53 protein-coding genes (2 of these 53 cut by a window edge) are annotated in these 56568 nt (G+C 71.1%); 32 read left to right on the plus strand and 21 right to left on the minus strand.

Translation table 11 applies throughout. The features are described from left to right. On the minus strand, window positions 1-914 hold the 5' end (the start) of the coding sequence (locus tag OG542_RS08180; RefSeq protein ID WP_328409490.1) for a type I polyketide synthase. 2932 nt of this gene lie to the left of the window's left edge; the window shows 914 of its 3846 coding nt (coding positions 1-914); its start codon is at window positions 912-914; its stop codon lies off the left edge, out of view. 257 nt (window positions 915-1171) lie between these two features. On the opposite strand from OG542_RS08180, the gene OG542_RS08185 reads away from it, so the two are divergent. Next, window positions 1172-1990 carry an AfsR/SARP family transcriptional regulator gene (locus tag OG542_RS08185; protein ID WP_328409492.1) on the plus strand — a complete coding sequence of 273 codons (819 nt, stop codon included), beginning with the start codon at window positions 1172-1174 and terminating at the stop codon, window positions 1988-1990. Between the two features lie 24 nt (window positions 1991-2014). Here the strand turns inward: OG542_RS08185 and OG542_RS08190 are convergent, their stop codons facing one another. The 4 genes from OG542_RS08190 to OG542_RS08205 form a co-directional block, all read right to left on the minus strand. Further along, the gene (locus OG542_RS08190) at window positions 2015-2749 is read right to left on the minus strand and encodes a thioesterase II family protein (protein WP_328409494.1); all 735 of its coding nucleotides are present in this window, start codon (window positions 2747-2749) and stop codon (window positions 2015-2017) included. A 98-nt stretch (window positions 2750-2847) separates the two neighbouring features. Continuing rightward, window positions 2848-4080: a beta-ketoacyl-[acyl-carrier-protein] synthase family protein gene (locus OG542_RS08195; protein ID WP_328409496.1), complete on the minus strand. Its 1233-nt coding sequence runs from the start codon at window positions 4078-4080 to the stop codon at window positions 2848-2850. Next, on the minus strand, window positions 4080-4319 hold the full coding sequence (locus OG542_RS08200; protein ID WP_020272690.1) for an acyl carrier protein: 240 nt from the start codon (window positions 4317-4319) through the stop codon (window positions 4080-4082). The genes OG542_RS08195 and OG542_RS08200 overlap by 1 nt, the downstream gene beginning before the upstream one ends. Window positions 4320-4410: 91 nt before the next feature. Beyond that, complete coding sequence (locus tag OG542_RS08205) at window positions 4411-5421, minus strand: beta-ketoacyl-ACP synthase III (RefSeq protein WP_328409498.1); 1011 nt, start codon at window positions 5419-5421, stop codon at window positions 4411-4413. A 357-nt stretch (window positions 5422-5778) separates the two neighbouring features. Here OG542_RS08205 and OG542_RS08210 point away from each other — a divergent pair, with 357 nt between their 5' ends. The 4 genes from OG542_RS08210 to OG542_RS08225 all read left to right on the plus strand — a co-directional run bounded on the left by OG542_RS08210 (window position 5779) and on the right by OG542_RS08225 (window position 9962). Then, window positions 5779-6771: an aldo/keto reductase gene (locus tag OG542_RS08210; protein ID WP_328409500.1), complete on the plus strand. Its 993-nt coding sequence runs from the start codon at window positions 5779-5781 to the stop codon at window positions 6769-6771. A 65-nt stretch (window positions 6772-6836) separates the two neighbouring features. Further along, window positions 6837-7535, plus strand: coding sequence for an HAD family phosphatase (locus OG542_RS08215; protein ID WP_184589042.1), 699 nt, complete (start codon window positions 6837-6839; stop codon window positions 7533-7535). 133 nt (window positions 7536-7668) lie between these two features. Continuing rightward, window positions 7669-8364 carry an HAD family hydrolase gene (locus OG542_RS08220; protein ID WP_193476723.1) on the plus strand — a complete coding sequence of 232 codons (696 nt, stop codon included), beginning with the start codon at window positions 7669-7671 and terminating at the stop codon, window positions 8362-8364. 131 nt (window positions 8365-8495) lie between these two features. Beyond that, window positions 8496-9962 (plus strand): MFS transporter, encoded by a 1467-nt coding sequence (locus OG542_RS08225; RefSeq protein WP_230529195.1) that lies wholly within the window; start codon window positions 8496-8498, stop codon window positions 9960-9962. Window positions 9963-10015: 53 nt separating this feature from the next. Here OG542_RS08225 and OG542_RS08230 read toward each other — a convergent pair whose 3' ends face one another. The 8 genes from OG542_RS08230 to OG542_RS08265 all read right to left on the minus strand — a co-directional run bounded on the left by OG542_RS08230 (window position 10016) and on the right by OG542_RS08265 (window position 22196). Beyond that, window positions 10016-11023, minus strand: a complete 1008-nt coding sequence (locus tag OG542_RS08230) for a ScbA/BarX family gamma-butyrolactone biosynthesis protein (protein WP_328417834.1) — start codon at window positions 11021-11023, stop codon at window positions 10016-10018. 104 nt (window positions 11024-11127) lie between these two features. Further along, entirely contained in the window at window positions 11128-12732 is a 1605-nt protein-coding gene (locus tag OG542_RS08235; RefSeq protein WP_328409503.1) for a carboxylesterase/lipase family protein, read from the minus strand. Between the two features lie 91 nt (window positions 12733-12823). Further along, entirely contained in the window at window positions 12824-14071 is a 1248-nt protein-coding gene (locus OG542_RS08240; RefSeq protein WP_328409505.1) for an alginate lyase family protein, read from the minus strand. A 27-nt stretch (window positions 14072-14098) separates the two neighbouring features. After that, window positions 14099-17434: an alginate lyase family protein gene (locus OG542_RS08245; protein WP_328409507.1), complete on the minus strand. Its 3336-nt coding sequence runs from the start codon at window positions 17432-17434 to the stop codon at window positions 14099-14101. Further along, a complete protein-coding gene (locus OG542_RS08250) occupies window positions 17431-18960 on the minus strand; it encodes a glycosyl hydrolase family 28 protein (protein WP_328409509.1) in 1530 nt (509 codons plus the stop codon). The genes OG542_RS08245 and OG542_RS08250 overlap by 4 nt, the downstream gene beginning before the upstream one ends. Window positions 18961-18994: 34 nt before the next feature. Next, on the minus strand, window positions 18995-19858 hold the full coding sequence (locus OG542_RS08255; RefSeq protein WP_328409511.1) for a carbohydrate ABC transporter permease: 864 nt from the start codon (window positions 19856-19858) through the stop codon (window positions 18995-18997). Next, window positions 19855-20850, minus strand: a complete 996-nt coding sequence (locus OG542_RS08260) for a carbohydrate ABC transporter permease (protein ID WP_328409513.1) — start codon at window positions 20848-20850, stop codon at window positions 19855-19857. Before OG542_RS08260 ends, OG542_RS08255 begins: the two co-directional genes overlap by 4 nt. Continuing rightward, complete coding sequence (locus OG542_RS08265) at window positions 20847-22196, minus strand: extracellular solute-binding protein (protein ID WP_328409515.1); 1350 nt, start codon at window positions 22194-22196, stop codon at window positions 20847-20849. The genes OG542_RS08260 and OG542_RS08265 overlap by 4 nt, the downstream gene beginning before the upstream one ends. A gap of 608 nt (window positions 22197-22804) precedes the next feature. Here OG542_RS08265 and OG542_RS08270 point away from each other — a divergent pair. The 9 genes from OG542_RS08270 to OG542_RS08310 all read left to right on the plus strand — a co-directional run bounded on the left by OG542_RS08270 (window position 22805) and on the right by OG542_RS08310 (window position 33866). Beyond that, on the plus strand, window positions 22805-23818 hold the full coding sequence (locus OG542_RS08270; protein ID WP_328409517.1) for a hydroxyacid dehydrogenase: 1014 nt from the start codon (window positions 22805-22807) through the stop codon (window positions 23816-23818). A 264-nt stretch (window positions 23819-24082) separates the two neighbouring features. Continuing rightward, a complete protein-coding gene (locus OG542_RS08275) occupies window positions 24083-25171 on the plus strand; it encodes a LacI family DNA-binding transcriptional regulator (protein WP_311128391.1) in 1089 nt (362 codons plus the stop codon). Between the two features lie 375 nt (window positions 25172-25546). Next, the gene (locus OG542_RS08280; protein ID WP_328409520.1) at window positions 25547-26884 is read left to right on the plus strand and encodes an ABC transporter substrate-binding protein; all 1338 of its coding nucleotides are present in this window, start codon (window positions 25547-25549) and stop codon (window positions 26882-26884) included. Window positions 26885-26892: 8 nt separating this feature from the next. Next, window positions 26893-27777: a carbohydrate ABC transporter permease gene (locus OG542_RS08285; protein ID WP_328344892.1), complete on the plus strand. Its 885-nt coding sequence runs from the start codon at window positions 26893-26895 to the stop codon at window positions 27775-27777. After that, window positions 27777-28694, plus strand: a complete 918-nt coding sequence (locus OG542_RS08290; protein ID WP_311128388.1) for a carbohydrate ABC transporter permease — start codon at window positions 27777-27779, stop codon at window positions 28692-28694. The genes OG542_RS08285 and OG542_RS08290 overlap by 1 nt, the downstream gene beginning before the upstream one ends. Before the next feature lie 92 nt (window positions 28695-28786). After that, window positions 28787-30388: a family 43 glycosylhydrolase gene (locus tag OG542_RS08295; protein ID WP_328409522.1), complete on the plus strand. Its 1602-nt coding sequence runs from the start codon at window positions 28787-28789 to the stop codon at window positions 30386-30388. 170 nt (window positions 30389-30558) lie between these two features. Beyond that, entirely contained in the window at window positions 30559-31980 is a 1422-nt protein-coding gene (locus tag OG542_RS08300; protein WP_328409524.1) for a Gfo/Idh/MocA family protein, read from the plus strand. Window positions 31981-32109: 129 nt separating this feature from the next. Beyond that, the gene (locus OG542_RS08305) at window positions 32110-33153 is read left to right on the plus strand and encodes a LacI family DNA-binding transcriptional regulator (protein ID WP_328409526.1); all 1044 of its coding nucleotides are present in this window, start codon (window positions 32110-32112) and stop codon (window positions 33151-33153) included. A gap of 290 nt (window positions 33154-33443) precedes the next feature. Beyond that, the gene (locus OG542_RS08310; protein WP_311128384.1) at window positions 33444-33866 is read left to right on the plus strand and encodes a helix-turn-helix domain-containing protein; all 423 of its coding nucleotides are present in this window, start codon (window positions 33444-33446) and stop codon (window positions 33864-33866) included. 28 nt (window positions 33867-33894) lie between these two features. Here OG542_RS08310 and OG542_RS08315 read toward each other — a convergent pair whose 3' ends face one another. Then, entirely contained in the window at window positions 33895-34494 is a 600-nt protein-coding gene (locus OG542_RS08315) for a peptidoglycan-binding domain-containing protein (RefSeq protein WP_328409529.1), read from the minus strand. Window positions 34495-34748: 254 nt separating this feature from the next. Here OG542_RS08315 and OG542_RS08320 point away from each other — a divergent pair, with 254 nt between their 5' ends. Beyond that, window positions 34749-35780 (plus strand): DUF5954 family protein, encoded by a 1032-nt coding sequence (locus tag OG542_RS08320; RefSeq protein ID WP_328409531.1) that lies wholly within the window; start codon window positions 34749-34751, stop codon window positions 35778-35780. Here OG542_RS08320 and OG542_RS08325 read toward each other — a convergent pair. Continuing rightward, window positions 35777-36184 (minus strand): SRPBCC family protein, encoded by a 408-nt coding sequence (locus OG542_RS08325; RefSeq protein ID WP_328409533.1) that lies wholly within the window; start codon window positions 36182-36184, stop codon window positions 35777-35779. The two genes, OG542_RS08320 and OG542_RS08325, sit on opposite strands and share 4 nt — an antisense overlap. Before the next feature lie 122 nt (window positions 36185-36306). Between OG542_RS08325 and OG542_RS08330 the strand changes: the two genes are divergently transcribed. Next, window positions 36307-36711, plus strand: coding sequence for a VOC family protein (locus OG542_RS08330; RefSeq protein WP_311128380.1), 405 nt, complete (start codon window positions 36307-36309; stop codon window positions 36709-36711). Here OG542_RS08330 and OG542_RS08335 read toward each other — a convergent pair. Continuing rightward, complete coding sequence (locus tag OG542_RS08335; RefSeq protein ID WP_328409536.1) at window positions 36691-37380, minus strand: helix-turn-helix domain-containing protein; 690 nt, start codon at window positions 37378-37380, stop codon at window positions 36691-36693. The genes OG542_RS08330 and OG542_RS08335 overlap by 21 nt on opposite strands. Window positions 37381-37409: 29 nt before the next feature. Then, a complete protein-coding gene (locus OG542_RS08340) occupies window positions 37410-38345 on the minus strand; it encodes an AraC family transcriptional regulator (RefSeq protein ID WP_311128378.1) in 936 nt (311 codons plus the stop codon). A gap of 81 nt (window positions 38346-38426) precedes the next feature. Here OG542_RS08340 and OG542_RS08345 point away from each other — a divergent pair, with 81 nt between their 5' ends. Further along, window positions 38427-39269 carry an NmrA family NAD(P)-binding protein gene (locus OG542_RS08345; RefSeq protein WP_328409540.1) on the plus strand — a complete coding sequence of 281 codons (843 nt, stop codon included), beginning with the start codon at window positions 38427-38429 and terminating at the stop codon, window positions 39267-39269. Window positions 39270-39301: 32 nt separating this feature from the next. On the opposite strand, the gene OG542_RS08350 is transcribed toward OG542_RS08345, so the two are convergent. Then, window positions 39302-40480: a YihY/virulence factor BrkB family protein gene (locus OG542_RS08350; protein WP_311128376.1), complete on the minus strand. Its 1179-nt coding sequence runs from the start codon at window positions 40478-40480 to the stop codon at window positions 39302-39304. A gap of 52 nt (window positions 40481-40532) precedes the next feature. Between OG542_RS08350 and OG542_RS08355 the strand changes: the two genes are divergently transcribed. The 15 genes from OG542_RS08355 (at window position 40533) to OG542_RS08425 (ending at window position 55341) form a co-directional block, all read left to right on the plus strand. After that, window positions 40533-42167 carry an acyl-CoA dehydrogenase family protein gene (locus OG542_RS08355; RefSeq protein WP_328409542.1) on the plus strand — a complete coding sequence of 545 codons (1635 nt, stop codon included), beginning with the start codon at window positions 40533-40535 and terminating at the stop codon, window positions 42165-42167. Between the two features lie 260 nt (window positions 42168-42427). Next, window positions 42428-43705, plus strand: coding sequence for a GAF domain-containing protein (locus tag OG542_RS08360; RefSeq protein WP_328409544.1), 1278 nt, complete (start codon window positions 42428-42430; stop codon window positions 43703-43705). Window positions 43706-43878: 173 nt separating this feature from the next. After that, window positions 43879-45204 (plus strand): hypothetical protein, encoded by a 1326-nt coding sequence (locus OG542_RS08365; protein WP_328409546.1) that lies wholly within the window; start codon window positions 43879-43881, stop codon window positions 45202-45204. A 22-nt stretch (window positions 45205-45226) separates the two neighbouring features. Continuing rightward, window positions 45227-45799: a GNAT family N-acetyltransferase gene (locus OG542_RS08370; RefSeq protein WP_193476694.1), complete on the plus strand. Its 573-nt coding sequence runs from the start codon at window positions 45227-45229 to the stop codon at window positions 45797-45799. A gap of 126 nt (window positions 45800-45925) precedes the next feature. Next, entirely contained in the window at window positions 45926-46009 is an 84-nt protein-coding gene (locus OG542_RS08375; RefSeq protein WP_310591794.1) for a putative leader peptide, read from the plus strand. Between the two features lie 139 nt (window positions 46010-46148). After that, window positions 46149-47846 carry a nitrite/sulfite reductase gene (locus tag OG542_RS08380; RefSeq protein WP_328409548.1) on the plus strand — a complete coding sequence of 566 codons (1698 nt, stop codon included), beginning with the start codon at window positions 46149-46151 and terminating at the stop codon, window positions 47844-47846. Then, window positions 47843-48022: a hypothetical protein gene (locus tag OG542_RS08385; RefSeq protein WP_311128371.1), complete on the plus strand. Its 180-nt coding sequence runs from the start codon at window positions 47843-47845 to the stop codon at window positions 48020-48022. The genes OG542_RS08380 and OG542_RS08385 overlap by 4 nt, the downstream gene beginning before the upstream one ends. After that, window positions 48019-48729 carry a phosphoadenylyl-sulfate reductase gene (locus OG542_RS08390; RefSeq protein WP_328344858.1) on the plus strand — a complete coding sequence of 237 codons (711 nt, stop codon included), beginning with the start codon at window positions 48019-48021 and terminating at the stop codon, window positions 48727-48729. Before OG542_RS08385 ends, OG542_RS08390 begins: the two co-directional genes overlap by 4 nt. Window positions 48730-48752: 23 nt before the next feature. Continuing rightward, window positions 48753-49289: an adenylyl-sulfate kinase gene (gene cysC / locus OG542_RS08395; protein WP_184590230.1), complete on the plus strand. Its 537-nt coding sequence runs from the start codon at window positions 48753-48755 to the stop codon at window positions 49287-49289. Next, complete coding sequence (cysD, locus tag OG542_RS08400) at window positions 49286-50221, plus strand: sulfate adenylyltransferase subunit CysD (RefSeq protein ID WP_184589111.1); 936 nt, start codon at window positions 49286-49288, stop codon at window positions 50219-50221. The genes cysC and cysD overlap by 4 nt, the downstream gene beginning before the upstream one ends. Window positions 50222-50223: 2 nt before the next feature. Next, the gene (locus tag OG542_RS08405) at window positions 50224-51558 is read left to right on the plus strand and encodes a sulfate adenylyltransferase subunit 1 (RefSeq protein ID WP_184589113.1); all 1335 of its coding nucleotides are present in this window, start codon (window positions 50224-50226) and stop codon (window positions 51556-51558) included. A gap of 224 nt (window positions 51559-51782) precedes the next feature. Next, window positions 51783-52886 carry an aliphatic sulfonate ABC transporter substrate-binding protein gene (locus OG542_RS08410; RefSeq protein ID WP_328409554.1) on the plus strand — a complete coding sequence of 368 codons (1104 nt, stop codon included), beginning with the start codon at window positions 51783-51785 and terminating at the stop codon, window positions 52884-52886. A gap of 36 nt (window positions 52887-52922) precedes the next feature. Further along, on the plus strand, window positions 52923-53711 hold the full coding sequence (locus tag OG542_RS08415) for an ABC transporter ATP-binding protein (protein WP_193476687.1): 789 nt from the start codon (window positions 52923-52925) through the stop codon (window positions 53709-53711). Then, window positions 53698-54594 carry an ABC transporter permease gene (locus tag OG542_RS08420; RefSeq protein WP_328409557.1) on the plus strand — a complete coding sequence of 299 codons (897 nt, stop codon included), beginning with the start codon at window positions 53698-53700 and terminating at the stop codon, window positions 54592-54594. The genes OG542_RS08415 and OG542_RS08420 overlap by 14 nt, the downstream gene beginning before the upstream one ends. A 6-nt stretch (window positions 54595-54600) precedes the next feature. Continuing rightward, window positions 54601-55341, plus strand: a complete 741-nt coding sequence (locus OG542_RS08425) for a sirohydrochlorin chelatase (protein ID WP_311128367.1) — start codon at window positions 54601-54603, stop codon at window positions 55339-55341. A 16-nt stretch (window positions 55342-55357) separates the two neighbouring features. Here the strand turns inward: OG542_RS08425 and OG542_RS08430 are convergent, their stop codons facing one another. The 3 genes in view from OG542_RS08430 to OG542_RS08440 are tightly spaced (each overlapping or abutting the next) and all read right to left on the minus strand, a layout consistent with a single transcriptional unit that may run on beyond the window. Beyond that, window positions 55358-55645: a gas vesicle protein K gene (locus OG542_RS08430; protein WP_328409559.1), complete on the minus strand. Its 288-nt coding sequence runs from the start codon at window positions 55643-55645 to the stop codon at window positions 55358-55360. Further along, window positions 55621-55836 (minus strand): gas vesicle protein, encoded by a 216-nt coding sequence (locus OG542_RS08435; RefSeq protein WP_184589124.1) that lies wholly within the window; start codon window positions 55834-55836, stop codon window positions 55621-55623. Before OG542_RS08435 ends, OG542_RS08430 begins: the two co-directional genes overlap by 25 nt. Beyond that, window positions 55833-56568, minus strand: partial view of a GvpL/GvpF family gas vesicle protein gene (locus OG542_RS08440; protein WP_328409562.1) — the 3' portion only. Its footprint extends 86 nt past the window's final position; only the last 736 of its 822 coding nucleotides appear in the window; the start codon falls outside the window, past its right edge — the gene reads right to left on this strand; its stop codon occupies window positions 55833-55835. The genes OG542_RS08435 and OG542_RS08440 overlap by 4 nt, the downstream gene beginning before the upstream one ends.

A 56568-nucleotide genomic window follows, 5' to 3' on the forward strand; every position in this document is an offset into this window, starting at 1 on the left:
ACGTAGTCGAGCTGGTCCGGGGTGATGCCGGCGCTGCGGCAGGCGGAGCGGATCATCTCGGTCTGGCCGGACACGGCGGGCTGGAGCAGCATTCCGCTGCCCTGGCCGTCGTTGGTGACGGCGCTTCCCCGCAGTACGGCGAGGACCTGGTCACCGTCGCGCAGCGCGTCGGGCAGGCGCTTGAGCAGGACCGCCCCCACTCCCTCGCTGCGGACGAAGCCGTCACCGGAGGCGTCGGCGAACTTGCAGCGTCCGTCGGGCGCGAGCATGCCGCCCTGGGAGTAGGTGATGGCGTCGGACGGTGAGAGCACGGCGTTGACTCCCGCGGCGACGGCCATGTCGCTCTCTCCGGTCAGCAGGCTCTGCCGGGCGAGATGCACGGCCACCAGGGACGAGGAGCACGCGGTGTCGACCACCAGGCTGGGGCCCCGCACATCGAGGGCGAAGGAGAGGCGTCCCGCGGTCATCGTCCGCAGCCGGCTGCCCGCCATGCCGTGCACGTCCTGGAATCCTTCGGACTCCGCCAGGTCCCCGTACTCGGCGGTCGCCTGCCCCACGAACACACCGGTGCGGCTGCCCGCCAGCGAGGACGGGAGGATGTGCGCGTCCTCCAGCGCTTCCCAGACGACCTGGAGGAGGACCCGCTGCTGGGGGTCCATGGCCAGCGCCTCGCGCGGGGCGATGCCGAAGAAGGCGGCATCGAAGCCGTACAGGTCGTCGATGAACCCACCGTGCCGCGAGACGGTCGTGCCCGGCTCACCGGGCTGTGCGGAGTAGTGCCGCCGTACGTCGAACCGGTCCTCCGGCACGGGGGTCACGGCGTCGGTGTTGCCTTCGAGCAGTTGCCGGAACTCACGCACCCCACGCGCTCCGGGAAATCTGCATCCCATCCCGACGATCGCGATTTCAGGCATGCCGCCTTGCTGCACCAGGTCCCCCCTAAGTGATGTGGTGTCAGGATCCAAAAGTACACCAGAGACCAAGTTTGACTTCCCGTCGACTCTGTGAACAACAGGAAACGATCGCGCTACGGGCGACTTTTTGCCCGCTTCGTAAGGTTGGTGACCTGCCGTTACCTCCCGTAAGGCGCCGAACCCGCGAACGACACCGGTAGAAACATGGGCTACAGTCCATTGATAAACCGCTACACAGAAGCCCAGGAGGAGGACGGATGATCGCCAGAGTGCTGGGTCCCCTGCGCGTGACCATGAACGGCGTGTCGGTGGTCCCCACGGCGCTGAAGGCCAGGAAGCTCCTCGCCGTGCTCATCCTGAACCGGGGCCGCGTGGTGCAGCGGGCCGCCATCGAGCGCGAACTGTGGGGCCTCGACGTGCCCATGAGCGCCTCGACGGGCATCCAGAACTGCGTCATGCAGATCCGCAAGAGCATCGGCCGCGCCGTCGACGGCGGCCCCTCGGACCGTCTCCCCAAGGAGACGCTGATCACCGAGGCCACCGGTTACCGGCTCGAAGTCCCCGGCGAACAGTTCGACATCGTCGGCTACCACCGGCTCGTGTCGGCGGCGGGAGAGGCGGAGGCCAGGGGGGACCTGTCCCAGGCGTCGGCCCAGCTCAGCAACGCGCTGAAGCTGTGGCGGGACGCGCCCCTGGCCGATGTGCCGGCCGGGCCCGTGCTGCACCCGCACGTGCTACGGCTGGAGGAGGACCGCAAGGCGGTGCTGAGCCAGCGCGTCGGCCTGGACCTGCGGTTGCGCCGTTACGCCGAGGTCGTCGGCGAACTGCACGCCCTCGTGGCACTCAACCCCTACGACGAGGTGCTGCACGAGTACCTGATGCTGGCGCTGTACCTCTCCGGGCGCCGCAACGACGCGCTGGCGGTCTATCAGGGCCTGCGTGCCGCGCTGACCGACGGGATCGGCCTGGAGCCCTCGCACCGTGTGCGTCGCCTCCAGCAGCAGATCCTGAACTGTGACGACGCGCTGGAGCACACGTTCCTCGACGACCGCTCCCCCCACCTCGTCGGGGCGTAGCGGCTCCGAGCGGGTGGGCGGCGGTCAGCGGGGCAGGGACGCGACGAGCTCTTCGAGCAGGACGCCCTGACCGTACGGGGTGAAGGGGAAGAAGTGCCCGCCCTGGGCGAGCCGGGCACGGAACGGGCCCGATGTGAAGCTGGCCCACAGCGGCAGCACGCCCGGCGGGACGAGCGGGTCGTCCGTACCGGCCAGCGCGGTCACCGGCACGGTGAGCCGGAGAGGCTCCACGGCGCGCAGCGCGTCCCGCGCGAGCGAGAGGTCATGGGCCAGGACCTGCCGTGCGGGGCTGAGCGACGCATCGCGCAGTGCGTCGGCGGGCAGACGGTGGGTCGCGAGGATCTCGGTCAACTCGGCTGCGGAACCCGGGCGTTCCGGGCGCGGCCGGCTTCGAGCGCCCGGTTGGGAACAGCTCACGACCAGACCGTCGCAGCGTCCCCCGCCCGCATGGGCGACGGCGAGCGCCAGCAGCCCTCCCAGACTGTGCCCGTAGAAGACGGTGGGTGCGGGGGCGAGATCGCGCAGTCCGCGGCGGATGCCCGACACGGCCGCGGTCAGCGTCGTACGGGGTGCGAGGCCCGCGCGCCGCTCCCGCCCGGGCAGCGTGACGCCCACCACCTCCACCGTGTCCGGCAGGCCGGCCAGGACGCTCGAGTAGCGCTGCGCGCCCGCGCCGGCGTGCGGGAAGACGACGACGCGGCTGCCGCGCCGTGCCGAGGGACGCAGCACGTGCGTCCAGTCGTCGGAGTGGGGAAGCATGCTCATTCCTTGGTGGGTCGGCGCGGCGGTCGGAACGACGCGGGCTCTCCGGGCCGGGAGCGTGCTCCCGGCCCGGAGAGCCCGGCCTGCCGTGGGACTCAGGCCGCCGTGATGACGAGCGCGGCGTTGTGGCCCCCGAATCCCAGCGAGGTGCTGACGGCGACGTCCACCGGGGTGGTACGGGGTTCGCCGCTGACCACGTCCAGCCCGATGGCGGGGTCCGGGTTCTTCAGGTTCGCCGTCGGCGGCACCGTGCCGTGCTGCACGGCCAGCACCGTGTACGCCGCCTCGATGGCACCCGCGGCCGCCAGCGCATGGCCGGTGACCCCCTTGGTCGACGTGACCAGGGGCGCCTCGCCCAGGACACGGCGCAGCATCCTGCCCTCGACGAGGTCGTTCATCGCGGTGGCGGTGCCGTGTGCGTTGACGTGGCGGACGTCCGAGGGGGCGACCCCCGCGTCCGCCAGGGACGCGCGCAGTGCTCGCTCGATGCCCTCCCCTTCGGGGTGCGGGGCGGTGGCGTGGTGGGCGTCGGAGGAGGATCCGTAACCGCTGACGAGGGCGCGGATCCTCGCGCCCCGGGCGCGGGCGTCCGCCTCCCGTTCCAGGACGAGCACGCCCGCCGCCTCGGCGGCCACGAAGCCGTCCCGCTCCGCGTCGAACGGTTTGCCCGCGTGCTCGGGTGCGTCCCCCGACTTGGAGAGGGCGCCCATCTTGCACAGCCCGGCCATCACCGTGGGAGTCAGCGCGGACTCGCTGGCGCCCGCGAGCACGATGTCGCAGACGCCGGAGCGCAGCAGGTCCCTGGCGGTGCCGATGGCGGTCGCGCCGGACGCGCACGCGGTGGCGGTGACCAGACTCGGCCCCCGGGCACCGCAGTCGATCGCCACATAGCCGGCGACCATGTTCGGCATGTACTTCGTCACCAGGAGGGGCGAGACCTTGTCGGGACCGCGATCGCGCAGCGTGTCGTGCTGCTCCGCGAAGGTGGCGGCGCCGCCGAGCGAGTTGCCGAGCACCACCCCGACCCGGGTGCCGTCCCAGGCCGTGGAGTCCCATCCGGCGTCGGCGACGGCCATCCGGGAGGCCACGATGGCGAGTTGGACGAAGCGCTCCAGCTGCCAGCCGGCGAAGCCGCCCAGCAGTTCACCGGCGTCGAAACCCGGTACCCGGCTGGAGAAGTCCACCGACAGCTCGCCGAGTGCGGGGTCGCGCGTGGCGCAGGAGCGTCCTGACAGCACCCGCTCCCAGTTCTCCTCGACGCCGAGTCCGGCCGGGGTCACCAGGCCCAGACCGGTGACGGCTGTGCCGTTCGTACGACCGTCCGCCATCAGACCGCCGCTCCCTTGGCCGACAGGAGCTGGACCAGGTCGTCCAGGGTGTGCTCCTCGGTGAGTTCACCGTCCGCTATCTCCACACCGAACTCCTTGTCCAGGACGAGGCCGAGCTCGATCAGGACCAGGGAGTCGAAGGACAGCTTGCCGAGGGTCACCTCGGACGCGATGATCTCGGGCTTGACCTTGAACTGGTCGGAGAGAAGGACCGAGACCCGCTCCGCGATTGCCTGCATGGTGTGTCTCCTTGGGATGCGATGAGTGGGGATGCGATAAGTGGGGATGCGATGAGTGGTGAGGGAGGGTGAGGTCGGGGGTGAGCCGGTGTCAGACCGCCGTGATGTCCGGCCATTCGAGCGCCACGGACCCCCAGGTGAGCCCGCCGCCGAATCCGCCGAGCACGACGCGCCGGCCGGGGCGCAGTTCGCCGTCGGCCGACGCGTCGGCCAGGACGAGCGGGATCGAGGCCGCGACGGTGTTGCCGACCCGCTCGATGTTGGCGGGGAACCGTTCGAGCGGCAGGTCGAGGCGTTCGGCGACCGCCGCCAGGATGCGCGCGTTGGCCTGGTGGAGGACGACGTGGTCGATGTCCTCGACGGCCCAGCCCGCGGCCTCGGCCGTTGTGGTCACGGAGGCCGCCATGTGGCGCACGGCCTCCCCGAAGACCGGGCGGCCCTCCATGGTGAAGTAGGCGGCCTCCGTCTCGGCCGGCAGGCCGGTGGACCGCTGCCGTGAGCCGCCGGCCGCGACCTGGATGAGGTCGCTCTGGCTGCCGTCGCTGCCGAGGTGGAGCCCCTTCAGCGCGCCCGGCTCCGTCGCCTCGCCGGCGCGCAGGTACACCGCTCCCGCGCCGTCCCCGAAGATGGCCCGGGTCGTACGGTCGGCCGGGTTGAGGATGGTGGAGAAGGTGTCCGCCCCGATGACCAGCACGGAGCGCGCGAAGCCCGCCTGGAGGAAACCGGCCGCCGTCCCCAGGGCGTAGACGAAGCCCGTGCACACGGCGGCGATGTCGAACGCGCCGACACCGCCGAGCCCCAGCCGGTCGGCGACTTCGGGCGCGGTGGCCGGGCAGGGGCGGTCCGGAGTGCTGGTGGCGACCACGACGACGTCGGCCCGCTCCTCGCCCGCGGACTTCAGGGCCCTGCGGCCGGCCTCGACGGCGAGATCCCCGGTCGATCCGCCCGGGTCGATGACATGGCGGCGGCGGATCCCGGTCCGGCTGCTGATCCACTCGTCCGAGGTGTCCAGCTGCCGGGCGAGGTCGTCGTTGGTGACCACGGTGGGCGGTACCCAGCTTCCCAGTCCGGCGACGACCGCCGCGCGGTCCGAGCCGGTCATCCGGCGTCTCCGGCACCGTAAGACGTCTTCGAGGTGCTGCTGTCAGCCACAGCCGTTGTCGCTGTCGTAGCCGTCACTGCGTTGTTCCTCCTGGCTGGTGTCGTGGTGCACCGATGCGCTCCGGCGCCTCTCGGAGGTCTCACTGTGGCAACGCGTGCTCCGCTTTCCCTCACCACCGGCCCACGCAGGGCACATGTGCCGCTCACGTCGGCCGTGAGCGGCACATGAGTGGTGCGTAAGTACGCGTTGCCAGCATGGAGAACGTCCGGTGGCGGCCCTGCCGCGCGGTGCAGGCGGAACGTGCTCCGGACACCGCTTCACACGACCCGGCTCACGACCGCGCACGAGGAGAACTGAGTGCAGCAACGCAGGATAGGAACCGACGGTCCGGTGGTCTCCGCGATCGGTCTCGGCTGCATGGGGATGTCGGAGTTCTACGGCCCGACCGACGAGGCCGAGTCCCTGGCGACCCTTCAGGCGGCCCTGGACAGCGGGGTCACGCTGCTCGACACCGCCGACATGTACGGCAAGGGCCACAACGAGCGCCTGGTGGGCCGGGCCATCGCGGGCCGCCGCGACCAGGTGGTCCTCGCGACCAAGTTCGGCATCCGGCGCGACGACAGCGACCCGAGGCAGGGCCGGAACATCGACTCCAGTCCGGAGCACTGCCGGAAGGCTGTCGACGCCTCGCTGCAGCGCCTGGGCGTCGACCACATCGACCTCTACTACCTTCACCGCAAGAGCCCCGACATCCCCGTCGAGGAGACCGTCGGAGCCATGGCGGAGCTGGTGCGGGCCGGCAAGGTCGGGCATCTGGGGCTGTCCGAGGTGACCGCGGAGACCCTGCGCAGGGCGCACGCCGTCCACCCCATCGCGGCTCTGCAGACCGAGTACTCGCTGTGGACCCGCGAGGTGGAGCAGGAGGTCCTGCCGGTGGCCCGGGAGCTGGGCACCTCGCTCGTGGCGTACTCGCCGATCGGGCGGGGTTTCCTGACCGGTGCGATCAGCCGGCCCGAGGACCTGGACCCCACCGACTTCCGGCACTCGCACCCCCGCTTCCAGCAGGAGCACCTGGCGCGCAACATCCGCATGGTCGAGCGGCTGCGCGAACTCGCCGAGAGCTACGGCTGCAGCCCCGTACAGCTGGCGCTGGCCTGGCTGCTGGCCCAGGACGACGACATCGTCCCCATCCCGGGCACCCGTCGGATCGGCTACCTGCGCGAGAACGTCGCCGCCGCCGAACTGCGGCTCACCGACGAGCAACTGGCCGCCGTGTCGGCCGCGGTGCCCCACGACGTCGTCTCCGGCGAGCGCTACGACCCCGCCGGCATGGCGACCGTCGGCCACTGACCGGCCCGCCCCGCATCTCCCTTCGCCTCACTTCACCACCAACCCCCGATCCCACGAGGAATCCCATGGCAGACAAGCTCAAGCAGCTCAAGCTGGCCGCCGTCAACATCGACGGCGTCCTGCTGAACGACACGTTCAGCCCCGTCATCCACAACTTCATCGTCAGCCGTGGCGGCGAGTACACCGCCGACGTCGAGCGGAGCATCTTCTCCCAGCCGCAGCTGGTGGGCGGCCAGGGCATGGCGAACGCCGCCCGCGTCCCGTGGACCGCGCAGGAGGCGATCGACGTCTACTTCAAGGAGCGGGAGGAGTACACCCGCGAGCACCCGGTCGAGCTGCTCGACGGTGCGATCGACCTGCTGCGCCGGCTGCGCGGGCTGGGGCTGAAGACGGTCAGCTACGGCGGCCTCGCCAAGTCGCACTTCGACCACTTCCTGGGCGAGCACGCCGACCTCTTCGACGAGCCCGGCTACGTCTGCACCAACGACTTCCGCCCCGGCCTGCGCGAGATCACCACCGAGGTCTTCGGCCTGAAGTACGACGAGGTGCTGTTCATCGACGACGTGGCCCGGGTGGCGGAGGTCGCCAAGGCCCTCGACATCCCCTTCATCGGCCACCCCAGCTCCTTCGAGCACAGCTTCCAGCCGCAGCTGATGCGCGAGTCCGGCGCCCGGCACATCGTCGACTCGCTGCACTCCATCGACGAGGAGCTGCTGCGCACCCTCGACGCCGAGGCCGCCGCGCACTCCGTCTGGCGCGACTGAGCCGACGCGCCGTCCCGCGTGCCGGACCGGCCGCGGGCCGGCCCGTCCGGCACCGCCGGCGCCCCCCTCCCTCGCCCCGCGCGGTCCAGGCCTTCCCGGCCGCGCCTCCCTTCACCCACCCAGGAGTTACGCCTTGGACCGCGCCGCTTCCCCGCAGACCGTGCTGCTGGACTTCGACGGAGTGCTGAGCCTGAACGCGTCGAGCCTGCTGCTGCTCGCCCTGCACGAGGGCATCAACCGCCACACCGAGTTGCCGATCGAGGCGACGGTCACGCAGTTCAAGGCCATCAGCACCTTTCCCCAACGGGAGAGCCTGCGCGTGCTGTTCGCGGGCCTCGGTATCGAGCAGCACCTGAACGCCGAGATCGACGCGCTCAGGTCGCTGACCTCCGTCCAGGGCACGCCGCTGGCCCTCGGCGAGGGCGTGGAGGTGTTCTGCGCGCAGCAGCGGGCCCTGGGCGTGCGGTTGCGGGTGTTCTCCACGATGGACCGCACCACCGCGCGTCGCTCGCTGCTCGACGGCCTGTTCGGGCCCGAGGACTATGTGGCGCTGGACCACGCCTCCAAGGCCGATCCGGACACCTACGCGGCTCTGCTCGCGACCGAGGGCGAAGTGGATCCGGGACAGTGGCTGCTGGTGGACGACTCCCCGCTCGCCCTGCGCGCGGCCAAGATCGCGGGGCTGCGTACGGTGCTGATGCGCGGCGCGGTCTTCTCGGACGACGACGCGTCGGCGTTCGGGTCCTTCATCGACGCGCGGGTGAGCACGTTCGCGGAACTCGGCGCTCTTCTCACCGCCCAGGATGCCTCGCCGGCCTCCCGGCTCTGAAAAAACTCCCCCTCCCCCGATAGGTTCCGATGTCCCAGTCACCTGTTGATTCCGAGCTGTCACCCCCCAGGACCGTCCCCGCGGAGACCGCCCCCCGGGCGGACAGTGCCGTCGGTCCCACACGGGTGCTGGTGGCCATCGCTCTGGCCGCCGTGATGCTGCCCATCTCCGTCACGGGGCCGGGCGTCGCCCTCGCCGACATGTCCGGCGCGCTCAACGCCTCGGCCGCCTCCACCCAATGGGTGCTGAACGCCTACAACGTGGCGTTCACCGCCTTCATGCTCGCGGCCGGTTCCGCGGCCGACCTCTTCGGGCGCCGCCGGCTGTTCCTGAGCGGCACGACCGTCTTCGCGCTGGCCTCGCTCGTCGCGGGCACCGCCCCCACGATCCTGCTCGTGGACCTGGCGCGCTTCGTTCAGGGCATGGGCGCGGCAGCGGTGCTGACCAGCGGTTCCGCGCTGCTCGCCCACACGTTCAGCGGGGCTGCCCGGGCCAGGGCCTTCGGCATCTTCGGCGCCTCGATCGGCTTCGGCCTGGCGATGGGGCCGTTCGTGTCCGGCCTGCTGGTGGGCGTGGCGTCCTGGCACGCCGTGTTCCTGGTCAACGTCCTGCTCGGCGCGGTCGTGCTCGTCCTGGCCCGGCCGCTGCCCGAGTCGAAGAACCCGGGTGCGCGGCGCATCGACCTGCCCGGTGTGCTGACCTTCACCCTGGCCCTCATGCTGCTCGCCCTCGGCTTCGTCGAGGGACCCTCGCAGGGGTGGGGCGGAGTCGTCACACTCGGATCCTTCGCGGGCGCGGCGCTGTTCCTCGCTCTGTTCGTCGTGGTCGAACTGCGCGTCGCCGAGCCGATGTTCGACCTGAGCCTGCTGCGGCGCCCCACGTTCGTCGCCATCATCTGGCAGCCGGTCAGCATCGTCTTCGCGTTCGCGGCCCTGCTGGTCTACCTGCCGCCCTACTTCCAGGGCGCGGGCGGCGCGGGGTCGACGATGTCCGGTGCGATGCTGCTGCCGCTGACACTGCCTGTCTTCATCCTGCCGCTGTTCACCGGCACGCTGGTGCGGTTGCTGTCGGTGCGGATGCTGCTCGCCGTCGGACCTGCGGTGCTGGCCGTCGCGCTGTTGCTGATGACGTTCACCGACCCGCTGTCGTCCCGCACCGGGCTGTACGCGGCGCTGTTGCTGGCGGGTGTCGGCATCGGTCTGGCCTTCGGCGTCATGGACAACGCGGCGGTCAGTGTGGTTCCGGCCGAGCGCAGCGGTATGGCGTCGGGCATGTTCAACACTCTCCGGGTCGCCGGCGAGACGATCGGCGTCGCGTGTGTGGGCGGGCTGCTGCTCACCTCGACCCGTCAGCAGTTGGCGGGCGGCGGAGGCGGCGCCAGTGGTGCGATGGCCGACGACGTGGTCCAGGGCCGTCTGGGCTCCGTGCGCGAGAGCGGCGGAGAGGACCTGGTGGACCGGGCGGTACAGGGTCTCCAGCACGGGTGGAGCGTCGTCTACGTGGTGCTGGCCTGTGTGGCCCTCGCCGGTGCGATCGCCATCTTCACCATGGTCCGCGACCGTGACCTGGACCAGTCCTCCACCGCCCAGGACGTGTAAGCCGCTACGAGAAGACGGTCCGGACCCTTGGGGTCCGGACCGTCTTTTCGCGGTTACCGTCCCGCGCCGCCGCGTTCCAGCGTGAAGGCCGCCCGGGCGACACTGCGCCCGCCCTGCTCGAACGTCACGGGTATCGAGACGACCCCGGCACCGGCGTCCCCCGACCCATGGCCGTCGCCGCCGTCGCCGACCACCGTCAGGGGTTCGTCGAGTTCCGCGTAGGCGTTGAACGAGGCCTCGAGGCCCGTGACCGACCACGCCGCCGCCGGCGCCCCGTAGAGCTCCTCGGCGGTCAGCAGGGCCGTCTGCCGTCCCGCCTCCATCAGCACCATGCCGGGCACGTGGTCCTGGGCGTGGTCGAAGAGGCTGGGGTGCCCGCCGGCCACCAGCAGCCGTGCCCGCACCTGCCGGCCGTCGGTGACCGGGTCGAGCAGCACCACGTTCTCCGGCCGCTGCCGGCCCACGCGCCCGGGCCGCACGAGGCCCTCCGTGGCCGGCCGCCGGTAGGACTCGGACGTCGGGGTGCCGCCGCCGTCCCGGCGGCCGCGGAGCATCCCGTACACGCTGTCGGCGACGTACTTCACCCGCATGGTCACCTCGCCCACCGGCCGCCCGGACACGGTGATCGCCATGCGGTACCGCAGACCGCGCAGCGAGCCCCCGACCCACTGCGCGTCGTGCGTCGTGACCGCGATCGTCACCTCGGCCGGCCCGTGGGCCGGCGCGAGCGCGGCCAGGCCCGGCAGTTCCATCGACCACTGCTGGAGAACGAACTTGGTGCCGTCCGGCGCACCGAAGTGCGCGTGCACCGCGTGCGTCTCGGCCTGGCGGCAGCACTCCAGCAGGAACAGCGGATCGACCGCGGACCAGGTCGTGTGGTCGGTGTAGTAGGCGTGGGACGGCGGCAGTTGCGCCCCGGCCACGAAGTGGCTGTCGTCGACCGCCGTGCTGTCGGTCAGGAACACCTCCGACAGCGCCCGGCGGTGTACGAGCGCTTTCGCCACGGTGTGCTCGAACGTGAGCGCACGCAGCGCAGCGCCGACGCTGTCCGTCTCGGCCATCACGGTCACGCGAATCCCCTTTTCCCAGACTGTCCTTGACGACGGCCCACGCTCCCAGCGACGGCTCACGCCCACCTCACGCACTCATCACGCCGCGTGGATCCTCAGTGCCGGCGGAGTGCGCCGGAGCGACGGAGCCGCCGTACGGCTGACCGCAGTTCCGTACTGCGTGCGGGCGAACCGTCGGCCGGGTCGGATGCGCGGGTGGATTCCTCGGGCGTGACGGCGTCGGCCGCCCAGAGGGCGAGTTCACGGTCCCGGGTGCCGTACGCCGTATAGGCCACACCGTCCTCGGCATCCGGTGCGCGGTCTCCGAAGACACGCACCGGATGGGCCGCGTCCCAGCGCTCCCAGCCCGGTTCGCCGTCCGTGGCGAAGCGCACCCACGCCGCGTGCATCGCGTCGGCCAGGTCCTGCGGAGCGCCCTCACCGGCCAGTTTGCGGGACTCGGGGACCTCGCCGGTGTCGAAGACGAAACCGAGCTCCAGCGCGTGGCAGGCGCCGAGGCCGGGGAGGTTCGAGGGCCAGGCGAACTCGTAGACGTACGAGGGTTCCGTCCGGGCGTCGGCCAGGTGGTGCAGGGGGATGCGGAGGAGGTGGTCGGTGACGAGCTGACCGACGAGGTCCGCCGTGCTCGCGTCGGGGTGCAGGGCGCGGTAGCCGCGGGGGACCTCGCTGCCGCAGTGACAGCGGGCCATGGCACCGGCCAGGGCGACGGCCCCGAGGCGGTCGACCCGCTCCAGGAGGCCGCCCGGGACCAGCCACAGCCGGTACTCGTCCCGGGTCCAGCCCAGCAGCAGCTCGACCCCGGGGGCCGCGCCGCCCTCGGTGAGGGCCTCCAGGGGGTCGCGCGGGACGGTGTCGCCGTCGATGACGATGCCGAAGGCGGGGCCGCCGACGACCGGGCTGCTCAGCTTGCCCACCTCGGCCTGGGTGCTCAGCAGCAGGTCGCGGTCGACGGCGGCGAAGGCCTCGGCGGTGGCGGGGATCTTCAGCCGGGTGGCCATACGGCGCACCATCCGCCGTACCTTGGCCCGCTCGGACGCCTCGGGCGGCCCGCTCTGCAGGACCGCCCGCCGGACCAGACCCTGGGTCTGCGGGGCGGCGACGAGGGCGCCGATACTGATCGCCCCGGCGGACTGGCCGGCGAGGGTGATGCGGCCGGGGTCGCCGCCGAAGGCCTCGATGGCCCCGTGCACCCAGGTCAGGGCGACGATCTGGTCGCGCAGGCCGGGGTTAGGGGGCGTGTCGGGGAACAGTCCGTAGCCCTCGACGCCCAGCCGGTAGTTGACCGAGACACAGACGACGCCGTCGCGGGCGAAGGCATGGCCGTCGTAGACGGGTACGGCGGAGGACCCCCTGGTCAGGGCGCCGCCGTGCAGCCAGACGAGGACGGGGAGGCGGGCTCCGGGATCCGGCTGCGGGGTCCAGACGTTGAGGTTGAGGCAGTCGTCGCCGGGCAGGACCGGGTCGGACAGATAGTGGGCGAAGGCGTCGGAGTACGGGGGCTTCGGCGGGGTGGGGCCGAAGACACCGGCGTCCCGCACACCGTCCCAGGGCGGGAGGGGGACGGGCGGGCGGAAGCGGCGGGGGCCGAAGGGCGGCGCCGCGTACGGGATGCCGCGGAAGACCGCGACTCCCCGCTCGTACCTGCCGCGTACGGCCCCGTACGGGCTCCTGACCACGGGATCCGTCTGGCCTGCCGTCATGTGCCACCAGCCCTTCGCCGCGCTCGTGCACCGGTATCACCAGAGCACCACATCGCTCACGGGTATTCCGGTGCACGAACCGGCAGGACGGCTATTTGGCGTACATCAGCGTGCCGAACCCGAGCTGGTCGAAGCCGCCGCTGTCGGTGCCGTAGTCACCCCCTCCGCCTTCGGGGGCGACGGAGAAGCACATCTGGGAGATGTACTTGTCGTCGAGGAGCAGGCGCCGGCCGTAGTGGTAGTGGAGCATCGCCCACACCGGGCGTACCTGGCCGCGTGACCCGGCGCCGGGCACCGTCTGCGACTGCGGGGAGCAGTTCTGGCCGCTTCCCCAGTTGTAGGTGGTGAAGGGCACGTTCATGTTGAGGTTGTACTTGGCGACGTACTGGGCGGCCTTCATGAAGCGGCGGCCGTCGTAGGAGTAGAGGTCCTCGCCCTGGTTCCAGGCCATCTCGCAGATGGCGCCCATCTGGCCCATGCCCATGACGGTGTGGCCCTGGTCGCGGCCGGACTCCTGCCACTGGCCGAGGTCGTAGCCCTCGACGTTGCTGTACAGGAACGGGACGGCGTTCTTGATGGAGCCGTTTCCCGCGCCGTTCTTGAAGTAGTTGACCGCCTGGTCGTACTTGGCGCCGTCGTTGTTGAGGATCCCGATGGCCAGCACGGAGGCCATGTTGCACAGGTCCCAGTTGGCCCAGTAGTTGGTGATGCAGGCGTCGTTGTGGCCGGTCAGGAACTGGTTGTTGAGCGGGTAGAAGACCTTGACCATCATCTCCTGGAAGGCGCCGAGGTCGAAGGCGCCGTAGTCCCGCATGAGTTCGGCCGCGTTGGCGAACTGCCAGCCGTAGAGGCCGGCGGCGAGGAACCGGTCGGCGTTTCCGGTGACCGTCGTCAGCGTGGTCGCCCAGGCGTTGAGGATCCGCGCGGCGCACTGGGCGTTGGCCTCGGTGCCGCCGACCTTCCAGCGCAGCGCGTTCTGGTAGGCGGCCGCGATGTCGTTGTAGAGGAGACCGTAGTTCTGTCCGGTGCCGCCGCGGATGATCGTCGCGGTGGCCCGGGGGTTCCAGGTGGACTGGGAGTGGGAGTTGGCGGTCAGCCGGTTCCAGCCGGACAGCCAGGGGTCGTCGCCCGCGGCGACCCTGACCTTGGCGCGGTTGATGTCGCCGGCGTTGTGGAGCATGCCGGGGTGGGTGAAGGTGCCGGGGGCGGCGTCCGCCGTGGTGGCGGCGGCGCCGGCGCCGAGGGCGAGGGCCGCGGTGAGGCCGCCGGCGGTCTTGAGCAGACCGCGGCGGCTCACCTGGCCGCCCTCGTGGTGCGTGTGGGGGGAAGTGCGGCTCATGTGTCGGCTTCTCCGATCGGTGGAGGGCTACATGGGGGTGATGCTCACCTCGTCGAACTCGGTGGTGCTGCGGGCCAGGGGGTCGCGGGAGCAGACCACGAGGCCCACGTAGTAGGGGGCGTCACCAAAGCCGGGGATGTCTCCCTCGGCGAGGGGGGTGAAGGTGGCGCCGTCGTCGGACGAGGCGGATGCGGTGAAGTGCGTCCCGGTGCGCCTCAGCCGCAGCAGGCAGGGAGCGGTGACCGCCCCGTCGCCCGTGAAGGTGGACTTTCCGGCGACGGTCGGGCGCAGCATCAGCTGGGCGCTCGTGCCGCCGGTGACGATCGCCCCGGCCGCCTGGTCGAACGGCGACAGGGACTTGGCCATGAGCAGACCCACCCGGTCGCCGCCGGCTCCGGCACGGGAGACCAGGCGGACGGTGACCTCGCAGTCACCGCTGACGGGCCGTCGTACGAACTGGCCCGTCATGCCCTGGTTGTTGACGGTGAGGTCGGTCCCGGCGCCCCGCACCACGAAGGTCCCGTCCTGGTGGGCGGTGCAGCCGGGGGTGCGGACGGCGACCACGCCGAGGGTGCCGTAGGCGCGGTCGTCGAGGATGACGTCGCCCAGGTCGCCGTAGGTCCAGGGCGCGGGCGGCGGGGTGCCGACCGAGACGGTGAGGGTGCCGGTCGCCTGCCCGGCGGCGTTGCCCGCGGTGGTGGTGACCGTGAACTCGCCGGTCCGGGTGGGTGTTCCGGAGATCAGGCCGGTGCGCTTGTCGACGCGCAGGCCGTCGGGCAGTCCGTCCGCGGCGAACCGGACCGGCTCGTGGGAGGCCCGCAGGAGGAACGTGAAGGGCACGCCCTTGTTCGCGAACGCCCTGGCGGCCGCGGTGAGCCGGGGCACGGAGGGCGTCGGCATCGTCGCGGCGGCGGACTGCGACAGGGGACCGCGTCCGGCACGGTTGGTCTTGGCGACGGCGTAGTGGTACGTCGTACCCGGTGTGCCGGTGGCGTCGGCGTACCGGACGCGGGTGCCGAAGCCGACCGCGCCGATGCCGGTGGCGATCGTCTCGTAGGGGGCGTCGGCCGCTGCGGCGCGCAGCACCTTGTAGCGGGCCGAGAGGTCCGGGTCGGTCCAGGCCAGCTCGACCGCGTCGGCGCCCGCGGTGGCCCGCAGGTCGCCTGCGGCCGTGGCCGGGCGGGGCACGGACCAGACCTCCCCGGAGGTCCGGGAGACGACGTCGACGTTGTCGAAGGCTCCGGTGCCGGTCTCGGCGTACTCCTCGTCGACGCCGAGGCAGGAGGTGAGGGTGAGGCCGACGTAGGCGGTCGTGCCCAACTCGACCGGGCTGGAGCCGACTTCGGTCCAGCGAATGCCGTCCGGGGAGATGGCTCCGGTGCAGCGGTCGCCCCGGCGGGTCACGCGGACCCAGTACGGCATGCGCAGCCGGTAGCCGTCTCCCGCGCCTTCGACGTACGGGGACTCGAGCGGGGTCGCCGACTCGGGCAGCTCGCCGAGGGAGGAGATCGGGAAGGCGGCGCCGGTCGTGATCGTCTGTTGCTGGGACGGCGGCACGGGCGTGCTGCCGGTGCCCTTGATCCCGGCCCCCGCCTTCGCACGTACGCTCCACACACCGCTCCAGGTGTGCAGCGGCAGGCCCTGGATCAGCATGGCGGCGTGCGCCGCGTCCGCGTCCAGGCCGGCCCGTACGGTGACGCCGATCTTGGAGTACTGGGAGCTGAGCGGCCACACGATCCGCGCGGTGATCGTGCCGTCGCCGCGCAGCGGCAGGTATGCCAGGCGGTGGGTGTCGGCGGTGCCGGACGCCTCCAGCACGAACCGCTCGCCGTCGAAGACGGCGGAGCCGGGGTCCTTCACGTCCCCGACGTCCCGCGTCGACCAGGGGTCGGGCAGCCCGGGCACCGCGGCCGCCCAGGCGGAACGGGCACTGGTGCCATGGGAGTTGGTGGCCGTGACCGTGTAGTAGGACGGCCTGCCCGGGCGGGCGTCACGGTCGGTGTACGCCGGCTCGTCGAGTCCGGTCGCGATCTTCTCGTACGGTCCGTCGGCGCCGGCGGCCCGCAGGACCGTGTACGACTCGGCCCACGCCGACGGCAGCCATGCCACGGTGACGGACTTGCCGCCGCCCACCGCCGTGACACCGGCCGGAGCCGTGGGCTCGGCCGGGGCGGGGGCCTTCGTGCCCGCGAAGGTGAGGGTGCCCCAGCCGGGCAGGTCGTCGTTGCCGCCCTCGACGACGCGGGTGCCGCCCGTGCCGCGGAATACGGCGGCCTTGGTGTAGGGGGTGTCGAGGCCGCGGACGCCGGCGTAGTGCGCGTACGCCATCTCGTAGATCGGGGGCAGGTTGCCGCGTCCGACGGCGGAGACAGACGTCTTGACGTACTTGCCGGTGCGGTCCAGGTCGGGGACGAACGGCACGTCGCCGCCGAGGTTGTAGCGGGCGGCGTACTCGACGTTCTTCAGCAGCCGGTTGCCGTCGAAGGCGTACAGGTCGACGCCCTGGTTCCAGGCGACCTGCGCTGCGTCGGCGAGCAGGCCGACGGCGAGCTGCTCGTGGCCCTGGTCGCGTCCGGACTCCTGGCCCTGTCCCGCGTCGGTGACGATGCGGTGCGGGACGCTGCCGTTGCCCGCGCCGGCGGCGGCGAAGCGCAGCGCGTCCTCGAAGAGGGCCGGCTCCTCGCAGAACACGCCGATGGCCAGGATCGACTGGACGGAGGTGAGGTCCCAGTTGCCGTTGGCGTAGAGCATGTAGCCGGAGATCGCCGGATACCAGACGCGCAGGAAGGACTCCTCGCAGCGCGCGATGTCCTCCTTCGCCCAGCCGTCGTAGCCGCTGTGCCTCAGCAGTTCGGCCGCGTTGACGAACTTGAAGGCCTGGAGGCCCGCGCCGAGGGGCCCGTCGGCGCCGGTGATCGCGGTGAGTGAGGCCGACCAGGCGTTGAGGATGTCCCGGGCCTTGTCGGCGTAGGCGCGCTCGCCGGTGACGCACCACATCAGCGCGGTCTGGTAGGCGGCGGCCGAGTCGGCTACGGCCTGGTTCTGGAAGTTGGTGGGGCCCCGGCCCCAGGAGCTGATCTGGCCGGTGTTCTGGACGGTGTACGTCGACTTGGAGCGTGCGTGGGCGGCGAGGGCAAGATAGCCGTCGTAGACCGGGGATTCCTTGGCGGCGACGGCGGCCTTCATACGCACTATGTCATCGACTGTATGCAGCAGGCCGGGGTGTGTGAACTGAGTGCGACTGGTCTGGTGGCCGGCCGCCCGGGCGGTGGTGGGCGTGAGCAGTCCGCGCGCTCCCGCCACCAGCAGCAGGGCCGCCGTGCCGCCGAGGAAGTTCCGGCGACTTGGAGCAGATGTGGTCATGACGCGGCGGCCGCCTCGGCCTCGGCGGTGGTGAGGAACTTGAGGTTCGTCACATGCTCGTTGACGAACATGGGCACGCCGTCCGAGGCCAGATACCAACTCGGCTTGCCCCTGCTGTCGGCGATCACCCTGCCGTTGACGCGGAGGTTCTCGAAGGTGACGTCCTTGATCGCGTGCTCCGCGTCGAGGCCGGCGATGATCGAGAGGTCGGCGTTCTTGCCGTTGTAGCTGAGGTCCTTGATGTAGACGGACTCGATGCCGCGGCCTGCCGACGTATTGTACTTCGGGTTGTACTCGACCCGCATGTGGATGAACTGGCCCCAGCGGAAGTCCTCCACGCGGATGTTGTCGAACCTGACGTCCCGGACGATGTTGCTGTCACCGACCATGAAGGCGATGGCGCCCTGGTAGGTCACCTGCGGCTCGCGGTGGTCGAGGATGTCGATGTTCTCGTAGCGCAGGTTCTCCAGCACCTCTGGGGTGTCGGAGTTGCCGTGCACGCCGATGTTGACCGGGTGGGCGACGTCGGCCCAGAGGGAGCAGTTCTTGACGGTGATGTTGCGGGTGTCGCCGTAGAAGTCCCAGCGGTGGGTGTAGAGGGCGACGCAGTCGTCGGAGGTGCGCAGGAAGCAGCCGTCGATCGTGACGTTCTCGGAGCAGTAGAGCTGGATGCCGTCACCCCAGCCCTGGTGACTGAAGGCACGCAGATTCCTGATGGTGAGGTTCTTGGACTCGGCGACCCTGATGTTCTCGTACCGGGGGTTGAGGATCGTGACGCCGTCGATCGTGACGTTCTCGCACTTGCGGACGAAGACCGCGCCGCCGGTCGTGTCGTAGACCACGCCGCGGCCGATCAGCCGGGAGTTCTCCACGCCCTCGAAGATCACGTTGGAGGTGAGGACGGCGCCCGGGGCCAGGTAGACGGTGGTGCCGGTGGGCACCTTCAGGGTTCGGTCGGGGTGGGTGTGCAGACCGGGCCCGAAGTACATGACCTTCTTGTCGCCCTCGGTGGGCACGTCCTGCTCGATCGGGTTCGCGAACAGGTGCAGGCAGTCGAAGATCTTGTCGTCGATCTGGACGACGAGGTTGCGGGGCCGGTCCAGGGTGAAGCGCGTGGTGCTGCCGAGCACCTCGGGCTTGATGCCGTACGAGTCCGGGCGGATGCGGACCTTCTCGCCGCCGCCCGGGTTGTACGTGACCTCGACCTCGACCGTGCCGGAGAAGTCGAAGGCGGCCCAGGAGGAGTTCTGGGCTCTGTTGCTGCCGGTGTTCGCGTCGATCAGTGCGAGCTTGGCAAGGTAGACGCCGAGCTTCTGCCAGGTGCCGCCGAGCGGCCGGACCTTGACGGTGAAGGAGTTGTTGACAGGCACCTTCGGAAGCGTGGGGTGGATGACCACGCTGTCGCCGGTGGTGCCGTTCTCCGCCGCGGCGGCTTGTGCGGTGCCGGCGATGCTGCCGGCCAAGCCGGCGGCAGCGATGACACCGGCGGCCTGGAGGGTGGTCCGGCGTGACAGGGGCGTGTTCATGCGCAACTCCTTGCAAAAGGTTCGGTAAGAGGGGTTACTTCAGTCCGGTCGTGGACATCCCGGCGACGAACCCGCGCTGGGCGATCAGGAAGATCAGCAGGATCGGCACGACGTACATCACGGAGGCGGCGGCCTGGAGATTGGCGACGGGCGTTCCGGCCGAGGTGACGTAGGTGGTCATGACGGCGACGGCCAGCGTCGACTTGTCGGTGGACAGCAGCAGTTGCGGGGCGATGTAGTCGCCCCAGGACCAGGTGAAGGCGATCACGAAGCTCGCGGACAGTACCGGCCAGGACTGCGGCAGGAAGATCCGCCAGAAGATCGTGCCGTAGCCGCAGCCGTCGACGATCGCGGCCTCCTCCAGCTCACGGGGCAGCCCGGCGAAGAACTGGCGGAAGAGGAAGACCAGATAGGGGGCGGCGGCCAGTCCCCAGAACACCCACGGCCAGTACGTGTCGACCATGCCGAGCTTGGCGAAGATCAGGTAGGTCGGCAGCAGGGTGATCATCTGGGGCAGCATCATCGAGCCGATGAGAACGCCGAACAGCGTCTTCTTGCCGGGGGCCTCCAGCCGGGCGAAGCCGAAGCCGACCCAGGCCGAGCTGAGTGTGACGAGTGTGGCGTAGATCAGGGCGATGAGCAGGGAGTTGCGGGCGTAGCCGAGGAAGTCGATCAGGTTGAAGGCGTCCGCGAAGTTGTGCCACTGGACGTGGGTGGGCAGCCAGTGCACGGGCGAGGCGGCCAGTTCCGCAGGGGTCTTCAGGCCGGAAAGGATCAGCCACCCGAAGGGGCCGACGAACAGCCCGGTGAGGGCGACGAGCACCGTGTAGAGGACGAGGCGGCCGGCGCGCACCCGCACCCTGGGCGCGGAGTTCGGGGGCAGGCTGGTGGCGGTCACTTCTTCGCCTCCGGGTCGACGTTGTAGAACACCACGCCGGACGTGAACCTGAAGATGAGTCCGGTCACGATGAGGATCAGGACGAAGAGCACCCACAGCAGTGCGGAGGCGTAGCCGTAGCGGCCGAGCGCGAAGTACTGCGAGAACACGTGCATCATGTAGAGGTAGTTGGACTGTGGCAGCGCGGTGACGCCCGCGGTCGTGCCGTCCGGCGACAGCAGCAGCGGCATGATGGTCTGCACGGAGGCGATCACGCCGGTCACCGTCTGGAAGAGCAGCACCGGCGACAGCAGCGGCACGGTGATGCTGCGGAAGGTCCGCCAGGCGCTCGCCCCGTCGATGCGGGCGGCCTCGTGCAGTTCGCGGGGTACGTCCTGGAGCCCGGCCAGCGAGATGATCATGACGTTCCCGGCCGCCCACAGCACGCTCATCAGCAGCACGTAGCGGGCGTAGGGGTCGGCGAGCCAGCCGAGCGCGTCGAAGCCGAAGAGGGTGATGACGCCGTTGGCGGCACCGGAGTTCTGGTCGAAGAGCGCCTTGAAGGTAAGCCCCACGCCGACCGGGGGCACCACGGCCGGCAGATAGAGCAGGGTGCGGAACAGTCCGCGCGCCTTGACCGGCCGGTTGACCAGGACCGCGAGCCCCAGCCCCGCGATGATCGACAGCGGCACCGAGGTGAGGGCGAACAGGCCCGTACGGCCCAGGGAGTTCCAGGTCTGCGGGTCGGAGAACAGCTCGGTGTAGTTGCCGAAGCCGACATAGCTCCAGTGCGGCGAGATGCCGTCGTAGGTGGTGAAGCTCAGCCACAGCGCGTACGCCATGGGTACGACGGTCAGCAGCAGGAAACCGATGATCCAGGGCGAGGTGAACAGGTAGAAAGCGCGATGCCTGCGCGCGGTCATGGAGAGCCGGGGCCGCTGGGCCGGCGTGATGCGGTCGGCGCGCGCGGCCGGGCCGGTGCTCCCCGTGACGGGTATCTGGTCGACCGTCATCCCACCTGCTCCTTACCGCGCTTCAGCTGCTCGTTCATCGCCGAGTTCAGGCGGCCCGCCAGGGCGTCGACGGACATGCGGCCGTTCATCGCGGCCGGAGCTTCCTGGTTGAACAGTGCGTAGAGGGAATCCGCCGTGGCGTAGGGGGTGTAGGCGATCACCGAGAAGTGCTTCAGCTCGGCGTTCTGCACCTTCAGCACCCGCTTCTGGTGGTCCTCCTGGGCCGGCATCAGCGGGCGCAGGGACTTCAGGGTGGGGATGCCCCAGCCGCCGGCGGCGCGGGCCTTGGCCGGTCCCTCGCCGAAGAACCACTCGAAGACCCGCCAGGCGGCGTCCTTGTTCTTCGCCTTCTTCGGCATCCACAGGCCGGTGCCCGCCTGGCAGGGGCTGACCCGCCGGCCGCCCTCGAACACCGGGGCCGGTGCGAGCCGGGCGTGCGGCGCCAGCTTCTTGTCGGAGTTGATCAGGCCTCCGAGCCAGTAGCCGGAATTCGACATGGCCATGCGGTTCGCCTGGAAGGTGGGCCCGTCCCAGGTGTTGGGGTCGGGCTGGATGATGCTGGGGCCGACCTTGGCCCTGCCGTACTCGATGTACCAGTTCAGCGCCTTGCGGGCCTCGGGGGTGGTGAAGTCGATGCGGGAGAAGTCGTCGGTGAAGAGACTGCCTCCGGCCGCCGCCGTGAGGCTCGCCAGCAGGTTGGGCGTGGACACGCCGTTGTAGCTGCCGCCGAAGACGGTCGTCTGGCCGTTCTTGCGCCGCGTGAGCCGCTCGGCGTTCTCCAGCCACTCCTCGAACGTGACCGGCTCGGTCTCCGGCGGGTACTCGACGCCCGCCTGGTCGAAGAGCTCGGTGTTGTACCAGAACATGGAGTCCTGGGAGAAATCCTTCGCCATGCCGTAGCGGGGGCCCTTGCCCTGGGTGCGGCCGTCGAAGCGCCACAGGTCGTTGACGGGGTCCAGGTCGTCGACCTTGAGGACACTGCTCCTGGCGAAGTAGGGGTCCAGACTCTCCATCACGTCGCGCGCCGCGAAGTAGGGCGCGTCCGTGGCGCCGACACCGCGCACCAGGTCGGGCGGGGCGCCGTTCGTCATCATGCCGATGAGCTTGGTGATGTCGTAGCGGACCGTCACGATCTTGACGCCGATGTCCTTCTGGGCCTGTCTGACCAGCTCCGGGGAGAGGTCGTCGGGCTTGGCCATCACCGTGACGGTCTCGCCGTCGCCGCTGACGCCGCTGGAGACCCGCATCGCGCAGCCGCTCAGCGTCGCCGCGCCGGTCGCGGCGCCCGCTGCCGAGAGGGCGAGGAATCGGCGGCGGCTCAGGGAAGCACCAGCACGTGGGTGCATGAACGCACACCTCCTTGCGTTTCCGGCGTGCTTAGCAACCGGTTGTTGTGCGTTGGGGCAGAGCTTCTTCCGGTCGGCATGGCGCGTCAAGGGCCTTGACGAATTTTCGAAAAGACTGTGTAACCTCGGCGTCATCAGCTTGAGGGCGGGTCGGACCTGTTTTCGATAGGCGTGATCAAGCCATCGGAGAGCGCCTCGACCGTCATGACCAGGGGATGTTCGCGAGGTCGAGTCGGCAGGAGATTGGGAACCGGTTGCCGAACGGGCCGTCTGGGCGTCGAGACGTCGACGGAAGGGCACACAGGCCTCGTCCTCCCTCACTGAAACCGCAGTAATCGATTTCCACGACCAGATCTCGTGCCGAGCTCGACCAGGGATCGCCACCCGGGCCCGATCCGCCCGCCCGCACCCACCCCACTCCCCCCACCCCACCGACCTCACCCTCTTCCGTCGCGCCACGACCTGCACTCATCAAGGGCGTTGCGCCGAACCGGCACCTCCCGCCGTCCTCCCCGCCCTGCCGATTGACCGTCGCTTCCCGGCGGACCTACGGTAGAAGGCGCTTTCAGAAACAGTTTCCGTTCTCCGCCCTCTGCTCCAGGAGAGTCATGCCCAGCCCTCAGCTGCCGCGGACCGTGTTCGCGATGGACCCGGTGCACCTCCCGCTGCTCTTCCCTCCGCCGCTGATGGAGCGACTGAGGCGCACGGCCGACATCGACCCCGGGTTGGTGGTGCGGGACTTCGCCGATCCGGCCGCGGCCGGTGCCCTGGCCCGCGCCGAGGTGCTGATCACCGGCTGGGGCTGCCCGCACCTGGACGCCGGTGTCCTCGCGGCGGTCCCGAAGCTCGACGCCGTGCTGCACGCGGCGGGCTCCGTCCGCTCCCTGGTCGGCGAGGCCCTGTGGGAACGCGGGGTCACCGTCTCCAGCGCGGTGACGGGCAACGCCCTGCCCGTCGCGGAGTTCACGCTCGCGATGATCCTGCTGGTGGGCAAGGACGCCTTCGACCACCGCGAGCACTTCCGCCGTACCCATGCCTATCCGGGCCCCGCCGAGACCGCCGCGACCGGCAACCTCGGCCGCCGCGTCGGGGTCATCGGCGCGTCCCGTGTGGGCCGCCGGCTGCTGGAGCTGCTGCGGCCGTTCGACCTCACCGTCCTGCTGCACGACCCGTATGTGAGCCCGGTTGAGGCCGCCGCGCTCGGTGCCGAGTCGCTGTCGCTGGAGGAGCTGCTCAGACGCAGCGACATCGTGAGCCTGCACGCCCCCGACATCCCCGAGACCCACCACATGCTCGACCGCGACCGGCTCGCCCTGGTGCGGGACGGGGGCGTGCTCATCAACACCGCCCGGGGTGCGCTGGTCGACCACGAGGCGCTCACGGGTGAGCTGGTCTCGGGCCGGCTCAGCGCGGTCCTCGATGTCACCGACCCGGAGCCGCTGCCCGTCGGCTCGCCGCTGTACCGCCTGCCCAACGTGTTCCTCACCCCGCACATCGCGGGCTCGCTGGGCAACGAACTGGAGCGGCTCGGCCGCATCGTGGTGGAGGAACTGGAGCGCCTGGTGGCGGGCGTGCCGCCGGTCCACGAGGTACGGCACGCGGATCTGGCGCGGGTGGCGTGACGCCTCCGCGGGCAGGCCGTCCGGCCCTGACGCACGGCGGGCCCGGCGGCCCGGGGCACGTCCGGCAGGCCCTTTCGGACCGCTGTCCACAGGCCCTCCAGCCTGGAGTAACGATGGGATACGGTTTCCGCACCGGTGCGGGACGGGTGCCCGGACCACGAGTGCGGCGGGGCCGCTTCGGACCGGGGCGCGACAGACCGGAGCGCACGGCAACGGGCCGCACATCGGCCACGCATCGGGCCACTACGTGAAGGAGCCGCAAGGGTGAGTCAGCGCAAGGCGACGAGTGACGCCGGCCGGGCGACCATCCGCGACGTCGCGGAGCGCGCGGGCGTCTCCGTGGCCAGCGTCTCGCGGGTGCTGTCCGGCAACTACCCGGTGTCGGAGGAGCTGCGCCGCCGGGTGATGAAGGTGGTCCGGGACCTGGACTACGTCACCAACGCCCACGCCCGTTCCCTCGCAGGCGGCGGCACACCGACGGTGGCGATCCTCATCAACAACATCACCGGCGCCGCGTTCGCGCACGTCGCGAAGGGCGTCGAGGGCGCCGCCACACTGCGCGGCTGGCTCTCCCTGGTCGGCACGACCGGCGACGACCCGGAGCGTGAACTGGCCCTGGTGAACCTCATGCGCCAGCAGGGCGTGGCCGCCGTGATCCTGCTCGGCGGCGCCTACGACTACGACGAGTACCAGCTGCGGATGGCCCGTTTCGCCCGTTCCCTGGACGCCGCCGGCTCGCACCTGGTCCTGGTGGGCAGGCCCCCGCTGGAGGGCGACGTCCCGGCGACGACGGTCGACTACGACAACGAGGGCGGCGCCTACGCGATGGCCAGCCACCTGCTGTCGGCCGGTCACCGACGCGTCCTCGTCCTGCCGGGCCACGCCGAACTGACCACCGCGCAGGGCAGGCTGAAGGGAGCACAGCGGGCCTTCGAGGCGTACGGCGTGCCCTTCGACCCGGGCATGGTCAGGCACGGCCCGTACGACTACGAGCACGGCTACGAGGCGGTGGAGGCTGCCCTGCACGACACGCCGGACTTCACCGCGGTGCTCGCCGGCACGGACGTGGTCGCCGCGGGCGCCGCCCAGGCCCTGCGCGCGGCGGGCCTGCGGGTGCCCGAGGACGTCTCGATCGTCGGCTACGACGACATCCCGCTCGCCTCCCAGCTCACGCCCCAACTGACCACCGTGCACGTGCCGTACGAGGAGATGGGCCGGGTCGCGCTGCGCGCGGTGGCCGACCGGCGCGAGGGCGGCGCGGGCCGCCGCAGGAGCGCCGACGGCGATCATCTGGTGCTGGGCACGCATGTCGTGGTCCGCAATTCGGTGCGGCCGCCGGCTGCGCACGTCTGACGCGGAGTCGTTACGTAACCGGTTTCCCGCGGCTTTGCGGCCACTTGCGGGATGGCGTCGGCGTGCCCGCCACGCTGTGGACCGGCGACCCTGACAGCGCTTTGACCTGTGCATATATCGAGCCGGACGTGAGGGTTCGCCACGCTCCCGGCGCTGACCCGCCGGACAATCCGCCGAAATAAATCGACGCGCACCTCTTGCTCTGAGTGGATCCATCCGCCTACCGTCCCAGCAACCGCTTACTACAGCTTCTGCTTGGCCGACCCCCCGCAACCGCGAGCCGACGGTTTTCCGGCCGCCGTTCCCGGCCGGCACCACCGAGCCGCCGCCGTCCTCTCGTTCTGAGAACGTCCTATTCCGAAGGATCACGGTCAGATGAACTTCACCAGCCCCCGGAGAAGGTTCGCCTCCGCCGCTGTCGCGGGCATCGCGCTGACAGGTCTGCTCTCCGCCTGCGGCGGATCCGGCTCGGGCGACGACGCCGCGTCGAAGTCCGGCCCGGTCACCCTCCCCTTCTGGGGCTGGGCCAACGGCCAGGAGGCGGTCGTCAAGGCGTTCAACGCCTCACACAAGGACATCCAGCTGAAGTACACGAAGGTCACCGACCAGCTGACCATGCAGAAGCAGCTGACCAACGCGGTGAAGGCCGGCAACGCCCCCTGCCTGGTCCAGAACACCGCCGAATACGTGACCAGCTGGGTGTCACAGGACGCGCTCGCCGACATCACGCAGTACGTCGAGGGCGAGAAGGACAAGTTCAACACCGGCGCCTGGGCGAGCGCGCAGGTGCAGGGCAAGCTCTACGGTGTTCCCACCAGTTCGGCGCCCCAGTTCACGATCTACCGCACGGACATTTTCGAGAAGTACGACCTGAAGCCCCCGGCCACCTGGGACGAGTTCATCGCCGCGGGCAAGGTGCTGAAGAAGCACGGCATCAAGATCACCAACTACGCCGGTGAGGACCCGAGCACCCTGGAGGTGCTCGCGATGCAGGCCGGGGCGCACTGGTACGCGATCGACGGCAACGCCTGGAAGGTGGACTTCCAGGACGAGGGCACCCTCAAGGCCGCGAAGGTGATCCAGGACATCATCGACAACGACCTGAACGCCAAGCTGTCCTTCGCCGACTACGCGGCCGTGCAGCGCAGCTACGACACCGGCGCCACCGCGACCCGGCAGATCTCCACCTGGCAGATGGCCGGCATGGTGCAGAACTTCACCAAGTCCTTCGGCGACTGGGCCCTGGCGCCCTGGCCGACATACCGGGGCGAGGCGGCCAAGACGCCGGCCGGTACGAACCTCACCGGCAGCGTGACCCTGGTGACCAAGCAGTGCGAGAACCAGGAGCAGGCGGCGAAGGCGGCGCTGTGGATGTCGACGAACCAGGACGCGGTCAAGACGATGGCGAGCCCGGAGACCGGCAACGGCGTGATGCCGGCGCTGGCCGACAGCGACTCCTACGTCGGTGAGTCGATCTCGCGGAAACTGCTCGGCAAGAACTACGACCCGGCGCAGAAGGTCGTCACGGACAGCCTGGGAACGGTTACCACCGACTGGACCTACGGTCCGAACTGGACCGCGATGTTCACCGAACTCCAGGCGGGCTGGGCCAAGGTGGTCAACAAGCAGGAGAAGGTCACCGACCTGCTCGCGCACATGCAGGAATGGACGGTCAAGGACCTGACGTCCCGCGGTATCAGCGTCAAGGGCTGAGGCATTCGATGATTCGCTCCCTGCGCTGGAAGGGTGCCGCGTTCACGGTGCCCTTCCAGCTCGGCTTCGTCTTCCTGTATCTGCTCCCCATCGGCTACGCCGTCTACGAGTCGCTGTTCGCCCGGAAGCAGTCCGGGCTCGGCCTCGGTGGCGCGACGACGGAGTTCGTCGGGCTCGACAACTACTCGCAGGGCCTGACCGACTCGGCGTTCATGAACTCGATCCTGCGGGTGGTGCTCTTCGCCTGCGTGCAGATCCCGTTCATGCTGCTGATCAGCCTGCTGCTGGCGCTGTTCCTGGACGCGCTCACCTCCAGGGCGGCGAGCCGGTTCCGGATCCTGCTGCTGGTGCCGTACATGATCCCCGGCGTGGTCGCGGCGATCGTGTGGGTCAACCTCTACAGCCCGGACGTCGGTCCGCTCACCCCGATCGGCAAGGCCCTCGGCTTCGACTGGAACTTCTTCGCGCCGTCGATGGTGTGGCCGTCCATCGGCAACCTGCTGACCTGGCACGGCATCGGCTACAACATGGTGATCATCTACTCGGCGCTGCAGGGCGTGCCCCGCGAGCTGTTCGAGGCGGCCCGGCTCGACGGCGCCTCCGAGCTGCGGATCGCGCGCAGCATCAAGATCCCGTTCGTGCGCGGGGCTCTGGTCCTGACGGGTCTGCTGTCGATCATCCAGATGCTGCAGATCTTCAACGAGCCGGCGCTGTTCCGGAACATCACTCCGCAGACGGTCAGCGACAGCTTCACGCCGATCATGATCATCTACAACCAGGCGTTCAACGCGGGCGACTACAACTACGCGGCCGCCCTGTCGGTGCTCCTCGCCCTGATCCTGGGCGTCGCCTCCTTCCTCTTCTACCGGCTCACCTCGAAGGAGGCCGACTGATGGTGCTGACCGAGCGGACCACCACCGAGCGGCCCGAAGTCCGCGGCGTGCGGCGCCTGTCCCGTCCGGATCCGGCCTCGCGCGGGCGGGGCGGTCAGCGCTTCCTCCTCGCCGGGCTGGCCCTGGCGAGCGCGTACAGCCTGTTCCCAGTGTGGTGGCTGATCGTCGCCGCGACCAAGGACCGCACGGCGCTGTACCAGAGCAACGGCCTGTGGTTCTCGGGCTGGCACCTGTGGGACAACCTGCAGCAGGTGTTCACGTACCAGGACGGCATCTTCCTGCGGTGGACGGCCAACTCGTTCCTGTACGCCGGTGTCGGCTCGCTCGGCGGCACGCTGATCGCCCTCGCAACCGGTTACGGACTGGCCCGCTTCGACTTCCCGGGCCGTAACGCGATCTTCGCGTGTGTCGTGGGCTCGTTCCTGATCCCGATCGCGCTGCTCACGCTCCCGCTGTATCTGCTGTTCTCGGCGATCGGCATGGTGGACACCCCCTGGGCGATGCTGATCCCCTGCCTGATCAACCCGTTCAGCGTGTACCTGGCCAAGGTGTACACCGAGGCCACGGTCCCCTACGAGCTGCTGGAGGCGGCCCGGATCGACGGCGCCGGCGAGCTGCGGATCTTCTTCAGCATCGTGCTGCGGATGATGACGACGGGCGGCGCGACGGTGTTCCTGCTGGCCTTCGTGAACACCTGGAACGCCTTCTTCCTCCCGCTGACCGTGCTGCGCGGCAAGGAGAACTGGACACTCAACCTCGGCCTCTACAACTGGACCGGCACCCGGCTGGAGTCCGGCATCGACCTGACCGGGCTGGTGCTGACCGGCGCGCTGCTGTCCATCGTGCCGATGGCGATCATGATGGTCGCGATGCGCCGCTACTGGCGGACGGGCGTGACGCTCGGCGCCCTCAAGTGATCCCGGCCGTCCTTCTTCCCTGACTCCTGGGGGCCGTGGGTGACCCTGACTCCCCGCGGTCCCCGGGTGCCCAACTCCCCGGGAGTCCCGGCGTGACAGTGCTGCACAACCCCGTCCTCCGCGGCTTCGCCCCCGACCCCTCGCTGGTCCGGGCCGGCGACTGGTACTACGTGGCGACCAGCTCCTTCGAGTGGTTCCCGACCATCCCGGTCCACCGCTCCCGCGACCTGGCCCACTGGGAGTTCGCGGGGCACGTCGAGGGGGCGGCCCCCGGGGGCTCGCTGGCCGGGGTGCCCGACTCGGGCGGCATCTGGGCTCCTTCGCTGAGCTGGGACGGGGAACGGTTCTGGGTGACCTACACCGTCGTGCGCTCTGTGGGCACGCCCTACTTCGACCTCGACACCTACATCTCGACGGCCACCGACGTGAGCGGCGAGTGGAGCACCCCGCGCCGGGTCGCGAGCCACGGCTTCGATCCGGCCCTGTTCCACGAGGGAGGCCGGCTGTGGCTGCTGAACCTGCAGAACGACCACCGGCCGGGGGGCCGGAGATTCGCGGGGATCGTCGCCACGGAGCTGGACCGGGACACGCTGACACCCGTCGGTAAGACGCGTCTGCTGCTCCAGCACGACCGGCTGATCGAGGGGCCGAAGCTGCTGCGGCGCGAGGGCTGGTACTACCTGGTGCTCGCCGAGGGCGGCACGGGCTGGGAACACGGGGTGCGGGTCGCCCGCAGCCGGGAACTGACCGGGCCGTACGCACTCGACGACCGGCCGCTGCTGACGACGCGGGACGACGAGAGCGTGCCGTTGCAGAAGGCCGGGCACGGCGAGCTGGTCGAGACGCCGGACGGGCAGTGGCTGCTCGGTCATCTGACGGCCCGTCCGCTGCGCACGCCGCGGGGCCGCCGTTGCACGCTCGGCCGGGAGACCGCGATCCAGGCGGTGACCTGGGACGCGGAGGGCTGGCCCCGGCTGCGCCAGGGCGGTTGGCACCCGGCGGTGGACGTCGAGGTGCCGACCCGGCCCCACCCGCTGCCGCCCGCCGCCCCGCCCGAGGACCTGTCCTGGCCGTGGAGCACCCTGCGCGAGGCACCGGACCCGTCCTGGGCCGACACGACGGCACGCCCGGGCTGGATCCGGCTGCGCGGCCGGCACGGGCCGGAGTCACGCTGGGCGACCAGCTTGCTCGCCCAGCGCGTCACCGAGCATCACGCGGAGGCCGAGGTGACGGTCGAGGCGCGGCCGGTCACCTTCACGCAGGCAGCGGGGCTGGCGCTCTGGTACAACCCGGAGGCGTATCTCAGCCTGGACCTGACCTGGGCGGAGCCGGAGGGCGAGCCGCAGCGCGGGCAGCAGTGGCAGGACTCGCCCGGTGCGGGGGGCCGTACGGTGCTCGGCCTCGTGGAACGCGACGAGGAGGGCACGCGGCAGGTCGCCGTCGTGGAGGTGCCCGTCGGGACGCCCGTGACGCTGGGGGTGACCGTCGAGGGGGCCGACGCCCGTTTCTGGTACGTACGGGACGGGGTGCGGACGGCGATCGGAGCGGCCCTGGACTTCAGCCGGTTGTCCGACGACCACGGCTCCCGCCTGCGCTTCACCGGTGCGATGGCGGGCATCCACGCCCGGGATCCGGTCGACGCGGCGTTCACGGCCGATTTCACGGGTTTTCGGCTGACCTGCACATCCGACTGAGCCGGTCCGACGGCCCGTCAGCCCCCACTTGATGCTCGATCCTGCTTGAAAGTGCTTCCTATCGAGCACGTATTGACATGTAACCGTCGAAGCCCGCAGAGTCATGCCCCGAAAGTCCCGACAGTGCCCCGGCAGTGATGCGAGCCACCCCATCGAGGAGTGTTGCCGTCATGTCCGAAACACCCGCTGTCTCACGCCGACTGCTTCTGGGCGGAGCCGTAGCCACCGGCGCGCTCGCGGCCGGGATGACCGCGGCACCGTCCGCGTCCGCCGCGACCGGGCAGACGCCCCGCCGCCGTCCCGGGCAGAAGTCGATGATCGGCGTGCCGTTCGAGGCCCACAGAACCGTCCGCGTGGGTGTCATCGGCCTGGGCAACCGTGGCGGAGGCATGGCCGAGGGCTGGGCGGCCGTGCCCGGCTGCACCGTGACCGCCGTCTGCGACGTCCGCGCCGACCGCGCGCGACGCACCGCCGACCGGCTGGTGAGCAAGGGCGAGCCCCGCCCCGCCGAGTACGGCGGATCAGCCGGCTCCTACGCCCGGATGCTCCGGCGCGACGACATCGACCTGGTGTATGTCGCCACGCCCTGGGAGTTCCACCACGAGCACGGCAGAGCCGCGCTGCTGAGCGGCAGGCACGCCGTGGTGGAACTCCCCGTCGCGACCGAACTGCGCCAGCTGTGGGACCTGGTCGATACCTCCGAGCGCACCCGGAGGCACCTGCTCCTCGCCGAGAACTGCAGCTACGGCCGCAACGAACTGGCCATGCTGAGGATGGCGCACGCGGGCGTGTTCGGCGACATCACCAACGGCCATGGCGGTTACCTCCACGACCTGCGTGAACTCCTCTTCTCCGACACGTACTACACCGACTCCTGGCGGCGGCTGTGGCACACCCGCAGCACCGCGTCCCTCTACCCCATGCACGGGCTGGCCCCGATCGCGGCGGCCATGGACATCAACCGCGGCGACCGGATGGCCACCCTGTCCGCCACCGCGACCGCCCCGAAGGGACTGGCCGACTACCGCGAGCGCTTCGTTCCCCGGGAACACCCGTCCTGGAAGGAGACGTACATCAACGGTGACCTGGTCACCTGCCTCATCGAGACGGAGAAGGGCAGGGTCGTCCGGGCCGAGCACGACGTGAGTTCACCCCGGCCGTACAGCAGGATCAACACCCTCGCCGGCAGCCGCGGGATCGTCGAGGACTACGCCGGGCCCGCCCCGACCGGCGCGCGTGTCTACCTGGAGCCGGACCACGGCGGCCACACCTGGCGCGACTTCGCCGACTACCGCAAGGAGTTCGACCACTGGCTGTGGCGGAAGGTCGGCGACGACGCCGCGAACAACGGCGGTCACGGCGGCATGGACTACGTTCTGCAGTGGCGCACCGTCCAGTCGATGCGCGCCGGACTGGTGCCCGACATCGACGTGTACGACTCGGCCGCCTGGTGCGCGGCGGTCCCGCTGAGCGCCGCGTCCCTGGCGAGGCAGGGACGCCCGGTCGAGATCCCGGACTTCACCCGTGGCGCCTGGGCCGGCAGACGGCCCGGCCTCGACTCCGGCCCGACGGAGATGCCGCCCGTCGGCTGAGGCGACCCGGTCGGCCACGACACCCGACCCGGACGTGATCGACCGGTATTCAGTCGCCTGTCTACCCGCCGTCCTGCCCCGCACCTAGAGTAGGAAGCGCTTTCTGCCCGGTGGAGAGGTGGGTTCCCGATGGTCCGTACGGCGAGTGCGAGCGTGGCGGCAGGTCCGACGCTGGCGGTCGTGGCCCGTGAGGCGGGGGTGTCGGTGCCGACCGCGTCCAAGGTGGTCAACGGCCGGGAGGACGTGGCGCCCGAGACCCGCCGCCGGGTCACCGAGGCGCTCGACCGGCTCGGCTATGTGCGCAGACCCCGGTTCGACGCGGCGAAGGCGCCCCGGCTGGTCGACCTGGTCGTGCACTCGCTGGAGAGCTCCTGGTCGGGCGCGGTGCTGCACGGGGTGGAGGAGGCGGCGCACGACGCGGGCCTGGAGGTCGTGGTGTCGGCCGCCCTGACCCGCTCCCGGGTCGGCCGCCCGGAGCGCGGCTGGCTGGACAAGCTGGTCGCCCGGGGTTCCTCCGGGGTCCTGTTCAATCTGGCCGAGCTGAGCGCCTCGCAGTACGCCTGGCTGGAGCAGCACCGCATCCCGTTCGTGATGATCGACCCGATCCAGGAGCCGCCGGAGGGCGTGGTCTCGGTGGGGGCCGCGAACTGGCAGGGCGGCCTGACGGCCACCGAGCATCTGCTGTCCCTGGGGCATCAGCGTGTCGCCGTCATCGCCGGCGACCGGCGCACGATGTGCAGCAGTGCCCGGGTCGCCGGTTACCGCTCGGCGCTCGCGTCGGCCGGGGTCCGGCACCGCGCGGAGTACGTCCGGCACGCCGGTTTCGACGAGAGCCTGGCCCGCCGCCGCACGCTGGAACTGCTCGACCTGCCCGAGCCTCCGACGGCCGTCTTCGTCTGCTCGGACCGGATGGCGCTGGGGGTGTACCAGGCCCTGGCCGAGCGGGGGTTGAGGGTCCCGGACGACGTCAGTGTGGTGGGCTTCGACGACCTGCCCGAGGCCCGCTGGGCCTCACCCGGCCTGACCACGGTCCGCCAGCCGCTGTCGGAGATGGCCGCGACGGCCCTGCGCTCGCTGCTGCGCATGATGGACGGGCACCGCCCGGAGAGCACGCGGACGGAGTTGTCGACACGGCTGGTGGAACGGGCGAGTACGGCGGCGCCGCGGGCGTAGGTCCTGTCCGAGGCAGGTGGGCCCGGCGTTGCCGGGCATGCTGTTCGAGGCCGACGCGGGGGGCGGTACGCCCTGGTGCGGGGGACAGCGGCTGACGGTCCCTGCGGTCGCCGTACCCCGGCGCACCGTCGCCGACCGGCGGTCGCTCGGCCGGCGGTCTCTCACACCCCTACGCGCGCCGCGCGCCCGTCGCTGTGGGGAACTGGTCCGGACGGGCCGGCGTCGAACGATGCGGTGGGAAGGGGCCGTTGTCCGGGGGTGGGGTGGCGGCGGGAAGTGGGGGGACGACCATGACACGCTGGCAGCCGCTTCCGGACGCACTGCCGAGGGAGGCACGGCATCTGGTCGAGCAACTGCGGGCCCTGAAGGACCGCACGGGTCTGAGCCTGGCCGACCTGGCACGGCGGACGGCGTACAGCAAGTCGTCGTGGCAGCGGTATCTCAGCGGGGTCAAGCAGCCGCCGAGGGGCGCGGTGCAGGCGCTGTGCCGGGTGGCCGGGGCGGATCACGCGCGGCTGCTGGCGGTGTGGGAGCTGGCCGACCCGACGTGGCCGCGCGGTGCGACGGGGCCGGCCGGGCAGGCGGTGGAGCTCGCGACACCGCCGCCCGGTGCCGAGTACCGGCGGTGGCGGGCGGCGGCGCTGGTCTCCTTCGCGGTCATCGTCGTGCTCCTGGCTGGGCTGCTGTGGGCGCTGCCGACGTGGAGCGGGTGACCCCGGGGTCACCCGCTCGTCCGGGCACTCAGCCGACCGTGCGGTAGTGCGCGTTCTTCCAGGGCCCTACGTTCTTGAGCTTCACCTGGTACTTGCCGCCCACGCGCTTGAAGTTGACGTTCCGCGCGTCGCCCTTGTACTGGACGATGTTGCCCGGGAGGCTCTGCAGCCGGGTCTGGGCGAAGTCCCAGCTCTCGCTGACCACGACGCCGTCGGTCTCCGGGAGGTTGTGCTTGCTCTGCCACCACTGCGTGGCCGACTCGGTCTCCGGCCCGAACGAACCGTCGATCTGGCTCTTCTTGAAGGGGCGCCACTCACCCTCGTCGTCCTCCCACAGGGCGCCGTCCGCCCACAGGACGGTCTCCCACAGGGCGATGGCGTTGCCCTTGGGGTAGGCCTCGACGCCGAGGTTCTCCTCGTCCTCCCAGTCGTTGGTGACGGCACCGCCGCCGTCGATGCCGAAGTAGGGGCGTTCGCGGCCGGTGCCAGGGCGATCCCGGCGGCCCCGCCCCCCAGCAACACGGCCGTCACCATCGCCATGGCCCGATTGCGCATGCTCATGCGGTGTTCCTTTCCGAACCGCCGTCCCCCGCGGGTCACCCCTGGGGCGGCTCGTCTCGTTTGGCACGGCACAGCGTCGCGTCCGGCCCTCTTGCACGGCGAGCCTTCCCGGCGTTCACGGACCGCCCAGGGACGGCTCACGCGCGGGGCGGCGGCGTCCCGGCCGAGCGTGGGACGCGCGGGGTCTCCATGGGCCGGACTGGGCCGGGCTGGGCCGAACCGGGCCGGAAGGCGGGCCCCGGCATCCCCCCGGTTCCCAACAACAGCCTTTGTTGGGTCGCCCGGACTCCGCACCCTCCTCGCGACCAGGACAATGCGTGCATGGATGATGACTGGCAGCAACAGATCGACGCTCTCCAGGAGGAGTTGGTCCGTCGCGACGACCCCGCCGCCTGGGTGCGGGAGGCCGACGCGATGGACGCCTCGCGGCGCTATCCCGCTCTGTCGCTGCGCGGGCCGGTCTTCGGGGTCGCCGCGCAGGATCCCGCGGTGGGTCCGGGGTGGCGGCTGCTGAAACCGGTGACGGACGGCATGCCGCAGGTGGCACGGGACGGGCTGCACTCGTACCTGTGGTTCACGGCCAAGGACGACACCGACGAACCGGCCGTCCGGCGCGAACTGCTCGCGGCCGTCGCGGTGATGGAGCGCGAGCCGGTGAACGAGGTGGAGGCGTGCGGGGTGCGCTACCGGGTCGTACGCGGCGACGAGTTCGCGCGCTGCGACGACGACGGGCTGGAGCCGCCGCGCCCCACCGACCTGGAGCCGGCGCGGCGGTCGTGGGACAAGCGGGCGAAGGACACCCCGTCCCCGGACATCGGCTTCGTCCTCGACCCGGCCCGCCCGGACGGCCTGGCGGCGGGCGCGCTGCGGCTGGGCCTGAGCGACTTCGCGTACACGGGCGCCCGCTTTCCCTCCGACGTCCGCGAGGACTCCGAGCGTGCGGTGGCCACACACCCCGACCCCGTGCTGCTGCCCACCGGATTCGGCGTGGTCGAGCGCGGCCGCCACGGCTGGCAGCCCTGCGGCACGCTCATGGCCACGCCCCACGACGCCCGGCGTCTGCTCTACAACGGCATGTCGGAGATCTGGGCCATGCTGTACCGGTACGACGAGGCCAAGAAGGCGAAGTACGCGCGCGCCGCCGAGGAGTACAAGGCACTCGACCGCGCCGACGAGTTCCGCTTCGACGACCGTCTCTTCCGGATCTGCCGCGTCGAACGCTTTCTGCGCATGGGACCCGAGGGACCGGAAGGCCCACGGCCGTCGGACATCGACGAGTACGGCCCCATGAAGATGCACCCGACGATGGAGGAGGACGGCACCATCCACCACGAGTCGGAGGCGTCGGGCTAGGAGCGTTCCGTCAGCCGCTTGAGGGCGGTGAGGTCGGCGGACACCGCCTCGGCGTCGCGGCGGAACTCCTCGTCGCTCATCCCGGGCCGCCGGCGCAGGGTGAACACCACCTCGCAACCGGGGCCGTCGGCGATCACCCGCATCGGATTGTGCACGGTCTGCCCCGAGGGCAGGGTGACGTCGTGGTCGAGCACGCCGAACTCGTTCCTGGGCGTGAACACGACCACGACCCGTCCCATGGGCGACTCCCCCACCCACTGGCCGTCCACCCGCTCGATGGAGCGGGCCAGCCCGGGAGCCCAGCCGGGGACGTTGACGGGGTCGGATACGTAGTCGTAGACCTCCTGGGCGGGGCGGTCGATCGGGATGCCGAGGTGCCGGGATCGCTGTGTCGTGGTCGTCATGGCGGCGACGTTACGGGGCCGGCCGGGGATGGTCTTGAACGGATCGGACACGGGTGCGGAGGGGGGATCCGGTGTCCGTTTCCTTCAAGACCGGCCGCCCCGGGCCTGCCTACGGTGGCCCCATGACCGCACGATTTGATGCCATCGGCCTGGTCGTCTCCGACATGACCGCCTCCGTCGCCTTCTACCGCCGACTCGGATTCGCCTTCCCGGAGGGCGCCGAGAACCAGCCGCACGCCGAGGCCGAACTGCCCGGCGGGCTACGGCTGATGTTCGACACCGAGGAGACGGTCCGCTCCTTCCTCCCCGAGTGGGAGCCGCCCGCAGGCGGGGGCCGGGCCTCGCTGGCCCTGCGGTGCGACGGGCCGGCGGAGGTGGACGCGTTGTACGAGGAACTGGTGGGCTCCGGGTACGACGGAGAGCTCAAGCCCTGGGACGCCTTCTGGGGGCAGCGGTACGCCGTCGTGCTCGACCCGGACGGCAACGGGGTGGACCTGTTCGCCCCGCTAGCCGTGTCCGGCGAGTAGCTCGCCCAGCGGCAGACCCGCCAACTCCCTGACGTCGCGGGCCAGATGGGCCTGGTCGGCGTATCCGGCCCGGGCGGCCGTGTCCGCGAAGGGCACGCCGTGCCGGGCCAGCGCGAGGGCGCGCCGCAGCCGCAGGATACGGGCCAGCGTCTTGGGGCCGTAGCCGAACGCGGCCAGGGCGCGACGGTGCAACTGGCGCGCACCCAGGCCGAGTTCGTCGGCGGTGGCGGCGACCGGGCGGCCCGCGTCGAGGGCCGTGACGACCTGCCGCAGCACGGGGTCCGGGGGATCGGCACCGGCCGCCTGCCGCAGCGCCACCTCCTCCAGGCCGCTCGCCGGGTCGGGGGCCGCGTTCACGCGGTCGGCCAGGCGGCGTACCTCCGAGGCCGGCCACAGATCCGCCAGCTCGACCCGGCGGTCACGCAGCTCGTACGCCGGTACGCCCAGGAGCGCGGGCGCCGTGCCCGGATAGAAGCGCACCCCGGCCCAGGCGCCGGGCCCGTCGCCCGTGAGGTACGCGTGGGTGTCGGGCCCGGCGACCATCAGCCGCCCTTCGTGCCACAGCAGGTCCATGCATCCGTCGGGCAGCACACGCCCCACCCCGTCCCGGTCCGGGGTGTTGCTCCACACGACCGCTCCCGTCAGCCGCGACGCCCACTCCACGTACACGTGTGCCAGGCTACGCCGCCCGTGCCCGGTCAGGCCGCCCGCGCCCGGTACTCCACCGGGCTCACCCCGTACACCCGCTTGAACGCCGTCGACAGGGCGAACGCGCTGCCGTAGCCGACGCGGCGGGCCACCGCGTCGAGCGTGTCGTCGGAGTCGCGCAGACGGTCGGCGGCGAGGGCGAGGCGCCAGCCGGTGAGGTACGTCATCGGGGGTTCGCCCACCAGGGCGGTGAAGCGGCGGGCGAGTGCGGCGCGGGACACTCCCGCCTTGGCGGCGAGGGAGGAGACGGTCCACGGGTGGGCGGGGTCGTCCTGGAGCAGGCGCAGCACGCCGCCGACGACGGGGTCGCCAAGGGCCCGGTACCAGGCGGGGGCCTCCGCCTCCGGGCGGGCGAACCAGGCCCGCAGCGCGGCGATGACCAGCAGGTCGAGCAGCCGGTCCAGGACGACCTCCTGGCCCGGCTCGTCCCGGACGATCTCCTCGGCGATGTACGGCGTGAGCGGGCAGGCCCACACGTCGGCCGGGAGGGTGAGCAACGGCGGCAGGGCGTCCAGCAGCCGTCCGCTCACCTCGCCGCGCATCGGGTACGTGCCGATCAGCAGCACCGTTTCCCCGTCGAGCCGGTCGCCCCAGGTGCGGACGCCCAGGTCCATGGAGCCGTTGAGGGGCCGTCCGTCGGGGTAGCGGCACTCCTGGTCCGGCAGGATCAGCGCCTGCGGGGCCGTACCGGGGTCGTCGGCGCAGGTGTACGGGTCCGGGCCGCGGGCGATGGCGAGGTCCCCGGCCCGCAGCCGGGCCCGCTCGCCCCGGTCGGGCACGACCCAGGCCTCGCCGCGGACGACGAGCATCACGGTGAGCGGGGCCCGGTCCTCCACCCGCACCGCCCAGGGCGGGTCGAAACACGCCCTGATCATGAACGCGCCCCGGGCGCGGGGGCCGTCCAGCAGACCAGCGAGGGCGTCCATGGGGTCAGCGTAGACGCGGTCGTATGGGAATGAGCCGTTCAGCGATGGTCCCGTGCCGCGCACGGCAGTTGACTCGACGGCATGACGAACACACGGAACACGCAGGGCATGACGGTTGTGGTGACCGGGGCCTCGGGCCGTACGGGGAGCCGGGTGGCGCGGGCCGCGGAGGCCGCGGGGCTCACGGTGCGAGGGGCGTCCCGGGCGACCGGCTTCGACTGGTGGGACCGCTCGACCTGGGCGGCGACCCTGAGCGGCGCCGACGCCGCCTACCTCGCCCACCCCTCGGACGTCGGCGCGCCGGGGGCCGCCGAAGCGGTCGGGGCGCTGGCGCGCGAGGCGGTCGGGCTCGGGGTGCGGCGGCTGGTGCTGCTGTCCGCGCGGGGCGAGGACCAGGCTCTGCCGACCGAGGAGGCGCTGCACGCCTCGGGGGCGGACTGGACGGTCGTACGGGCCGCGTGGTTCGCGCAGAACTTCAGCGAGGGCCCGCTGGTGGCGGAGCTGCGGGAGCGCGGTGAGCTGGTGTTCCCGGCCGACGATGTGCGGGAGCCGTTCCTCGATGTGCGGGACATCGCGGACGTGGTGGTGACCGCGCTGACGGGCGGCGACGAGTACGTGGACCGGACGCTCAAGCTGTCCGGGGCGCGGCTGCTGACCTTCGGGGAGGCGGTCGCGGAGATCGCCGGGGCGACGGGGCGGCCGCTGACGTACCGGGCCGTCTCGACCCGGGACTACGGCGAGGCCATGGTCGGCTTCGGTCTGCCACCGGAGGAGGTCGCGGCCATGACCGGCATCTTCGACACCCTCCTCGACGGCCGCAACGCCCACCTCGAGGACGGCGTGCGGGAGGTCCTGGGCCGGGCACCGCGTGCCTTCACGGACTTCGTCCGGGAGGAGGCGGCGGCCGGAACCTGGAAGCCCTGACGAGGACCGGAAGGCGTGACGAAACCGGCCCCTCACTGCTCGGAGGGTGGCGGCGCCTCCCCGTTGGCCTCGCTGTTCTTGGCGTGGGTGCTCTTCGCGTGGGTGCTCTTCACATGCGTACGCGCGTGCGTGCGCAGGCGGGCCGTGACGTCCTCCGGGGGGAGGAAGCGGGACCAGCGTTCGGGGAACTCGGAGGGCATGTCGGGGTCGGCCGTCCCCGCGGCGGCCGCGCGGGCCACGTACTCGGCGACCTGCTCCTGCCGCAGCCGCTCGTTGGCCTCGCGGGCCGCGGCCGTGGCGGCGGCCGGCCAGACCCGGTCGATGGCGGCGTTGACCGCCGCCCCGACCAGCACGGCGAACGCGGACACCCCGATCCACAGCAGCACGGCGACCGGCGCGGCCAGGGAGCCGTAGATCGTGGGTCCCTCGACCGTGCTGGTCAGGTAGATCCGCAGCAGGAAGCTGCCGAGCACCCACATGCCGAGGGCGACGAGCGCGCCGGGCACGTCCTCGATCCACGGGGAGCGGACGGGGACGGACACGTGGTAGAGGGTCGTGAGGAAGGCGATCGACAGCAGGATCACCACGGGCCAGTACAGGACCTGCACGACCGTCGTCGACCACGGCACGATCCGCACCACCGCGTCCGGCCCGGCCACCATCAGCGGCAGCGCGATCGAGCCGATCAGCAGGGCGACGATGAACAGCGCGAAGGCCATCAGGCGGGTCTTGACGATGCCCCGGACGCCGTCGAGGCCGTACATGACAGTGATGGTGTCTATGAAGACGTTCACGGCGCGGGAGCCGGACCACAGGGCGAACAGGAAACCGATGGAGATGATGTCCGGCCTGCCGCCCTTCATCACGTCGTGCAGGATCGGCTCGGCGATCTGCCGCACGCCCCGGTCGGACAGCACCGTGCGGGCGGCCTCCAGGATGTTGGTCTCGAGGCTCTCGATGGTGTCGGCGCCGGTCCAGGCGTCGACGTAGCCGAGCAGTCCGATCATGCTGAGCAGCAGCGGCGGCACCGACAGCAGCGTGAAGAACGCGGCTTCGGCGGCCAGGCCCAGGATGCGGTACTCGACGCAGGAGTTGACGGTGTCCTTGACCAGCAGCCAGGCGGTCCTGCGCTTGGAGACGTTCCGGTAGAGGGCACGCGCCCGGTGGAGGCGCCCGGAGGGCGTGTCGGGGGTTTCACTTGCTGGCTGCACCCCCTAACGGTATCCGTCGCGCCCGGCCGCACTCACCCGGTAGGTTCACAGCATGGCTGGCAGCACCCACTCCGTGAGCAACCAGGTCCCGCCGCTGGTCGGGTACGACGTCTTCACTGCCGACCGGGCCCTCACGGCCGGGGTCGAACGGCATCTGGATCCGCGGCTGCTCGACGAGGTGCTCGGCGAGCTGTCGGCGCTCGGGCGGGCCTCCGGCTCGGCCCAGGTGCAGGAGTGGGGGGCGCAGGCCAACGAGAACCCGCCGCGGCTGCGCACGCACGACCGGTACGGCGAGCGGATCGACGAGGTAGAGTTCCATCCGTCCTGGCACCGGCTGCTCGGCAAGGGCGTCTCGGCCGGTCTGACGGCGGCCTGGAACCGGCCGGGCGGGCACGTCCGGCGGGCCGCCGCCTTCCTCGTGTGGACGCAGGTCGAGGCCGGCAACGGCTGCCCCCTGTCGATGACGCACGCGGCGGTGCCCGCCCTGCGCACGGACCCGGAGCTGGCCGCCGAGTGGGAGCCGCGGCTGACGTCCATGGTGTACGACCGTGAGCTGCGGCCCGCGCACCTGAAGGCCGGCGCGCTGTTCGGGATGGGGATGACGGAGAAGCAGGGCGGCAGCGACGTCCGGGCGAACACGACGTCCGCGCGGCCGCTCGCCGAGGACGGGACGTACGAACTCACCGGGCACAAGTGGTTCTGCTCGGCGCCGATGTCCGACGGTTTCCTGGTGCTGGCGCAGGCTCCGGGCGGGCTGACCTGTTTCCTGGTGCCGCGGGTGCTGCGGGACGGGACGCGCAACGTGTTCCTGGTCCAGCGGCTCAAGGACAAGCTCGGCAACCGGTCGAACGCGTCCGGTGAGGTCGAGTTCGACGGCACCTGGGCGCGCCGGGTGGGCGAGGAGGGGCGCGGGGTGCGCACCATCATCGACATGGTCGCGGCGACCCGCCTCGACTGTGTGCTGGGCTCGGCCGGGCTGATGCGGCAGGCCGTGGCGCAGGCGGTGCACCACTGCGGTCACCGCGAGGCGTTCGGCGGGAAACTCGTCGACAAGCCGCTGATGCGCAACGTCCTCGCCGATCTCGCCCTCGAGTCGGAGGCGGCGACGACCCTGGCGCTGCGCCTCGCGGCCGCCTACGACGACGGCGGCGAGCAGGAGCGGGCGCTGCTGCGGATCGCGGTACCGGCCGCCAAGTACTGGGTGACCAAGCGGTGCCCGCCGGTGGCGGTGGAGGCGGCGGAGTGCCTGGGCGGCAACGGGTACGTCGAGGAGTCCGGAATGCCCCGGCTGGTGCGCGAGTCGCCGCTCAACTCGGTCTGGGAGGGCGCGGGCAATGTCCAGGCCCTGGACGTGCTGCGGGCGTTGCAGCGGGAGCCGGGCGCGCTGGACGCGTATCTGCGGGAGGTCGGGCAGGCACGCGGCGCCGATCACCGGCTCGACGGGGCCATCAAGAACCTGCTGACCGAACTGGCCGATCTGGAGGGCGTGGAGGGGCGGGCGCGACGGCTGGCGGAGCGGCTCGCGCTGGTGCTCCAGGGGTCGCTGCTCGTCCGGTTCGCGCCGCCGCAGGTGGCCGACGCGTTTTGCGCCGCGCGGCTGGGCAGCGACGGCGGCGCGGCTTTCGGGACGTTGCCGCACACGCTGGACCTGGCGGCGGTGGTGGAGCGGGCCCGTCCGGTGTCCTGACCTGGTGTTCTGATCAGCTCGCGCGGGAGCGGGGGTGGTGCTGCGCCGACACGGCACCACCCCCGCCGCACTGGCCCGTTCGAGCCATCGAACGCCGCTCGGGACGGCGCCACACTCAATTTTCAGCCACGGCCGGGCAGTCCACCAGGGTTGCGAGGGGTTGCAACTTGATGCCGACTGTGTGCGGACTGCGCGCGTCCGTCAGCGGCAGACGGCACTATGAGACGGACAGTCAGAAAGGGCTCCGGGGGGACACGCCGATGGACGTCAGGCAGCTCGCCGCCGTGAACGCCACGCGGGCGGCCCGGGTCCTCGACGAGGTCCGTTCCGCCCGGCTCGCCGGGCAGCCGGCACCCGTGGCGCCGCGGCCGGTGATCGAGCAGTCCTGGGAGCGGATGCTGCGCGGCGGCGTCGACCCGGACCACGACTTCCGGGCGGGGCTGCTGCCCCTCGAGGAGGTGCGGCGGCGGCGCGAGTCCTCGGCGCTGCGCCATGTGCTGCCGGTGCTGCGGGAGGGGCTGCTGGCGGTCGCGGACGCCGCCCACCACATCATGGTGGTCGCCGACGAGGATGGCCGGGTGCTGTGGCGCGAGGGCAGCGCTCCGGTACTGCGCAGGGCCGACGGGCTCGGGTTCGAACTCGGCGCGGACTGGCGCGAGGACGTCGTCGGCACGAACGGTCTGGGCACTCCGGCGGTGGTGCGCCGGCCCGTACAGGTCTTCGCCTCCGAGCACTTCGTGCGCTCCCAGGCCGGCTGGACCTGTGCCGGCGCTCCCCTGACGGATCCGCGGGACGGCCGGCTGCTCGGCGTGGTGGACGTGAGCGGGCCGCTGGAGACGATGCATCCGGCCACGCTCGCCTGGGTCGACTCGGTGGCCAAGCTCGCCGAGGCCCGGCTGCGGGAGATGCACGTGGAGGCGCTGGAGCGGCTGCGCGCGGTGGCGGCGCCGGTGCTGGCCCGGCTCGGCGGGCGTGCCCTGGTGGTCGACCCGGACGGCTGGACCGCCGCGGTGAGCGGGGTGCCGTACACGCGGCGCGTCGCCCTGCCGAAGTCGCTGTCGGCGGGCCTGCGGTGGCTGCCGGCGCTCGGGCTGTGCTCGGTGGAGCCGCTGGCCGGGGGCTGGCTGGTGCGGGCGGCCGCCGACGAGCCGGTGCCACCCGGGGCGACCAGGATCGTGCTGGACCTCAGACAGGCGCGCAGATGGTCGGTGGAGGTCTCCGGCGGCGCCGGGTCCTGGGCCCGCGAACTGAGTCCCCGGCATGCCGAGTTGCTGTACCTCCTCGCCGTCCACCGCACCGGCCGCAGCGCCTCGGGCCTGGCCGGGGACGTGTTCGGCGACCCGGCCCGCACGGTGACGGTGCGCGCCGAGATGTCGCGGGTACGGCGGTATCTCGGGGCGGTCCTGGAGCACCGGCCGTACCGGTTCGCCGAGGACGCCGAGGTCGAGATGCTGCTCCCGGACGATCCGCGCGATCTGCTGCCGTACTCGACGGCACCGGAGGTGCGCAGGCTCCGCACCTCCGCACCGGCCCCCTGAGGTTCACCGGACGTGTCGTCCGACTGTCCCCCGGGGTACATCTTTCGCATATTTGCGGGGTCTTCGTCCGCACCCCGCTCACCTGCCGTAGCATCCCTCTACGGGTCACCCCACCTGCTCCTCCGTCAACGTACGGATCATGAGGCGCAGTTGGCCCGCCTCGGGAGGACTTTATGAAGCATCGCGGCAGACACCGGCGGCGCAGGCGGGGCAGGGCGGTACGGGCGACCCTGGCCGGGACGGCCCTCGCGCTCACCGCCGCCGCCACCGTGATCAGCGCTTCGCAGGCCACGGTCACCGACGCCCCGGGGACTCTGAAGCCGCTCAGCGCGTCGGCCGGGGCCGGGCGGCTGCCGCTCGCCGAGCACCGGGTGCCCGGGCGGTGGCTCGACCGGCTCTCCTCGGCGATGGGCCGGCCCGTCGGTGTCGGCACGGTGCTGGAGAGCGCCGACCGACCGCTGCGGGACGCCGCCGACTGCTCGACCGCCGAGAAGCACACGCTTCCGGTCGAACCGGCGGCCACGCGCGCGTACTGCTTCGGCGGCGCCGACACCCGGGGCTGGCGGCCCGGCGCGGTCACCACCTCGGGGGACGCGGACGACGACGGCCGCTGGGGCGGGAACCGCGTGATCCTCTCCGGCTGGACCAACGGCGCCCGGGGCGGCTCCATGGACGGCCCGGCGCCCGGGCAGGGCCTGGCCAAGGTCGCCTTCGTCGACGCGAACGACCCGGACCGGCTCCGCTACACCTGGGCCCTGCTGGCCGTCCCGGTGGACGGCGGCCGGGACTACCGGGGGCTGGTCTCCCCGCTGTCCGGCATGGTCTGGTACCAGGACAAGCTGCTGGTGACGACCCGCGAGGGCGACCGGGACGCGCTGTACGTGTACGACATGGACCGCATCCAGCGCGCCACCGTCGAGTCCGACGCGGTCGGCCGGGTGCGCGGCGGCTGGGCGGCGCACGGCTCCCGGTACGTGCTGCCCGCCGTCGGCTCGTACACCCTGCCCGGCGGCGACGACGTGCCGCGCCCGGCCACCGTCTCCCTGGACCGCAGCACCTCCCCCGACAGTCTGGTCGCGAACGAGTGGGTACCCGCGGACGGCGACCGGCGCACCCGGCTGTGGCGCTACCCGCTCAGCCGTGACCCGGCCCGGCCCGGCCTGCTCGCCACCGACTCCTCAGGGCACGCGGACCCGGTCGAGGCGTACGAGACGAAGACGGCCGACGTGCGGGGCGTGCTGGCGTACCGCTCTGACTGGTACCTCGACCGCGCGGCGGGCGCACCGGGCGGGCACGGGACGCTGTGGCGCCAGGACACGGAGGGCGCCCGGGCGACGGAGTGCGGGACGGACGAGACCCGCCACTGCTGGAGCGGCCGGTCGGGTTCCCTGTCCTACTGGGAGGAGACCGGCGAGGTCTGGTCCCAGTCCGGCCGGATGCTGTTCGCGCTGCCGCTGGCCTCGATCGACAGGGCGCTGGGACGATCGACAGACCAGTAGGTCAGATGATTTTCTGACCCTCATGACCACCATCGCCGTGACCACTTGGTCCATGGAGCAGACCGCCCCGACCGACCTGCTGCCGGCCGTCGCGCCGCAGGGGGACGTCCGGGTCGTCCGCTCCGAGGTGCCCTCGCCCGAGTTCAGCCGGTTCCTGTACGCGTCGGTGGGCGGCGACATCCGCTGGACCGACCGGCTGAGCTGGTCGTACGCCCGCTGGCAGGAGCACCTTGAGCGGCCCGGCGTGGAGACGTGGGTGGCCTACGACCGTGGCACGCCCGCCGGGTTCGTGGAACTGGAGGCGCAGGACGACGCGGTCGTGGAGATCCTCTACTTCGGACTGCTCCCCGCCTCCCGGGGCCGGCGCATCGGCGGGCACCTGCTGTCGTACGGCACGGCCCGGGCCTGGGACCTCGCCGACCGCTGGGCGGGACTGACGCCGACGAAGCGGGTCTGGCTGCACACGTGCAGCAAGGACGGAGAGCACGCGATGGACAACTACCAGCGCCGTGGGTTCAAGCTGTTCGACACCAAGGTCGAGGAGGAGGCGGAGGTCGCCGCTCCGGGACCGTGGCCTGGGGCGTTCCCCGTCTGACCTGGACGGACACCCCGGGGCGGCGGGATGTGACCAAGGACACGCATGTCTTGGATTTCGAGACACGAGTGTCCGAATCTTGGACGAAGCTGGACTGTGTCCAGATCGCCGTGACACGCTTCCGTCATGTCTGGAACTGGAATTGCCTTGGTGAGTCGACGGCACGTCGACCTCGGCCGCATGTCCAGCGCCATCTGTCCGGCGCGCTGAGAGCACCTGAGAGCACTCACGCAGCGCCCGACATCCTCCTTCTTGTCTTCTTTCCGCGCAATGACGCGCACGTATGCCCATGCGCCCGCGCGCGCAGGTCAGAGCCGCTTTCCCGCCTGTCCCGAAGGACGTATCAACCATGGCCGCCACCCCGCAGAAGCCTGCCGCCGCGACTCCCCGCCGCAAGGTGAGCCGTCACCGCGGTGAGGGTCAGTGGGCCGTGGGACACCACACCCCGCTCAACGGCAACGAGCAGTTCAAGAAGGACGACGACGGTCTCAATGTGCGGACACGCATTGAGACGATCTACTCCAAGCGGGGCTTCGACTCGATCGACCCGAACGACCTGCGCGGCCGGATGCGCTGGTGGGGCCTGTACACCCAGCGCCGCCCCGGGATCGACGGCGGCAAGACCGCGATCCTCGAGCCGGAGGAGCTGGACGACGAGTACTTCATGCTGCGCGTCCGCATCGACGGCGGGGCGCTGACCACGCGGCAGCTGCGGGTCATCGGTGAGATCTCGCAGGAGTTCGCGCGCGGCACCGCCGACATCACCGACCGGCAGAACGTGCAGTACCACTGGATCCGGATCGAGGACGTGCCCGAGATCTGGAACCGGCTGGAGGGCGTGGGCCTGTCGACGGTCACCGCCTGCGGCGACACCCCGCGCGTGATGATCGGCTCGCCCGTCGCCGGTATCGCCGAGGACGAGATCATCGACGCCACCCCGGCGCTGGAGGAGATGAAGCGCCGCGTCCTGAACAACCCGGCCTACTCGAACCTCCCCCGCAAGTTCAAGACCGCGATCTCGGGTTCGCCGGTGCTGGACGTGGTGCACGAGATCAACGACGTCGCGTTCGTCGGCGTCCGGCACCCCGAGCACGGCCCGGGCTTCGACGTGTGGGTCGGCGGCGGCCTGTCCACCAACCCCAAGCTGGGCGTGCGGCTGGGCACCTGGGTGCCGATCGACGAGGTCCCGGACGTCTACGAGGGCGTCATCTCGATCTTCCGCGACTACGGCTACCGCCGGCTGCGCACCCGCGCCCGGCTCAAGTTCCTCGTCGCCGACTGGGGCGCGGAGAAGTTCCGGCAGGTGCTGGAGGACGAGTACCTGAAGCGCAAGCTGGTCGACGGCCCGGCCCCCGAGCAGCCGTCCCAGCTGTGGCGCGACCACATCGGCGTGCACCGGCAGAACGACGGCCGGTTCTACGTCGGCTTCGCCCCGCGCGTGGGCCGCGTCGACGGCGCGACCATCACGAAGATCGCCGACCTCGCCGAGGCCCACGGCTCGGGCCGGGTGCGCACCACCGTCGAGCAGAAGATGATCGTCCTCGATGTCGAGGAGGACAAGGTCGACTCGCTCGTCGAGGGCCTGGAGGCGCTCGACCTGACCGCCCGGCCGTCCTCGTTCCGGCGCGGCACCATGGCCTGCACCGGCATCGAGTTCTGCAAGCTCGCCATCGTCGAGACCAAGCAGCGCGGCTCACAGCTGATCGACGAACTGGAGCGCCGTCTGCCGGACTTCGACGAGCCGCTCACCATCAACCTCAACGGCTGCCCGAACGCCTGTGCCCGTATCCAGGTCGCGGACATCGGTCTCAAGGGCCAGCTGGTCGTCAACAGCGAGGGCGAGCAGGTCGAGGGCTACCAGGTGCACCTCGGCGGCGCGCTGGGCCTGGAGGCGGGCTTCGGCCGCAAGGTGCGCGGTCTGAAGGTCACCTCCGACGAGCTGCCCGACTACATCGAGCGCGTCCTGAAGCGGTTCGAGGCGGAGCGCGAGGACGGCGAGCGGTTCGCCGCCTGGGCGGCCCGGGCCAGCGAGGAGGCTCTCTCATGAGTGAGCGCGCGGCCCCCTTCTACTGCCCCTACTGCGGTGACGAGGACCTGCGTCCGAGCGAAGAGTCACACGGCGCGTGGGAATGCGCGGCGTGCAGCCGAGCCTTTCAGCTGAAGTTCCTCGGGCTGCTGGCCCAGGGGCTGAAGCGATCCGACTCCGGAGGGGCAGAGATATGACGACCACTCAGGAAGAGCGCGCCACCGACGATCTGAAGGCGCTCGCCGAGCAGGCGGGCCGCGACCTGGAGGACGCCTCCGCGCTGGAGATCCTCCAGTGGGCGGCCGAGACGTTCGGCAAGCGCTTCTGCGTGACCTCCTCGATGGAGGACGCGGTGGTCGCCCACCTCGCCTCCCGCGCGATGCCCGGCGTCGACGTCGTCTTCCTCGACACGGGCTACCACTTCGAGGAGACGATCGGCACCCGCGACGCGGTCGACGCCGTGATGGACGTCAACGTCATCACGCTCACGCCGCGCCAGACGGTCGCCGAGCAGGACGCGGAGTTCGGCCCGAAGCTGCACGACCGCAACCCCGACCTGTGCTGCGCCATGCGCAAGGTGGAGCCTCTGGAGCGAGGCCTGAAGGACTACCAGGCCTGGGCGACCGGTCTGCGCCGCGACGAGTCCCCGAGCCGGGCGGATACCCCGGTGGTCGGCTGGGACGAGAAGCGGCAGAAGGTGAAGATCTCCCCGATCGCCCGCTGGACCCAGGACGACGTGGACGCCTACGTCACCGAACACGGCGTCCTGACGAACCCGCTGCTGATGGACGGCTACGCCTCCGTCGGCTGCGCCCCCTGCACCCGCCGGGTCCTGGCGGGCGAGGACGCCCGCGCCGGCCGCTGGGCGGGCCGCAGCAAGACCGAGTGCGGGCTGCACGGATGACGACGACGATTCAGGAGACCGACGTGACGACCGGAGCCACCGTCTGGCTCACGGGTCTGCCGAGTGCCGGCAAGACCACCATCGCCCACGAGCTGGCCGGCCGGCTGCGCGCCGAGGGCCACCGCGTCGAGGTGCTCGACGGCGACGAGATCCGCGAGTTCCTCTCGGCGGGCCTCGGCTTCAGCCGCGAGGACCGGCACACCAACGTGCAGCGGATCGGCTTCGTCGCCGAACTGCTCGCCCGCAACGGTGTGCTCGCCCTCGTCCCGGTCATCGCGCCCTACCAGGACAGCCGCGAGGCGGTGCGCAAGCGGCACCAGGCGAACGGGACGGCGTACGTGGAGATCCACGTGGCGACTCCGGTCGACGTCTGCAGCGAGCGGGACGTCAAGGGCCTGTACGCCAAGCAGGCGGCGGGCGAGCTCACGGGACTCACCGGGGTCGACGACCCGTACGAGGCGCCCGAGTCGCCCGATCTGCGCATCGAGTCGCAGAACCAGACCGTGCAGGAGTCCGCCGCGTCCGTGTACGCCCTGCTCAGCGAAAGGGGACTGGCATGACGACCGCCGCCACCGTTTCCGAGGAGACCGACAGCCCCTACGCGCTGTCCCACCTCGACGCTCTCGAGTCCGAGGCGGTGCACATCTTCCGCGAGGTGGCGGGCGAGTTCGAGCGGCCGGTGATCCTCTTCTCCGGCGGCAAGGACTCCATCGTCATGCTGCACCTGGCGCTGAAGGCATTCCGGCCGGCGTCGGTGCCGTTCTCCCTGCTGCACGTGGACACCGGGCACAACTTCCCCGAGGTCCTCGACTACCGGGACCGTACGGTCGAGCAGCACGGGCTGCGGCTGCACGTCGCCTCCGTGCAGGACTACATCGACCGGGGTGTGCTCAAGGAGCGCCCGGACGGCACCCGCAACCCGCTGCAGACGCTGCCGCTGACCGAGAAGATCCAGGCGGAGAAGTTCGACGCCGTCTTCGGCGGCGGACGGCGCGACGAGGAGAAGGCCCGGGCCAAGGAGCGGGTGTTCTCCCTGCGGGACGAGTTCTCCCAGTGGGACCCGCGCCGGCAGCGCCCGGAGCTGTGGAACCTGTACAACGGCCGGCACGCCCCCGGCGAGCACGTGCGCGTGTTCCCGCTGTCCAACTGGACCGAGCTGGACGTATGGCAGTACATCGCCCGCGAGGGCATCGAGCTGCCGCAGATCTACTACGCGCACGAGCGCGAGGTGTTCTCCCGCAGCGGCATGTGGCTGACCGCCGGCGAGTGGGGCGGACCGAAGGACGGCGAGACCGTGGAGAAGCGCCTGGTGCGCTACCGCACGGTCGGTGACATGTCCTGCACCGGAGCCGTCGACTCCGAGGCCGACACCATCGAGAAGGTGATCGTCGAGATCGCCGCCTCCCGGCTCACCGAGCGCGGCGCCACCCGCGCCGACGACAAGATGTCCGAAGCCGCGATGGAAGACCGCAAGCGCGAGGGGTACTTCTAGAGATGAGCACCATCACGACCGAGGAACTCTCGGAGACCACCCTGCTGCGGTTCGCCACCGCCGGCTCCGTCGACGACGGCAAGTCCACCCTGGTGGGCCGGCTGCTGCACGACTCCAAGTCGGTCCTCACCGACCAGCTGGAGGCCGTGGAGCGCGCTTCGGCGAGCCGGGGCCAGGAGGCACCGGACCTCGCGCTGCTGACGGACGGTCTGCGGGCCGAGCGGGAGCAGGGCATCACCATCGACGTGGCGTACCGCTACTTCGCCACGCCCCTGCGGCGGTTCATCCTCGCCGACACCCCCGGCCATGTGCAGTACACGCGGAACATGGTCACCGGCGCCTCCACCGCCGAGCTGACGGTGATCCTGGTCGACGCGCGCAACGGCGTCGTCGAGCAGACCCGCCGGCACGCCGCCCTCGCCGCCCTGCTGCGCGTCCCGCACGTGGTCCTCGCGGTCAACAAGATGGACCTCGTCGCGTACGAGGAGAAGGTGTTCGCCGCCATCGCCGAGGAGTTCACGGCGTACGCGACCGAGCTGGGCGTCCCCGAGGTCACCGCGATCCCGATCTCGGCGCTCGTCGGCGACAACGTGGTGGAGCCTTCCGCGAACATGGACTGGTACGGCGGCCCGACGGTGCTGGAGCACCTGGAGACGGTGCCGGTCAGCCACGACCTGAGCCACTGCCACGCCCGGCTGCCCGTGCAGTACGTGATCCGCCCGCAGAACTCCGACCACCCGGACTACCGGGGCTACGCCGGTCAGATCGCGGCCGGTTCCTTCCACGTCGGCGAGCAGGTCACCGTGCTGCCCTCGGGCCGCACCTCGAAGGTCGCCGGCATCGACCTGCTGGGCGAGCCGGTCGACGTCGCGTGGACCACGCAGTCGGTGACCCTCCTGCTGGAGGACGACATCGACATCTCGCGCGGCGACCTGATCGTGCCCACCAAGGACGCGCCCGCGACCACCCAGGACATCGAGGCGACCGTCTGCCATGTCGCGGACGCCCCGCTGACCGTCGGCCACCGGGTGCTGCTCAAGCACGGAACCCGCACGGTCAAGGCGATCGTCAAGGACATCCCGTCCCGCCTCACGCTCGACGACCTGTCCCTGCACCCGCACCCGGGACAGCTCGTCGCGAACGACATCGGCCGGGTGAAGATCCGTACCGCCGAGCCGCTGCCGGTCGACTCCTACTCCGACTCGCGGCGCACCGGCTCGTTCATCCTGATCGACCCGAACGACGGCCAGACCCTCACCGCGGGCATGGTCGGCGAGTCCTTCGCCGCTCCCGAGCCGGTGAAGGACGAGGCCGACGACGACGGGTGGGACTTCTGACATGAACTCCCCCGACTTCTACTCCACGTTCGCCAAGGAGGGTGGCCGCGTCGGCAGCGGTGCTCTCGGCAGCGGGCAGGGCGGAGTGGCGCGATGTGTGCGCTGACGTACGCGCACTGCCTGCGCGCCCCCACTCCCCACCGCCGTAGACGAAAGCCTGCCGACCTCCCGGCCACGACCTGAGAGACACCGTGACCGCCGGGCCTCCGAGAGGAACACCTCCCGTGCCTGCAACATCCGCTCTGCGCCGATCCCTCGCGGCCATAGCCGCACTCCCGCTGCTCACGCTGGCCGCCTGCGGCTACGGCTCCCAGGCCAAGGACGACGGGGAAGCCAAGGTCGCCGCCGGGGCGAAGAAGATCGACGGTCTCGACAGTGTCAAGATCGGCTACTTCGGCAACCTGACGCACGGGACCGCTCTGGTCGGCATGCAGAAGGGCTTCTTCCAGAAGGCCCTCGGCGCCACCGAGGCCGACCCCGCGATCTTCAACGCCGGTCCTTCGGAGATCGAGGCGCTCAACTCCGGTTCGATCGACATCGGCTGGATCGGCCCCTCCCCGGCGATCAACGGCTACACCAAGTCCGCCGGCAAGAACCTGCGCATCATCGGCGGTTCGGCGTCCGGCGGCGTGAAGCTCGTGGTCAACCCGGACAAGATCAAGTCCCTGAAGGACGTCAAGGGCAAGCGGATCGCCACCCCGCAGCTCGGCAACACCCAGGACGTGGCGTTCCTCAACTGGGCCGCCGAGCAGGGATGGAAGGTCGACCCGCAGAGCGGCAAGGGTGACGTCACGGTCGTCCGCAGCGACAACAAGGTCACCCCGGACGCCTACAAGTCCGGGTCCGTCGACGGTGCTTGGGTGCCGGAGCCGACCGCGTCGAAGCTGGTCGCCGAGGGCGGCAAGGTGCTGCTCGACGAGTCGTCGCTGTGGCCGGACAAGAAGTTCGTGATCACGAACATCATCGTGCGGCAGGAGTTCCTCAAGAAACACCCGAAGGTCGTCGAGGCTGTGCTCAAGGGCTCGGTCGAGACCAACAAGTGGATCAACGCCAACCCGGACCAGGCGAAGGCGGCGGCGAACAAGCGGCTGGAGGAGGACTCCGGCAAGGCGCTGCCCGCCGATGTGCTGGACCCGGCGTGGAAGTCCATCCAGTTCACCGACGACCCGCTGGCCTCCACCCTCAACACCGAGGCCGCGCACGCCGTGAAGGCGGGGCTGCTGGAGAAGCCGGACCTGAACGGCATCTACGATCTCGCGCCGCTGAACAAGGTCCTCAAGGCCGAGGGCGAGCCCACGGTCGACGACGCCGGTCTCGGCGCCAAGTAAAGCCCGGTTCCCGAAGACTCCCAGGAGGTGACGACCATGGCCACCACCCTCGCCAAGGCCGCCGACGGCACCGAGGCGGCCACGCACGCCGCCCGGATCGAACACGTCTCGAAGTCGTTCGCGGGCCCCGCCGGGCAGCAGCTCGTCCTGGACGACATCACCCTCGATGTCGCGCCCGGCGAGTTCGTCACCCTCCTGGGGGCCTCGGGCTGCGGCAAGTCCACCCTGCTCAACCTGGTGGCGGGCCTCGACCGGCCCTCCGTCGGGGAGATCACCACGGACGGCCGCCCGGCGCTGATGTTCCAGGAGCACGCGCTGTTCCCGTGGCTGACCGCGGGCAAGAACATCGAACTCGCCCTGAAGCTGCGGGGCATCGCGAAGGCCGAGCGCCGCGAGCGGGCCGAGGAACTGCTCGAACTCGTCCGGCTGAAGGGCGCGTACGGCAAGCGGGTGCACGAACTGTCGGGCGGTATGCGCCAGCGTGTCGCGCTGGCGCGCGCGCTCGCCCAGGAGAGCAAGCTGCTCCTGATGGACGAGCCGTTCGCGGCGCTGGACGCGATCACGCGGGACGTGCTGCACGACGAGCTGACCCGCATCTGGCGCGAGACCCAGCTGTCCGTGCTGTTCGTCACGCACAACGTGCGCGAGGCGGTCCGGCTCGCGCAGCGCGTGGTGCTGCTGTCCTCCCGTCCGGGCAAGATCGCCCGTGAGTGGACGGTGGACATCCCGCACCCGCGCCGCATCGAGGACACCCAGGTGGCGGAGCTGTCCGTCGAGATCACCGAAGAACTGCGTGGGGAGATCCGCCGTCATGGCCAGCACTGATTCGACGACCGTCGCCAAGGACGGCAGCGATCTCGAGGGGCTGGAGGCGGGCCTCGACGCGCTGGAGACGAGGCAGACGCACCGCACTCCGTTCCGGCAGACCTTCGTCGAGAAGATCCTGCCGCCCGTCCTCGCCGTCGCACTGGTGCTGGCGGTCTGGCAGGGCCTCGTCTCGTTCAAGGTCGTCGCCGACCCGACCAAGCTGCCCGCGCCGTCCGCCGTGTGGGACGTCGTCCACACGGCGTGGCTCCAGGGCGAGCTGCTCGGCTACATCTGGACCAGCGTCTCGCGCGGTCTGCTCGGCTTTGGCTTCGCCCTGCTGATCGGCACGCCGCTGGGCCTGCTCGTGGCCCGCGTGAAGTTCATCCGCGCGGCCCTCGGCCCGATCCTGTCCGGCCTCCAGTCCCTGCCCTCGGTCGCCTGGGTCCCCCCGGCGGTCATCTGGCTGGGCCTGAACAACTCGATGATGTACGCGGTGATCCTGCTCGGCGCGGTCCCCTCGATCGCCAACGGCCTCGTCTCGGGCGTCGACCAGGTGTCGCCGCTGTTCCTCCGCGCGGGCCGCACCCTCGGCGCGACCGGCCTGAAGCACACCTGGCACATCGTCCTCCCGGCCGCTCTGCCCGGCTACGTGGCCGGTCTGAAGCAGGGCTGGGCCTTCTCCTGGCGCTCCCTGATGGCCGCCGAGATCATCGCCTCCTTCCCCGACCTCGGCGTCGGCCTCGGCCAGCTCCTGGAGAACGGCCGCAACGCCAGCGACATGGCCATGGTGTTCGAGGCCATCCTGCTCATCCTGATCGTCGGCATCGCCATCGACCTGCTCATCTTCAGCCCGCTGGAGCGGCGGGTGCTGCGCAGCCGCGGCCTGCTGGTGAAGAGCTGAAGTCCCATGACCAACAAGCCTGTCCTCCTCGTCATCGCCCACGGCAGCCGCGACCCGCGGCACGCCGCGACCGTGCACGCCCTGGTACGGCGGGTGCGCACCCTGCGCCCCGACCTGCGCGTGGAGACAGGCTTCCTGGACTTCAACGTGCCCTCGGTGCAGGGGGTACTGGAGTCCCTGGCGGTCCAGGGCGTCCGTGACGTCGTGGCCCTCCCCCTGCTGCTGACCCGGGCGTTCCACGCGAAGGCGGACATCCCGGCGGTCCTCGCTGACGCGCCGCCGCAGCTCCGCATCCACCAGGCGGAGGTCCTGGGCCCGTCCCCGCTGCTGCTGGCGGCACTGGAACGGCGCCTGTACGAGGCGGGCCTGTCCCCCGCCGACAAGTCCTCGACCGGGGTCGTCCTGGCCTCGGCGGGGTCCACCGACCCGGAGGCGATCGCAGTGATCGCAGAAATCGCGCGGGAGTGGCGGCACACCGGCTGGTGCGCCGTGCGGCCTGCGTTCGCCTCCGCATCCCTCCCTCGTACCGAGGACGCGGTCCGAGAACTCCGCGCTCTGGGCTGCTCCCGGGTGGCCGTCGCCCCCTACGTCCTCGCGCCCGGCTTCCTTCCGGACCGCATCGCGCGGGGCGCGGCTGAGGCGGACGTCCTGGCCGATGTGCTGGGACCGGCGCCGGAGGTGGCTCGGGTGGTGCTGGAGCGGTACGAGACGGCCCGGGCGCCGATGCTGACGGCCGTCAGCGCCTGACACAAGCCGGAAGCCGTCACCGGGGTGGTGGCAGCAGGGTGCCCAGCGGGCCCAGGTCCAGGTTGAGGTCCTCCGGGCGAAGGTCGTAGCGCGCGCAGAGTTCCCGCATGCGGTCGTCGAGGAGCATCAGGGTCAGGCCGACGCGTTCCTCCTGTTCTTCCGTGAGATCGCCGATGTCGACGCGGTGGAGAGCCTGGCGTTCCATGAGCTGGCGGAGGAGCTCGACGACCGTCAGGACCAGTTTGATGAGGTCGCGTTCGACCGTGTCCGGGTCGGTGGTCAGACGGCGGGTGGCCGGGGACATGGAGCCTCACTGATCTGGGAGAGTGCCGACGCGGCCACGGGGGCGATGACCGCGCGCAGGTCGATGCGGACCAGGTCCACGTCCGCGATGGACAGGACGAGGTCGCCGGTGAGGACGACGCCGCCTTGGAGGAGCCGGTCGAGGAGGTCGATGAGGGCGACGGGGCGGTCGGCGTAGGGGGCGACGGTCACGCGGCGGGCTCCGGCTCCGGCTGGAGGGCGAAGGAGTAGGGGGCCCAGGGGCCGGTGACCTCCACGCGGAGGCCGGGGACTCCCTCGGCGGCCGCGAGTATGCCGGCGCGGAAGGCGTCGACGCGGCCGGCGGGGACGAGATAGGCGTCGTTGCCCACGTTGGTGCCGGGGCCGGGGCCCGCGAGGCTGCCGCGTTGCGGGCTGTGGGCCACGCGGTCCACGGCGAGGGTGGCGGCCGTCTCGGTGAGGTGTGTGGCCGCCTGGGCGACTCTGCGCCAGGCCTCCTCGTTCCTGCGTTGTCTGCGGCGGCGGATCGACAGATAGGCGCGGCCGGCACCGAGGCCGGTGGGCTGTTCCTGTCCGGCGCCGGTGTCCGCTTCGGGCGGGGTGATGTCGGGCGTGGCGTAGATCTTGACGCCGAGTTCCACATGGCCGGTCAGGCGGTGCAGCAGGGACAGGAAGTAGTCGCGTCTGGTGTCGAGGGCCTGCCGGGCGCGGTCCTCGTCGTGGTAGACGGTGGCCAGGCGCAGGGGCAGTACGGCGGCGCCGCAGCCGACGAGTGCGGCCACCACGGCGTGGTGGGAGCGGACCGTGGACTCCAGCCAGTCCAGGTCGTCGAGGTGGGCCTTGAGGGGCGTCTCGTCATAGTCGGCGGCCGGGACATGGCCGACGGCGAAGGCGAGCTGGGGCGTGCCTTCCGCCGGGTCGACCAGGTGGATAGGTTCTCCGGCG

Source organism: Streptomyces violaceus (assembly GCF_036014075.1).
In the GTDB taxonomy this organism is placed as follows: Bacteria; Actinomycetota; Actinomycetes; order Streptomycetales; family Streptomycetaceae; genus Streptomyces; species Streptomyces violaceus.

Coding starts and splice junctions, on each gene's coding strand:
- OG542_RS08185 (WP_328409492.1), top strand. CDS start 1,172: ATGATCGCCAGAGTGCTGGGTCCCCTGCGCGTGACCATGAACGGCGTG.
- OG542_RS08190 (WP_328409494.1), bottom strand. CDS start 2,749: ATGCTTCCCCACTCCGACGACTGGACGCACGTGCTGCGTCCCTCGGCA.
- OG542_RS08195 (WP_328409496.1), bottom strand. CDS start 4,080: ATGGCGGACGGTCGTACGAACGGCACAGCCGTCACCGGTCTGGGCCTG.
- OG542_RS08200 (WP_020272690.1), bottom strand. CDS start 4,319: ATGCAGGCAATCGCGGAGCGGGTCTCGGTCCTTCTCTCCGACCAGTTC.
- OG542_RS08205 (WP_328409498.1), bottom strand. CDS start 5,421: ATGACCGGCTCGGACCGCGCGGCGGTCGTCGCCGGACTGGGAAGCTGG.
- OG542_RS08215 (WP_184589042.1), top strand. CDS start 6,837: ATGGCAGACAAGCTCAAGCAGCTCAAGCTGGCCGCCGTCAACATCGAC.
- OG542_RS08230 (WP_328417834.1), bottom strand. CDS start 11,023: ATGGCCGAGACGGACAGCGTCGGCGCTGCGCTGCGTGCGCTCACGTTC.
- OG542_RS08235 (WP_328409503.1), bottom strand. CDS start 12,732: ATGACGGCAGGCCAGACGGATCCCGTGGTCAGGAGCCCGTACGGGGCC.
- OG542_RS08240 (WP_328409505.1), bottom strand. CDS start 14,071: ATGAGCCGCACTTCCCCCCACACGCACCACGAGGGCGGCCAGGTGAGC.
- OG542_RS08245 (WP_328409507.1), bottom strand. CDS start 17,434: ATGACCACATCTGCTCCAAGTCGCCGGAACTTCCTCGGCGGCACGGCG.
- OG542_RS08250 (WP_328409509.1), bottom strand. CDS start 18,960: ATGAACACGCCCCTGTCACGCCGGACCACCCTCCAGGCCGCCGGTGTC.
- OG542_RS08260 (WP_328409513.1), bottom strand. CDS start 20,850: ATGACGGTCGACCAGATACCCGTCACGGGGAGCACCGGCCCGGCCGCG.
- OG542_RS08265 (WP_328409515.1), bottom strand. CDS start 22,196: ATGCACCCACGTGCTGGTGCTTCCCTGAGCCGCCGCCGATTCCTCGCC.
- OG542_RS08270 (WP_328409517.1), top strand. CDS start 22,805: ATGCCCAGCCCTCAGCTGCCGCGGACCGTGTTCGCGATGGACCCGGTG.
- OG542_RS08280 (WP_328409520.1), top strand. CDS start 25,547: ATGAACTTCACCAGCCCCCGGAGAAGGTTCGCCTCCGCCGCTGTCGCG.
- OG542_RS08285 (WP_328344892.1), top strand. CDS start 26,893: ATGATTCGCTCCCTGCGCTGGAAGGGTGCCGCGTTCACGGTGCCCTTC.
- OG542_RS08290 (WP_311128388.1), top strand. CDS start 27,777: ATGGTGCTGACCGAGCGGACCACCACCGAGCGGCCCGAAGTCCGCGGC.
- OG542_RS08300 (WP_328409524.1), top strand. CDS start 30,559: ATGTCCGAAACACCCGCTGTCTCACGCCGACTGCTTCTGGGCGGAGCC.
- OG542_RS08305 (WP_328409526.1), top strand. CDS start 32,110: ATGGTCCGTACGGCGAGTGCGAGCGTGGCGGCAGGTCCGACGCTGGCG.
- OG542_RS08310 (WP_311128384.1), top strand. CDS start 33,444: ATGACACGCTGGCAGCCGCTTCCGGACGCACTGCCGAGGGAGGCACGG.
- OG542_RS08320 (WP_328409531.1), top strand. CDS start 34,749: ATGGATGATGACTGGCAGCAACAGATCGACGCTCTCCAGGAGGAGTTG.
- OG542_RS08325 (WP_328409533.1), bottom strand. CDS start 36,184: ATGACGACCACGACACAGCGATCCCGGCACCTCGGCATCCCGATCGAC.
- OG542_RS08330 (WP_311128380.1), top strand. CDS start 36,307: ATGACCGCACGATTTGATGCCATCGGCCTGGTCGTCTCCGACATGACC.
- OG542_RS08340 (WP_311128378.1), bottom strand. CDS start 38,345: ATGGACGCCCTCGCTGGTCTGCTGGACGGCCCCCGCGCCCGGGGCGCG.
- OG542_RS08345 (WP_328409540.1), top strand. CDS start 38,427: ATGACGAACACACGGAACACGCAGGGCATGACGGTTGTGGTGACCGGG.
- OG542_RS08355 (WP_328409542.1), top strand. CDS start 40,533: ATGGCTGGCAGCACCCACTCCGTGAGCAACCAGGTCCCGCCGCTGGTC.
- OG542_RS08360 (WP_328409544.1), top strand. CDS start 42,428: ATGGACGTCAGGCAGCTCGCCGCCGTGAACGCCACGCGGGCGGCCCGG.
- OG542_RS08365 (WP_328409546.1), top strand. CDS start 43,879: ATGAAGCATCGCGGCAGACACCGGCGGCGCAGGCGGGGCAGGGCGGTA.
- OG542_RS08370 (WP_193476694.1), top strand. CDS start 45,227: ATGACCACCATCGCCGTGACCACTTGGTCCATGGAGCAGACCGCCCCG.
- OG542_RS08375 (WP_310591794.1), top strand. CDS start 45,926: ATGTCTGGAACTGGAATTGCCTTGGTGAGTCGACGGCACGTCGACCTC.
- OG542_RS08380 (WP_328409548.1), top strand. CDS start 46,149: ATGGCCGCCACCCCGCAGAAGCCTGCCGCCGCGACTCCCCGCCGCAAG.
- OG542_RS08385 (WP_311128371.1), top strand. CDS start 47,843: ATGAGTGAGCGCGCGGCCCCCTTCTACTGCCCCTACTGCGGTGACGAG.
- OG542_RS08390 (WP_328344858.1), top strand. CDS start 48,019: ATGACGACCACTCAGGAAGAGCGCGCCACCGACGATCTGAAGGCGCTC.
- cysD (WP_184589111.1), top strand. CDS start 49,286: ATGACGACCGCCGCCACCGTTTCCGAGGAGACCGACAGCCCCTACGCG.
- OG542_RS08405 (WP_184589113.1), top strand. CDS start 50,224: ATGAGCACCATCACGACCGAGGAACTCTCGGAGACCACCCTGCTGCGG.
- OG542_RS08415 (WP_193476687.1), top strand. CDS start 52,923: ATGGCCACCACCCTCGCCAAGGCCGCCGACGGCACCGAGGCGGCCACG.
- OG542_RS08420 (WP_328409557.1), top strand. CDS start 53,698: ATGGCCAGCACTGATTCGACGACCGTCGCCAAGGACGGCAGCGATCTC.
- OG542_RS08425 (WP_311128367.1), top strand. CDS start 54,601: ATGACCAACAAGCCTGTCCTCCTCGTCATCGCCCACGGCAGCCGCGAC.
- OG542_RS08430 (WP_328409559.1), bottom strand. CDS start 55,645: ATGTCCCCGGCCACCCGCCGTCTGACCACCGACCCGGACACGGTCGAA.